Source organism: Lichenifustis flavocetrariae, assembly GCF_026130545.1.
In the GTDB taxonomy this organism is placed as follows: domain Bacteria; phylum Pseudomonadota; class Alphaproteobacteria; order Rhizobiales; family Beijerinckiaceae; genus Lichenihabitans; species Lichenihabitans flavocetrariae.
This window is the reverse complement of record NZ_JAMOIM010000010.1, coordinates 113,404-169,587: the sequence shown is the minus strand read 5'-3', so window position 1 is coordinate 169,587 and position 56,184 is coordinate 113,404. Positions and strand designations below refer to the sequence as shown.

The 56,184-nt window shown below is 64.7% G+C and carries 56 protein-coding genes, 1 pseudogene and 1 other annotated feature (2 of these 58 cut by a window edge); of the genes and pseudogenes, 23 read left to right on the top strand and 34 right to left on the bottom strand.

The window, feature by feature from the left end; translation table 11 throughout:
• Positions 1-464, top strand: partial view of a glycosyltransferase family 2 protein gene (locus tag M8523_RS16500; RefSeq protein ID WP_282585983.1) — the 3' portion only. The gene continues 562 nt to the left of window position 1, outside the view; only the last 464 of its 1,026 coding nucleotides appear in the window; the start codon falls outside the window, past its left edge; its stop codon occupies positions 462-464.
• Between the two features lie 320 nt (positions 465-784).
• Positions 785-1,321, top strand: a complete 537-nt coding sequence (hpt, locus tag M8523_RS16495) for a hypoxanthine phosphoribosyltransferase (RefSeq protein ID WP_282585982.1) — start codon at positions 785-787, stop codon at positions 1,319-1,321.
• A gap of 9 nt (positions 1,322-1,330) precedes the next feature.
• On the opposite strand, the gene M8523_RS16490 is transcribed toward hpt, so the two are convergent.
• The 4 genes from M8523_RS16490 to M8523_RS16475 form a co-directional block, all read right to left on the bottom strand.
• Entirely contained in the window at positions 1,331-1,486 is a 156-nt protein-coding gene (locus M8523_RS16490) for a hypothetical protein (RefSeq protein WP_282585981.1), read from the bottom strand.
• Positions 1,487-1,672: 186 nt separating this feature from the next.
• On the bottom strand, positions 1,673-2,263 hold the full coding sequence (locus M8523_RS16485; RefSeq protein WP_282585980.1) for a DsbE family thiol:disulfide interchange protein: 591 nt from the start codon (positions 2,261-2,263) through the stop codon (positions 1,673-1,675).
• A complete protein-coding gene (gene ccmD / locus M8523_RS16480; RefSeq protein ID WP_282585979.1) occupies positions 2,260-2,403 on the bottom strand; it encodes a heme exporter protein CcmD in 144 nt (47 codons plus the stop codon). The genes M8523_RS16485 and ccmD overlap by 4 nt, the downstream gene beginning before the upstream one ends.
• Complete coding sequence (locus M8523_RS16475) at positions 2,403-3,161, bottom strand: heme ABC transporter permease (RefSeq protein WP_282585978.1); 759 nt, start codon at positions 3,159-3,161, stop codon at positions 2,403-2,405. The genes ccmD and M8523_RS16475 overlap by 1 nt, the downstream gene beginning before the upstream one ends.
• 206 nt (positions 3,162-3,367) lie before the next feature.
• Between M8523_RS16475 and M8523_RS16470 the strand changes: the two genes are divergently transcribed.
• The 7 genes from M8523_RS16470 (at position 3,368) to M8523_RS16440 (ending at position 13,087) form a co-directional block, all read left to right on the top strand.
• Positions 3,368-4,027 carry a 2Fe-2S iron-sulfur cluster-binding protein gene (locus M8523_RS16470; RefSeq protein ID WP_282585977.1) on the top strand — a complete coding sequence of 220 codons (660 nt, stop codon included), beginning with the start codon at positions 3,368-3,370 and terminating at the stop codon, positions 4,025-4,027.
• Complete coding sequence (locus tag M8523_RS16465; protein ID WP_282585976.1) at positions 4,027-5,013, top strand: FAD binding domain-containing protein; 987 nt, start codon at positions 4,027-4,029, stop codon at positions 5,011-5,013. Before M8523_RS16470 ends, M8523_RS16465 begins: the two co-directional genes overlap by 1 nt.
• Positions 5,014-5,025: 12 nt before the next feature.
• Positions 5,026-7,260, top strand: a complete 2,235-nt coding sequence (locus tag M8523_RS16460) for a molybdopterin cofactor-binding domain-containing protein (protein WP_282586034.1) — start codon at positions 5,026-5,028, stop codon at positions 7,258-7,260.
• A gap of 40 nt (positions 7,261-7,300) precedes the next feature.
• Complete coding sequence (maiA, locus tag M8523_RS16455) at positions 7,301-7,978, top strand: maleylacetoacetate isomerase (protein ID WP_282585975.1); 678 nt, start codon at positions 7,301-7,303, stop codon at positions 7,976-7,978.
• 69 nt (positions 7,979-8,047) lie between these two features.
• Positions 8,048-8,743, top strand: a complete 696-nt coding sequence (locus tag M8523_RS16450; protein ID WP_282585974.1) for a TetR/AcrR family transcriptional regulator — start codon at positions 8,048-8,050, stop codon at positions 8,741-8,743.
• Positions 8,740-9,927, top strand: a complete 1,188-nt coding sequence (locus M8523_RS16445; protein WP_282585973.1) for an efflux RND transporter periplasmic adaptor subunit — start codon at positions 8,740-8,742, stop codon at positions 9,925-9,927. Before M8523_RS16450 ends, M8523_RS16445 begins: the two co-directional genes overlap by 4 nt.
• A 43-nt stretch (positions 9,928-9,970) precedes the next feature.
• On the top strand, positions 9,971-13,087 hold the full coding sequence (locus M8523_RS16440; protein WP_282585972.1) for an efflux RND transporter permease subunit: 3,117 nt from the start codon (positions 9,971-9,973) through the stop codon (positions 13,085-13,087).
• 62 nt (positions 13,088-13,149) lie between these two features.
• Here the strand turns inward: M8523_RS16440 and M8523_RS16435 are convergent, their stop codons facing one another.
• Together M8523_RS16435 and M8523_RS16430 are read right to left on the bottom strand one after the other, a co-directional pair.
• On the bottom strand, positions 13,150-14,154 hold the full coding sequence (locus M8523_RS16435; RefSeq protein ID WP_282585971.1) for an ABC transporter transmembrane domain-containing protein: 1,005 nt from the start codon (positions 14,152-14,154) through the stop codon (positions 13,150-13,152).
• A complete protein-coding gene (locus tag M8523_RS16430; protein ID WP_282585970.1) occupies positions 14,151-15,053 on the bottom strand; it encodes a class I SAM-dependent methyltransferase in 903 nt (300 codons plus the stop codon). The genes M8523_RS16435 and M8523_RS16430 overlap by 4 nt, the downstream gene beginning before the upstream one ends.
• A 135-nt stretch (positions 15,054-15,188) precedes the next feature.
• Between M8523_RS16430 and M8523_RS16425 the strand changes: the two genes are divergently transcribed.
• Positions 15,189-15,389, top strand: coding sequence for a hypothetical protein (locus M8523_RS16425; RefSeq protein ID WP_282585969.1), 201 nt, complete (start codon positions 15,189-15,191; stop codon positions 15,387-15,389).
• Positions 15,390-15,596: 207 nt separating this feature from the next.
• On the opposite strand, the pseudogene M8523_RS16420 reads toward M8523_RS16425, so the two are convergent.
• A pseudogene (locus tag M8523_RS16420) lies at positions 15,597-15,827 on the bottom strand (DUF2188 domain-containing protein); the annotation flags it as partial.
• Positions 15,828-16,115: 288 nt separating this feature from the next.
• On the opposite strand from M8523_RS16420, the gene M8523_RS16415 reads away from it, so the two are divergent.
• Positions 16,116-18,311, top strand: coding sequence for an ATP-binding protein (locus M8523_RS16415; RefSeq protein WP_282585968.1), 2,196 nt, complete (start codon positions 16,116-16,118; stop codon positions 18,309-18,311).
• 59 nt (positions 18,312-18,370) lie between these two features.
• On the opposite strand, the gene M8523_RS16410 is transcribed toward M8523_RS16415, so the two are convergent.
• Positions 18,371-19,543 carry a YVTN family beta-propeller repeat protein gene (locus M8523_RS16410; RefSeq protein ID WP_282585967.1) on the bottom strand — a complete coding sequence of 391 codons (1,173 nt, stop codon included), beginning with the start codon at positions 19,541-19,543 and terminating at the stop codon, positions 18,371-18,373.
• Positions 19,544-19,563: 20 nt separating this feature from the next.
• Entirely contained in the window at positions 19,564-20,436 is an 873-nt protein-coding gene (locus tag M8523_RS16405; protein WP_282585966.1) for a creatininase family protein, read from the bottom strand.
• 172 nt (positions 20,437-20,608) lie between these two features.
• On the opposite strand from M8523_RS16405, the gene M8523_RS16400 reads away from it, so the two are divergent.
• The 3 genes from M8523_RS16400 (at position 20,609) to M8523_RS16390 (ending at position 23,372) form a co-directional block, all read left to right on the top strand.
• Positions 20,609-20,878 (top strand): FGGY family carbohydrate kinase, encoded by a 270-nt coding sequence (locus M8523_RS16400; protein ID WP_282585965.1) that lies wholly within the window; start codon positions 20,609-20,611, stop codon positions 20,876-20,878.
• 527 nt (positions 20,879-21,405) lie between these two features.
• Positions 21,406-21,461, top strand: a sequence feature (sul1 is cis-regulatory element that is thought to sense ions involved in sulfur or methionine metabolism; They are found in Alphaproteobacteria).
• A gap of 66 nt (positions 21,462-21,527) precedes the next feature.
• On the top strand, positions 21,528-22,994 hold the full coding sequence (locus tag M8523_RS16395) for a SulP family inorganic anion transporter (RefSeq protein WP_282585964.1): 1,467 nt from the start codon (positions 21,528-21,530) through the stop codon (positions 22,992-22,994).
• Between the two features lie 135 nt (positions 22,995-23,129).
• Entirely contained in the window at positions 23,130-23,372 is a 243-nt protein-coding gene (locus tag M8523_RS16390) for a hypothetical protein (RefSeq protein ID WP_282585963.1), read from the top strand.
• Between the two features lie 20 nt (positions 23,373-23,392).
• Here M8523_RS16390 and ccmB read toward each other — a convergent pair whose 3' ends face one another.
• Together ccmB and ccmA are read right to left on the bottom strand one after the other, a co-directional pair.
• Complete coding sequence (gene ccmB, locus M8523_RS16385; protein ID WP_282585962.1) at positions 23,393-24,064, bottom strand: heme exporter protein CcmB; 672 nt, start codon at positions 24,062-24,064, stop codon at positions 23,393-23,395.
• On the bottom strand, positions 24,061-24,678 hold the full coding sequence (ccmA, locus tag M8523_RS16380) for a heme ABC exporter ATP-binding protein CcmA (protein WP_282585961.1): 618 nt from the start codon (positions 24,676-24,678) through the stop codon (positions 24,061-24,063). The genes ccmB and ccmA overlap by 4 nt, the downstream gene beginning before the upstream one ends.
• A gap of 113 nt (positions 24,679-24,791) precedes the next feature.
• On the opposite strand from ccmA, the gene acnA reads away from it, so the two are divergent.
• Both acnA and ybaK read left to right on the top strand, forming a co-directional pair.
• On the top strand, positions 24,792-27,488 hold the full coding sequence (gene acnA, locus M8523_RS16375) for an aconitate hydratase AcnA (protein WP_282585960.1): 2,697 nt from the start codon (positions 24,792-24,794) through the stop codon (positions 27,486-27,488).
• A gap of 51 nt (positions 27,489-27,539) precedes the next feature.
• On the top strand, positions 27,540-28,013 hold the full coding sequence (gene ybaK / locus M8523_RS16370) for a Cys-tRNA(Pro) deacylase (RefSeq protein ID WP_282585959.1): 474 nt from the start codon (positions 27,540-27,542) through the stop codon (positions 28,011-28,013).
• A 3-nt stretch (positions 28,014-28,016) separates the two neighbouring features.
• On the opposite strand, the gene M8523_RS16365 is transcribed toward ybaK, so the two are convergent.
• The gene (locus tag M8523_RS16365; RefSeq protein ID WP_282585958.1) at positions 28,017-28,484 is read right to left on the bottom strand and encodes a YbaK/EbsC family protein; all 468 of its coding nucleotides are present in this window, start codon (positions 28,482-28,484) and stop codon (positions 28,017-28,019) included.
• Between the two features lie 169 nt (positions 28,485-28,653).
• On the opposite strand from M8523_RS16365, the gene M8523_RS16360 reads away from it, so the two are divergent.
• Together M8523_RS16360 and M8523_RS16355 are read left to right on the top strand one after the other, a co-directional pair.
• Positions 28,654-29,343 carry a carbonic anhydrase gene (locus tag M8523_RS16360; RefSeq protein WP_282585957.1) on the top strand — a complete coding sequence of 230 codons (690 nt, stop codon included), beginning with the start codon at positions 28,654-28,656 and terminating at the stop codon, positions 29,341-29,343.
• Positions 29,344-29,347: 4 nt separating this feature from the next.
• On the top strand, positions 29,348-30,244 hold the full coding sequence (locus M8523_RS16355; RefSeq protein WP_282585956.1) for a bestrophin family protein: 897 nt from the start codon (positions 29,348-29,350) through the stop codon (positions 30,242-30,244).
• A 52-nt stretch (positions 30,245-30,296) separates the two neighbouring features.
• Here the strand turns inward: M8523_RS16355 and trxA are convergent, their stop codons facing one another.
• The 4 genes from trxA to M8523_RS16335 form a co-directional block, all read right to left on the bottom strand.
• Positions 30,297-30,632 (bottom strand): thioredoxin, encoded by a 336-nt coding sequence (trxA, locus tag M8523_RS16350; RefSeq protein WP_282585955.1) that lies wholly within the window; start codon positions 30,630-30,632, stop codon positions 30,297-30,299.
• 106 nt (positions 30,633-30,738) lie between these two features.
• On the bottom strand, positions 30,739-31,605 hold the full coding sequence (gene ku / locus M8523_RS16345) for a non-homologous end joining protein Ku (RefSeq protein ID WP_282585954.1): 867 nt from the start codon (positions 31,603-31,605) through the stop codon (positions 30,739-30,741).
• 438 nt (positions 31,606-32,043) lie between these two features.
• Positions 32,044-32,754, bottom strand: a complete 711-nt coding sequence (locus M8523_RS16340) for a dihydrofolate reductase family protein (protein ID WP_282585953.1) — start codon at positions 32,752-32,754, stop codon at positions 32,044-32,046.
• A 28-nt stretch (positions 32,755-32,782) separates the two neighbouring features.
• Positions 32,783-34,777, bottom strand: coding sequence for a P-loop NTPase fold protein (locus M8523_RS16335; protein ID WP_282585952.1), 1,995 nt, complete (start codon positions 34,775-34,777; stop codon positions 32,783-32,785).
• Between the two features lie 191 nt (positions 34,778-34,968).
• Here M8523_RS16335 and ettA point away from each other — a divergent pair, with 191 nt between their 5' ends.
• Positions 34,969-36,621: an energy-dependent translational throttle protein EttA gene (ettA, locus tag M8523_RS16330; protein WP_282585951.1), complete on the top strand. Its 1,653-nt coding sequence runs from the start codon at positions 34,969-34,971 to the stop codon at positions 36,619-36,621.
• A 126-nt stretch (positions 36,622-36,747) separates the two neighbouring features.
• On the opposite strand, the gene M8523_RS16325 is transcribed toward ettA, so the two are convergent.
• The 4 genes from M8523_RS16325 to rsmI form a co-directional block, all read right to left on the bottom strand.
• On the bottom strand, positions 36,748-37,272 hold the full coding sequence (locus M8523_RS16325) for a MarR family winged helix-turn-helix transcriptional regulator (protein ID WP_282585950.1): 525 nt from the start codon (positions 37,270-37,272) through the stop codon (positions 36,748-36,750).
• Between the two features lie 157 nt (positions 37,273-37,429).
• Positions 37,430-37,708 (bottom strand): hypothetical protein, encoded by a 279-nt coding sequence (locus tag M8523_RS16320; RefSeq protein WP_282585949.1) that lies wholly within the window; start codon positions 37,706-37,708, stop codon positions 37,430-37,432.
• Positions 37,709-37,849: 141 nt separating this feature from the next.
• Positions 37,850-38,230, bottom strand: a complete 381-nt coding sequence (locus M8523_RS16315) for a YraN family protein (protein WP_282585948.1) — start codon at positions 38,228-38,230, stop codon at positions 37,850-37,852.
• Complete coding sequence (rsmI, locus tag M8523_RS16310; RefSeq protein WP_282585947.1) at positions 38,220-39,170, bottom strand: 16S rRNA (cytidine(1402)-2'-O)-methyltransferase; 951 nt, start codon at positions 39,168-39,170, stop codon at positions 38,220-38,222. Before rsmI ends, M8523_RS16315 begins: the two co-directional genes overlap by 11 nt.
• Positions 39,171-39,369: 199 nt before the next feature.
• Between rsmI and M8523_RS16305 the strand changes: the two genes are divergently transcribed.
• On the top strand, positions 39,370-40,590 hold the full coding sequence (locus M8523_RS16305) for a penicillin-binding protein activator (protein ID WP_282585946.1): 1,221 nt from the start codon (positions 39,370-39,372) through the stop codon (positions 40,588-40,590).
• 36 nt (positions 40,591-40,626) lie between these two features.
• On the opposite strand, the gene M8523_RS16300 is transcribed toward M8523_RS16305, so the two are convergent.
• From M8523_RS16300 to rdgB, 6 genes are all read right to left on the bottom strand, one after another.
• On the bottom strand, positions 40,627-41,514 hold the full coding sequence (locus M8523_RS16300; RefSeq protein ID WP_282585945.1) for a LysR family transcriptional regulator: 888 nt from the start codon (positions 41,512-41,514) through the stop codon (positions 40,627-40,629).
• A gap of 166 nt (positions 41,515-41,680) precedes the next feature.
• Positions 41,681-42,859 carry a radical SAM family heme chaperone HemW gene (hemW, locus tag M8523_RS16295; RefSeq protein ID WP_282585944.1) on the bottom strand — a complete coding sequence of 393 codons (1,179 nt, stop codon included), beginning with the start codon at positions 42,857-42,859 and terminating at the stop codon, positions 41,681-41,683.
• 115 nt (positions 42,860-42,974) lie between these two features.
• Positions 42,975-43,481, bottom strand: a complete 507-nt coding sequence (locus M8523_RS16290; protein WP_282585943.1) for a bleomycin resistance protein — start codon at positions 43,479-43,481, stop codon at positions 42,975-42,977.
• A 110-nt stretch (positions 43,482-43,591) separates the two neighbouring features.
• A complete protein-coding gene (locus M8523_RS16285) occupies positions 43,592-44,581 on the bottom strand; it encodes a threonine ammonia-lyase (protein ID WP_282585942.1) in 990 nt (329 codons plus the stop codon).
• 4 nt (positions 44,582-44,585) lie between these two features.
• Complete coding sequence (locus M8523_RS16280; protein WP_282585941.1) at positions 44,586-45,245, bottom strand: Pr6Pr family membrane protein; 660 nt, start codon at positions 45,243-45,245, stop codon at positions 44,586-44,588.
• Positions 45,221-45,853, bottom strand: a complete 633-nt coding sequence (gene rdgB / locus M8523_RS16275; RefSeq protein WP_282585940.1) for an RdgB/HAM1 family non-canonical purine NTP pyrophosphatase — start codon at positions 45,851-45,853, stop codon at positions 45,221-45,223. The genes M8523_RS16280 and rdgB overlap by 25 nt, the downstream gene beginning before the upstream one ends.
• A gap of 67 nt (positions 45,854-45,920) precedes the next feature.
• Between rdgB and M8523_RS16270 the strand changes: the two genes are divergently transcribed.
• Complete coding sequence (locus M8523_RS16270) at positions 45,921-47,381, top strand: carboxylesterase/lipase family protein (RefSeq protein ID WP_282585939.1); 1,461 nt, start codon at positions 45,921-45,923, stop codon at positions 47,379-47,381.
• Positions 47,382-47,623: 242 nt separating this feature from the next.
• Here M8523_RS16270 and phbB read toward each other — a convergent pair whose 3' ends face one another.
• The 4 genes from phbB to M8523_RS16250 all read right to left on the bottom strand — a co-directional run bounded on the left by phbB (position 47,624) and on the right by M8523_RS16250 (position 51,035).
• Positions 47,624-48,349, bottom strand: coding sequence for an acetoacetyl-CoA reductase (phbB, locus tag M8523_RS16265; RefSeq protein ID WP_282585938.1), 726 nt, complete (start codon positions 48,347-48,349; stop codon positions 47,624-47,626).
• A 122-nt stretch (positions 48,350-48,471) separates the two neighbouring features.
• Positions 48,472-49,236 (bottom strand): SDR family NAD(P)-dependent oxidoreductase, encoded by a 765-nt coding sequence (locus M8523_RS16260; protein WP_282585937.1) that lies wholly within the window; start codon positions 49,234-49,236, stop codon positions 48,472-48,474.
• A 45-nt stretch (positions 49,237-49,281) separates the two neighbouring features.
• Positions 49,282-50,739, bottom strand: a complete 1,458-nt coding sequence (locus M8523_RS16255) for an oligosaccharide flippase family protein (RefSeq protein ID WP_282585936.1) — start codon at positions 50,737-50,739, stop codon at positions 49,282-49,284.
• Positions 50,740-50,825: 86 nt separating this feature from the next.
• Positions 50,826-51,035 carry a hypothetical protein gene (locus tag M8523_RS16250; protein ID WP_282585935.1) on the bottom strand — a complete coding sequence of 70 codons (210 nt, stop codon included), beginning with the start codon at positions 51,033-51,035 and terminating at the stop codon, positions 50,826-50,828.
• A gap of 81 nt (positions 51,036-51,116) precedes the next feature.
• Here M8523_RS16250 and M8523_RS16245 point away from each other — a divergent pair, with 81 nt between their 5' ends.
• On the top strand, positions 51,117-52,325 hold the full coding sequence (locus M8523_RS16245) for a rhamnosyltransferase WsaF family glycosyltransferase (RefSeq protein WP_282585934.1): 1,209 nt from the start codon (positions 51,117-51,119) through the stop codon (positions 52,323-52,325).
• 47 nt (positions 52,326-52,372) lie between these two features.
• Here the strand turns inward: M8523_RS16245 and M8523_RS16240 are convergent, their stop codons facing one another.
• The 4 genes from M8523_RS16240 to pyrF form a co-directional block, all read right to left on the bottom strand.
• Complete coding sequence (locus M8523_RS16240; RefSeq protein ID WP_282585933.1) at positions 52,373-53,305, bottom strand: glycosyltransferase; 933 nt, start codon at positions 53,303-53,305, stop codon at positions 52,373-52,375.
• A 168-nt stretch (positions 53,306-53,473) separates the two neighbouring features.
• Positions 53,474-54,388, bottom strand: a complete 915-nt coding sequence (locus M8523_RS16235) for a hypothetical protein (protein WP_282585932.1) — start codon at positions 54,386-54,388, stop codon at positions 53,474-53,476.
• Positions 54,389-54,445: 57 nt separating this feature from the next.
• On the bottom strand, positions 54,446-55,099 hold the full coding sequence (locus M8523_RS16230) for a TetR/AcrR family transcriptional regulator (RefSeq protein WP_282585931.1): 654 nt from the start codon (positions 55,097-55,099) through the stop codon (positions 54,446-54,448).
• A gap of 15 nt (positions 55,100-55,114) precedes the next feature.
• Positions 55,115-55,807: an orotidine-5'-phosphate decarboxylase gene (gene pyrF / locus M8523_RS16225; RefSeq protein WP_282585930.1), complete on the bottom strand. Its 693-nt coding sequence runs from the start codon at positions 55,805-55,807 to the stop codon at positions 55,115-55,117.
• A gap of 80 nt (positions 55,808-55,887) precedes the next feature.
• On the opposite strand from pyrF, the gene M8523_RS16220 reads away from it, so the two are divergent.
• On the top strand, positions 55,888-56,184 hold the 5' end (the start) of the coding sequence (locus M8523_RS16220; protein ID WP_282585929.1) for an aldo/keto reductase. Its footprint extends 684 nt past the window's final position; only the first 297 of its 981 coding nucleotides appear in the window; the start codon lies at positions 55,888-55,890; the stop codon falls past the right edge of the window.

The following is a 56,184-nucleotide window of genomic DNA, read 5'->3' as shown; positions in this document are numbered from 1 at the left end:
GCTATGAGGATGATGACCTCTTCCTGCGGATGTTCCGAGCCGGTTACACCCACGTCTACCTGGACAAACCCTTGTCCCAGTGGCGCATCCATGCCGGCTCCACATCCTTCTCGCCAATCATGGCGCGCTCGCGTCTCATCTATGCCGACAAGCTTTTCGCGGCCTTTCCCGACGAGGCATCGCCGGGTCGGTGGTTCAGCCGGAACCTCATCGCGCCGCGCTTCGTGCGGCTATTGCTGGATGAATATGCGCGAGCGCTCCGCGCCGACAATTGGCTGGACCTTCGGACGACGGCCGCGACGCTGCGCCATGTGATCGTTCCGCGTCTTCATCGGAACCAACGGGTCTTCTTCCTCATAGCGTCCTTCGCGATGCAATCGGCGCTTCTGGGCCGAGTCGGTCTGCGGCTGGGCCGGCTGTTCGGAGGTCTCGGTGCATTTCGGCGTATGGCCCGCGCACGGTAGCGCAGGCTTAAGGCCCCGGTGGAAAGAACGGGCGGTCCGCGGCGGTGCCGCCTGCCGCTTCTAAACTCTGCAAAGCCGAGCAACCCGCCTGTCTGCCGGTCCGGATCGACGCTTAAGCCGTTCCATCACGGCTCTCGATGAGTCGCCATCCGGCATCTTCGACGGCTTCCGGCGACGCCTCGGCGGGCCAGCCTCGGCGCCGGGTTCGCAGACGAGAGAAGCGCTTCCCCACAAGGCTTCTGGCTCCGCCGGCTCGAAACCGGCATGATCGCCCGATTGGTGCCGCCACGCGGGCACATCGGTCGGGAAGCAGTGATCGTATGGTTGAGAACAGGACAGTGCGGGTGCTCTTCGACGAGCACGCGATCGCCGGCCGGATTGCCACGCTGGCGCAGGAGGTGGCGACCCGTGACCTCAGGGACCTGCTCGTCATCGCGGTTCTGAAAGGATCGTTCATCTTCGCGGCCGACCTCGTGCGCGCGCTCCACCGCGAAAACCTCGACCCTCAAGTCGAGTTCATGCACCTTTCGAGCTATCTGCGCGGCACGGTCTCGTCCGGCCAGGTTGCCATTCTGAAGGACATCGATTCGCCCGTCGCGGGGCGTGACGTGCTGATCCTCGACGACATTCTCGAATCCGGCCGCACCCTAGCTTTCGCCAAGGATCTTCTGGCCGCGCGGGGCGCACGGCGCGTGATGATCGGCGTGATGCTGGAGAAGCCCGGCAAGCGTGCCGTCCAAGTGGATGCCGATTTCGTAGGTTTCACCTGCCCCGACCTGTTCGTCGTGGGATACGGCATGGATGTGGCGCATTCGTTTCGCCAGTTGCCGTTCATCGGGGTCGTCGAAGGTGCCTGACGTCGAGCGTCAGGTCTGTGCCGCATAGTAGTGGTGCGCGCTGTCGAGGATCAGGCCGAGCTTGAACCATTTGGCATGGATCACCGCGTCAGGCACGGTCAGGTTTGCGACAGCCAGGATCAGGGCGCCCGCGCGTGCCACGGAGCATAAGGCGCGCATCGACATGCGGCGCCCTGTCCTGCGCGGATGTGGCGGGGCAATCGCCGGTAGATCGGAAAAGGCGGAGATGCAGGTCATCGGTGCCGGCTCGAGAAGATCAGGCCCATACGCTAGCTGACCAGCTCTTTTCCAAGCCTGAAAAACATTGCTCGCCTTTGACCGATCCACGCCAGGGATCCGTGCGGGAGCGGCTCAGTGCAGCGCCTTGTCGATCTCGGCCTTGAACAGCGCGACATTTCCCGGCGTGACGCCGCCGATCAGCTTGAACGCAATCGTCCCGTCGCCTTTCACCACGAAGGTTTCCGGAACGCCGTAAACCCCGAAATCGATGCCGGTGCGCCCGGATTCATCGTTTCCCACCGCCATGAAGGGATTGCCTTTCGCGCCGAGATAGCGGCGCGCATCCTCCGGCTTGTCCTTGTAGGCGATGCCGCTCAGCGTGACGCCCTTCGCCTTCAGGTCAGGGTCCTGGGCGAGGCCCATCAACATTCCATGCTCGTCATGGCATTCGACGCACCAGGAGGCGAAGACGTTGACGAGCGTGACATGGCCGGCTCGTAGATCCGCGTCTTTCAGACCCGGGACGCCGAGGTCCGGCAGCGGCTTGAGCGTGAAGGGCGGCGCGGGGCGGCCGATCAGCACGGAGGGCAGCATGGATGGATCGCCCGCCTGCAGGCGAAGGAAGAACAAGCCGGCCAGGGACAGGAAACACAGCAGCGGCAGGATCAGGAACGATCGCTTGCCACGGACCGGCGGCGTGACGGTGTCGGGATGGGCGCTCATGGCTGCTCGTTGCGGGACAGGCGGGCCAGCAGCTTCTTCTGCGTTCTTTGATCGTACACCAGTGCCAGGATCGTTCCCCCGAGCACCAGCAGGGTCAGCGCATAGGCGGCCAGGATGAATCCGATGTGCGGCACGGCCATCACGGCGTGGCCTCCATGATTGTGAATTGGGTCGCGGGCTCACCCGCGGCGGCGTTCAACATCAGCCGCCGCGCACGCCGACGCAGGATCTCGGTTCGGATCGCATAGGTGTGCAGCGTCACGAACAGCAAGGTGAAGCCGACCGCCATGATCAGCAACGGCCAGAGCATGGAGGGATCCATCGTCGGTCCTCCCATGCGGAACACCGATGCCGGCTGGTGGAGGGTGTTCCACCAATCGACGGAAAATTTGACGATCGGGATGTTGATCACGCCGACCAGTGTCAGGATCGCCGCCGCGCGGGCGGCCCGGCCTGGCTCGTCGATCGCCTGCCACAGGCCGATCAGGCCGAGGTAGATGAGGAACAGCACAAGGACGGAGGTGAGACGCGCGTCCCAGACCCAATAGGTGCCCCACATGGGCTTGCCCCACAGCGAGCCCGTGACGAGACAGATGAAGGTGAAAACGGCCCCAAGCGGCGCCGCGGCCTTCTGGGCCGCATCGGCGAGGGGATGACGCCACACGAGCGTGCCGAGCGCAGCACCCGTCATGGTGATGTAGCTGAAGGACGCCACCCAGGCCGCTGGCACATGGATGAACATGATCCGCACCGTTTCACCCTGCTGATAATCCGGCGGTGCAACGAAGAAGGCGAGATAAAGCCCAACCGCGAGGATCAGGCCCGTCACCGCCGCCAGCCAGGGCAGCAGCCGTCCCGAAAGCCGCATGAAATTGGCGGGGTTCGCGTAGGCGATCATGCCCCAGGTTTAAGCTGTCCTTTGGGCGACCGCAACAGGCGGCACACGTTCTGGCGGCGTCTTGACGCAACTTCATCCAGGCGGAACCCGCACAGGGCCTCCGCACGTTACAGACTGTTGAGAACTGACTCTGCCGATCCAGGTGCCGGATATGCCGGCGGGTCTTCAGCGAGATCGATCCAACCAAAACCTTCAAGGCGCACATTATGAGTGCAGGCGATCATCCATGCGGGATCACGCGACGGCGTGTTCTCGAAACCGGTGCGGCTTTTGCCGTGCTCGGATACCTCCGGCCGGGGTTTGCGGCCGAAGTCAATCCTCAGGCGCCACCCGTCCTGTCAACTGATCCCGGCGTCTCGACGATGCCGGTCAGCTTCAAGGTCAACGGCAAGGTTCAGGCGCTTACCCTCGACACACGCACGACGTTGCTCGATGCCTTGCGGGAGCACATCGGCTTCACGGGCTCGAAGAAGGGGTGCGACCATGGGCAATGCGGCGCCTGCACGGTGCTGGTCGATGGCCGCCGCATCAATTCCTGCCTGACGCTCGCAGCCATGCACGAAGGCGACGAGATCACTACGATCGAAGGCATGGCGGACGGGGAGACCCTCCACCCGCTGCAGGCCGCCTTCGTGCATCACGACGGCTTCCAATGTGGGTATTGCACGCCTGGCCAGATCATGTCGGCCGCCGGCATGTTGCACGAGCACAAGGCCGGTTTCCCGAGCGTCGTCACGGCCGATCTGACCAAGACGCCGGAGTTGACCGACGTCGAGATCCGCGAACGCATGAGCGGCAACATCTGCCGTTGCAGCGCCTACCCCAATATCGTGGCGGCCATCCAGGACGCGAAGGGAGCAGCCTGATGAAAGCCTTCACGTATGAGCGCCCGACCACGCTCGCGGACGCCGCCAAGGCCATCATGGCCAAGCCCAATGCCAAATTCATCGCGGGCGGCACCAATCTGCTCGACCTGATGAAGCTCGAAGTCGAGACCCCGACCCACCTCGTCGACGTCAATCGTCTGCCCCTCGACAAGGTCGAAGACACCTCGGACGGAGGCTTGAAGATCGGCGCGCTCGTCCGCAACAGCGATCTTGCTGCCGATCCGCGCGTGCGCAAGAATTATGGCGTGCTCAGCCGCGCGCTGCTGGCCGGAGCCTCGGGCCAGTTGCGCAACAAGGCCACCACGGCCGGCAACCTGCTGCAGCGGACGCGCTGCTATTATTTCTACGATACGACAAAGCCTTGCAACAAGCGTGAGCCGGGCTCCGGATGTTCGGCCATCGGCGGGTTCAACCGCATCCTGGCCATTATGGGAACGTCGGACGAGTGCATCGCGACCCATCCCTCCGACATGGCGGTGGCGATGCGGGTGCTCGATGCCACGTTGGAGACGGTGTCGCCCGATGGCAGCGACCGCAAGATCCCGATCGCGGACCTCCATCGCCTGCCGGGCAAGACGCCCAACATCGAGACAAACCTGAAGCCGGGCGAGATGATCACCGCCGTGACCCTTCCGCCGCCGCCCAAGGGCGTGCAGATTTATCGCAAGGTCCGCGATCGCGCCTCCTATGCCTTCGCGCTCGTGTCGGTGGCCGCCGTCGTCGACGCGGAGGGCGGCATGATCAAGCAGGCCCGCATGGCCTTCGGCGGCTTGGCCCATAAGCCCTGGCGGGTGGAGAAGGCCGAGCAAGTTCTTGCGGGTGCCAAGGCCAATGCGGAGGCTTTCGCGCAGGCCGGCGAGGACGTGCTCGCGGGTGGCCAGGGGTATGGCCACAACGATTTCAAGTTTCCGCTGGTCCGGCGGACGCTCGCCTCCGTCCTGACGACCGCCGCTCACTCCGCCTGAGGACCGACCATGATCAACATGACAAACCCGGTCGGGCCGACACCGCTCGACAAACCCGGCCTCGTGGGGCAGCCGCTCGACCGGATCGACGGGCCGCTCAAAGTGTCGGGCCGCGCGACTTATGCAGCCGAGTACCATGACGAACACCCGCTGTATGGCTTCGTCGTGCAGGCCGCCATCTCCAAGGGCAGGCTCGATGAGATCGACACCACGGCGGCCGAGAAGGCGCCGGGCGTCCGGCTCGTGCTCACCTACAAGAATGCGTTGAAGCAGGGGCCACGGGGCACGTCCGGCAACCCGCAACTGGAAGGACCGTCGATCGACCATCACGGCCAGCCGATCGCCCTTGTGGTCGCCGACACGTTCGAACAGGCCCGCGCCGCCGCCTATCTGGTGAAACCGCGCTACGCGGCCGAAAAGGGCGAGTACGACATGGGGTCGTCTCTCGCGAAGAGCTTCGTGCCGAAGAGCAACAATGGCGTGCCGGCCGACACGGCGTCCGGCGATCTCACCGCGGCCTTTACAAACGCCCCGGTGAAGGTCGACGTGACCTACACGACACCGCCGCAGACGCACGCCATGATGGAGCCGCATGCCACGATCGCGGTGTGGAACGGGGACAGCCTGACGCTCTACACCGCCAACCAGATGCTGATGCGTGGCACCGACATGGTGGCGGGAACCCTGCAGATCCCGAAGGACAAGGTCCGGATGGTCAGCAGCTATATCGGTGGCGGCTTCGGGGGCAAGCTCCAGGTCGAGGCCGACGCCATCCTGGCCGCCATGGCGGCCAAGGTGCTGCAGAAGCCCGTCAAGGTTGTGCTGACGCGTCAGCAGATCTTCGAGATCACCAAACACCGCACCGACACAATCCAGCGGGTCAAGCTCGCGGCCGGGCGCGACGGCACGCTCACGGCGATCGGACATGAATCCTGGTCGAACAACACGCCGGGTGACACTTTCTACGAGAGTGCCGCTCAGGCCACGCGGTCCTTCTATGCGGCGCCGAACCGCATGACCGCGCACCGGCTCGTGACGCTGGACCTGCCGCATTCGTCCTCCATGCGGGCGCCCGGCGAGGCTGTCGGCCTGCTGGCGCTCGAATGCGCCATGGACGAACTCGCGGCGGCGCTGAACATGGACCCGATCGAGTTGCGGATCAAAAACGAACCGCAGGAAGATCCCGAGAAAGGGCGTCCGTTCTCCACGCGGAGCTTCGTGCCCTGCCTGCGCAAGGGCGCCGAACTGTTCGGCTGGTCGAAGCGCAACGCGACGCCGGGGCAGGTGAAGGATGGCGCCTGGCTCGTCGGCATGGGCATGTCGGGCGCCATCCGGGGCAATCCGATGCTGACCGCCAAGGCCAGCGTGACGCTCGACAAGAACGGGATCGCGACGGTCCGGTCGTCGATGACGGATATCGGCACTGGGTCCTATACGATCCTGGCGCAGATCGCCGCCGACATGCTGAGCTTGCCGATGGCACGCGTGCGGGTGGCGCTCGGCGACACGGCCTTTCCGGCCGCGCCGGGTTCAGGTGGCTCGTTCGGGGCGAACTCCGCCGGATCGGCCGTCTATGATGCCTGCAACGTGTTGCGCGGCAAGCTGTTGCAGGCCGCCAATCTTCCTCCGGACTCGACGTTCAACAACGGCAATGTCACCGGCCTCGGCCGAACGGTCTCGCTGACCGATCTGGTTGGACCCAACGGCCTGGAAGCCGACGGGGCGGCCGACCCCGGGGATTCTCGCAAGGCCTTCAACCAGCAGTCCTACGGGGCTCATTTCGCCGAGGTGGGCGTCGACCGCGACACGGGCGAAATCCGCCTGCGCCGCATGCTGGGCGTCTTCACGGCCGGCCGCATCCTCAACGCCAAAACGGCGCGCTCGCAGGCCATCGGTGGCATGACGTTCGGGGTCGGGGCGGCCCTGACGGAGGACCTTGTCATCGACAAGCGGTTCGGCGGTTTCGTGAACCACGACCTTGCCGAATATCATGTGGCCGTGCATGCGGACATCCCGGCGATCGATGCGGTCTTCCTGCCGGAACTCGACGATCATTCCAGCGCCATGAAAAGCAAGGGAATCGGCGAACTCGGGATCTGCGGCGCGGGTGCGGCGGTGGCCAATGCGGTCTATAATGCGACAGGGGTGCGGATTCGGGATTATCCCCTGACGCTCGACAAGGTGCTGAACGGATGGGCTGCAGCCAACAAGACTGGTGACGCTGTTTCGCAGCGCAAGGCCGGTTGAGGCCGGGGCGCCGCATCCGCGGAACGGACGCAAGACCAAGATGATCACCAAGCCACGGTTCGAACTGCTGATCTTCTGGCGGACGTCGGCGGGATACCGGGTGCGAGTCGCATTAGGCCTCAAGGGCCTGGCGGTCACCGAGCGTCTCATCGACCTCGATGCCGGGCAGCAACGCAGCGAAGCGTTCCTGGCTCTAAACCCGCTCGGGGCGATTCCGGCCCTCATAGACCGCGATGGCGATCATCCCGAGGTGGCCCTCACACAATCCTTGGCCATCCTCGAATATCTCAACGAGGTCGCTCCCGAACCGCCGCTGCTCCCTGCCGATCCCTACGGCCGGGCGCGTGTGCGTTCGATCGCGGCCATGCTGGCCGGCGACACGCATCCGTTTTTGACAGTGCGGGTCAAACAGGTCCTGGCGGCCACGGCAGGTTTCGATGACGCGGCGTGGCGAACGTGGCAGACGCATTGGATAACCACAGGGCTGCAGGCCGTCGAAAAGCGCCTTGCGGCCGACCCGGAGACGGGCACCTTCTGCCATGGCGACCAGGTGACAATCGCAGACATCTGCCTCGCCAGCATCGTTGTCGTCGTGCGTGTGCTCAAGATCGAGATCGCCGACATCCCGACCATCACTCGGATTGTCGCGCGATGCGAAGTGATCGAGGCTTTCGTCAAAGCCGACCCACTGCGGCAGGCTGGCGCGCCGCGGGCCTAGCTGTTCTGTCACACCCTCTCTGACCACTCCGGAAACCCACAGCCACAAATCGGCCATGAAAAGTAGTGAATGAACACTCATTCACTGTCGGGATTGTCGATGATAGGGTGCAGGGTCTTCTCGAAACCGGAGTCCGAAGAGGTCTACGCGCGGCGTCGAGGGGAAATCCTGACGGCGGCGGAACATTGCTTCGTCAAGTCTGGCTTTCATCGGACCACCATCCAGAACATCGCGGCGGACGCCGGCATGAGCGTCGGCAACGTCTACCGGTATTTCGCCTCGAAGGATGCGGTGGTCGAGGCCCTGGTGCTGCGAGATCAGGCCAAGATGGCCGAGGATTTCGATTTGTTGTCGGGCGATGATCTGGTTGGCGCCTTCGCGGCGCTGATGCGTCGCCAGATCGTGGAATGCGGTCCCGCTCAATCGGTGCTGTGGCTGGAGATCTGCGCCGAAGCCACACGCAATCCGACGATCGCCCGCGTCACCCGTGCCCACGAACAGGCGATCTCGTCGCACCTCATCGCATTCTTCACCCGGGTCATCCAGGCCCGCACCGCGCGAGGCGTGGCCACGACCACCGATCCCCAGGCTCTCGCATCCCTGGTCATCACCTTGTTCTGCGGGCTCATGGTCACGCAAGCCCTGACGCCCGACAAAAGCGCGCAGGCCGGCGTCGAGCAGATGCTGGCCCTGGTCTCCGCCGCCATCGAAGGCCGCGTCGAGTCTCCCGCAACGATGGACGAGAAAGCCGAGATTTACGCATGACGCCCCTTTCATTCATTCGGCGCGGCTTGGTTCTGGCTGTTTGCGGCTTGGCGCTGCCGCTCAGTGCGGCTCGGCCTGTGCGGGCCTTGGAAGCTCCGCCACTTCCGGTCGTGAGCGTCGTTGAGGTTGCACCCCGCGAGATCGTCGAACAGGCGATGATTTCGGGCACGCTCGTGCCGCGCGACGAAGTGCTTGTCGCGCCGGAAATCGATGGACTTCGGATCACCGAGCTCCTCGTCGAGGAAGGTGACCATGTCGAGAAGGGTCAGGTGCTGGCCCGCCTGTCGCGCGAGATGCTCGACACGCAGATCGCCCAGAACACGGCCACCATCGCACGGGCCGAAGCCGCCATCGCGCAAGGCCGCGATGGCATCGACCAGGCGGATGCGGCCGCGCAGGAAGCCGCGCAGGCGCTCACCCGGGCGCAGACCCTCATTAAATCGGGTAACTCGACCGAAGCCACGTTGGAACAGCGGGTTTCGGCCGCTCGGTCGGCGGCCGGTCGGCTCGCTTCGGCGAAGAATGGCTTGACAATCGCCGAAGCCGATCTGGCCTTGGCCAAGGCGCAGCGCGACGATCTCCTGCTGCGCGCCGCCCGCACGGACATCAAGGCCCCGGTCGACGGCATCGTCAGCCGCAGGGCGGCGCGCGTGGGCGCGACGGCCTCGACATCCGGCGAAGCCTTGTTTCACTTGATCGCGCATGGCCGGATCGAACTCGAAGGCGACGTGACCGAGAGCGTCCTCGGGGAGCTGAAGGTCGGCGCCGTCGCGAACGTGACCGTCGACGGCGGCGTCACGGCGACCGGTCATATCCGGGCGATCTACCCTGAGGTCGATCGTGCGAGCCGGCTCGGCAAGATCCGCGTGAAGCTCGATGCCGGGCCGGCGCTGCACATCGGATCCTTTGCGCGTGGCGCCGTCGAGGTCGCGCGCCACAACGGCAATGCGGTGCCGGTGGCGTCGCTGCTCTATGGCAACGACAATGCCGTGTCGGTCCTGGTCGTGAAGGACGGGCATGTCGATGAACGCAAGGTCGCGACGGGCCTGTCGGCCGGCGGCTTCGTCGAGATCACGAGCGGGCTCGCGGCCGGCGACGTGATCGTCGCCCGTGCGGGACCGTTCCTGCGCACCGGCGATGCGGTCCGGATCGCCGATGCCGTAACCGGGACGCCGACGCCATGACGCGCCGCGTTCTGCCCACCCTCCACGAAATCGAGACGACCCGATGCGCCTGAATGTCTCCGCCTGGGCGATTCGGCATCCCGTGCCGTCGCTGGTGCTGTTCACCATCCTGCTGGTGCTCGGTCTCGTCGGGTTCCGCAGCCTTCCGATTACGCAGTTCCCGAATATCGACCTGCCCCTGGTGTCGGTGGCGGTCACGGAGCCGGGCGCCGCCGCGACGGAATTGCAGACCCAGGTGACGAAGCGCGTCGAGGATGCGGTGGCGGGCGTCGCCGGCGTCAAGCACATCACGTCGGCCATCAGCGAAGGCGTGTCGAGCACGACGATCGAGTTTCGTCTCGAGACCAACAGCGACCGCGCGCTCAACGACGTGAAGGACGCGATCGCCAAGATCCGCTCGGAACTGCCCCGCACGATCGATGAACCCATCGTGTCGCGCATCGATGTCGCGGGCCTGCCGATCGTGGTCTACGGCGTGTCGGCCCCGGCCATGACGCCCGAAGCGCTCTCCTGGTTCGTCGATGATGTGGTGGCGCGCCAGCTGCAGGGCGTGCGCGGGGTCGGCAGCGTCGAGCGTCTCGGCGGCGTCAATCGCGAGATCCGCGTCGAACTCGATCCCGACCGGCTCATGGCGCTCGGCATTACGGCGGCCGACGTGAACGCGCAACTGCTCCTGACCAGCGCCGACATGGCGGGCGGGCGCGGCGAGTTGTTCGGCCAGGAACAGTCGGTCCGCACGCTGGCCGGCGCGCAGAGCCTCGACACGCTCGGCGCGACCTCCATCATTCTGCCCGGCGGCCGCAAGGTGCGGTTGGCCGATCTCGCGAAACTTTCCGACACGGCCGAGGAGCCCCGCACCTTCGCCCGGCTCGATGGGCAGCCGGTGATCGGGCTCGCGATCTCACGCGCTTCGGGGGCGAGCGACGCCTCGGTGGCCGAGGCCGTGTCGCACAAAATGGCCGAGCTCAAGGCCAAGAATCCCGGTGTGATGTTTACGGCCATCGACTCGGCCGTCACCAACACGGTCGGCAACTACGATTCCGCCATGCACGGGCTTCTCGAAGGCGCCGGGCTCGCGATCCTGGTCGTGTTGATCTTCCTGCGCGACTGGCGCGCGACCCTGATCGCCGCCATCGCCCTGCCGCTGTCGATCCTGCCGACCTTCTGGGCCATGCAGATGATGGGGTTCTCGCTGAACCTCGTCAGCCTGCTCGCGATCACGCTCGTGACCGGAATCCTGGTCGATGACGCGATCGTCGAGATCGAGAATATCGCGCGCCACGTCAAGATGGGGAAGACACCCTACCGGGCGTCGCTGGAGGCGGCCGATGAAATCGGCCTCGCGGTCATCGCCATCACGGCGACGATCGTGGCGATCTTTGCGCCGGTAAGTTTCATGGGCGGGATCGCGGGGCAATATTTCAAGCAGTTCGGTTTGACGATCGCGGCCGCAGTGACCTTCTCGCTGCTGGTGGCGCGCCTGCTGACGCCGCTGCTCGCCGCCTATTTCATGCGGGCGCATCAGCATGCCGAACCGCGCGAGGGCTGGATCATGCGGGCCTACCTGCGGCTCGTCACGGCCTCGGTGCGGCACAAGTTCGTGACGCTGTTCATCGGGCTCGTCCTGTTCGCAGGCTCGATCGCATCGGTGAACCTGCTGCCCTCCGGCTTCCTGCCCAAGGAGGATCATGCGCGCACCCAGTTCGCCGTCGAACTACCGCCGGGGGCCAAGCTCGAAGAGACGCGCGCCGTCACGGATGAACTGGCGCGCAAGATCAAGACCATCCCCGAAGTCGCCTCGGTCTTCGTGGACGGCGGTCGCCTGTTGCCCGCCAAGCTCGAAATCCGGCTCGCGACACTGACCATCAACCTGACGCCCAAAGCCGACCGCAAGCGGACCCAGGAGGCGATCGAGATCGCCATCGGAGGGATTCTCCGCGAACAGCCCGACATTCGCTTCTGGTCGATTCGGGACAATGGCCAGCGCGACATCGCGCTGGTGCTCAGCGGGCCGAACCAGGCTGTCGTGACCGAGACGGCCGCGCGCCTGCAGCGCGAAATGGCGACCGTTCCTCACCTGGTGAATGTCATGTCGACCGCGCCGCTCGACCGCACAGAGATCCAGGTCAAACCACGGTCGGCCAAGGCGGCGGACCTCGGTGTCTCGACCAATGCGATCGCCCAGACGGTGCGGGTCGGGACGATCGGCGACATCGGCGCCAACCTCGCCAAATTCACCGACGGCGAACGACAGGTGCCGATCCGGGTCGAATTGCCGGCTGCGGCGCGGGGCGACATCGCGCTCCTGCGCACCCTGCGGGTGCCGACGATGAGCGGCGGCGCCGTGCCGCTGGAGGCTGTGGCCGATCTGTCGCTCAACCGCGGCCCGACCGCGATCGAGCGCTATGACCGGTCCGTGCGCATCGCCCTCGAAGCCGACACGCAAGGGTCCGACGCGCTGGGTGAGTTGATCAGCCAGGCCATGGCGCTGCCGACCGCCAAGAACCTGCCGCCGGGCGTGACGCTCAGCCAGGTCGGCGATGCCGAGATCATGAGCGAGGTCTTTTCGGGCTTCGCCATGGCGATGGGCACCGGCCTGATGATGGTGCTGGCGGTGCTCGTGCTCCTGTTCGGCAGCGTGCTGCAGCCACTGACCATCCTGTTCTCGCTGCCCTTGTCGATCGGCGGCGCGATCCTCGGCCTTCTGATCTTCCAAAAGCCGATCTCGATGCCGGTCGTCATCGGCATCCTCATGCTGATGGGCGTCGTCACCAAGAACGCCATCATGCTGGTCGACCTCGCGATCGAGGAGATGAAGGAGGGGGTCGATCGGGCGGCGGCCATTATCGACGCAGGTCGCAAGCGCGCGCGGCCGATCGTCATGACCACCATCGCGATGGCGGCCGGGATGATCCCGAGCGCCATGGCGTTCGGGATCGGTGGCGAGTTCCGGTCCCCGATGGCCATCGCGGTGATCGGCGGCCTGATCGTCTCGACGCTTCTGTCGCTCGTCTTCGTGCCGGCCATCTTCGTGCTGATGAACGACGGCCAGGTGGCGCTCGCCCGCTGGTTCGGCCGTCTGGTCGGTGGTGCGGACGACGACAGGCACCGGTCCGATGACCGTGCCTCCGCAGGCCCGATCGCCATTGCGGCGGAATGATCAACGCGACCGGTGAATCGCGTCTCGCATCCTGCGGTTCGGGGGCACCCTTACTGCTTCGCCTAGCCGGTTGCGAGCGCGTCGAACAGGAGTTTGTATCGGGCGCGCGTGACTGTCATGCTCTGATACCAGGTCGTCAGGTCGTCCCAAGGATCCTTGATCGTCGCCAGACCTGAGATGAACGCCACGATCGTGCCGACCTGCGTCCGGCCGGACACGACGAACCATCCGCCGATGCCCAGAATTCCGGCGATCCCGAGTTGATGGCAGAGGTTGGTCAGGAAGTTCATGGTGAACTTGAATTTGAACACGCCCATATTCAGGTCGAACACGTGGGCGAAACGATCGTCCTGGGCCTTGCGTCTGGTCTCCCCGTCCTCCTCCCCCACGAGGGCCGCGCTGGCGGACCGGAGCGTCGCGATCCGCTCTTCCGCACGGCGGGTGATCGCGCGTTGCATCAAGGGGACGAAGATGAATTGGGGAAGGAAGACGGCGGCGATGACGATGGCCATCACGGGCTGCAGGACAATGAGATAGCCGATCACGCTGATCATGATTCCAGCCTGCAGGGCCACTTCCGAGATCGACTCTCCCATGAACGCGCCCACAGGCTCGCTCTCGGAAATGATCATGGAAATATCCGTGCCTTCGCTCGCAGCCGTCGCGGCTGGTGCGCCGGTCACACCTTCCTGGCGCCGGTTGATGAAAGAGCGCAGGCTGCGGGTGGCATGTTCGGCAACCCAGCTTCGATAGATGTTGAACAGGAGCTTGAGGGACCCCTGCAGCACCACGACACACGCATAGGCCAGGACAAAGAAGCCGAGCGAGTGGAAGTTGCCTTCCTTGAGGGAGCGGTCGACGACGCGGCGCTGGATCTCGATCGGCGCGGTATTGAGGATCGCGATCAACCCCGATAGCGCGCACAGCCAAACCTGGTCGCCGCCGCTGATTCGCCAGACAAGCCCGTAATAGCCCCGAGGCAGGTGCTCGCCGGACAGCGTGCGACCACCGTCATTCGCTCTCCAGGGGGACGGCCATAGGCTGAACTGGCTGGATCGCGCCTTCAATCCGTCGATCCCGGTGCCCGCGGCTGGCCGCCAGCCACAGCTGCCGTGCGGGCGGACACGAGCCAGATGGCGCCGCCGAGGACGATGCCGTCCGGCCCATCATGGCTTGCGAGAGCAGATCGTACCGCGTCGATCAGGGCCGGCCGGTTCTCCGGCTCCGCGTCACCGAGAGCCCGCGAGGCCGGACCCACTTGCGTGAGGAAATCGAGGGCCGCGGTCGGACTACCGAGGTTCATCCGTGTGTGGTGCGGCTCGATCCGGATGTCTTCAAACCCCGCCGCATCGAGAATGCCACGCACCCGATCGGCATCCGCGAAAGCGAACGGTCCCGGCTCCAAAGGATCGGCGGGCGGTGCCGGTGGCAGAAGGGGCCGAAGGGCTGCCACGGGAACTTCGAACCAGGGGTTGGCCTTGAGGGGCTGCCAGCACGCGAAGGCGAGCCGGCCGCCGTCCACCAGCCCGGTCCTGATATTGGCGAAGGCCGCGACAGGATCGGCGAAGAACATCACGCCGAAACGGGAGAAGACCAGGTCGAACGTCCGCGGCGCGAACGTATGAGTCGAAGCATCCGCGAGCAGCAGCGTCGCTTGAGGCAGCGTCTCGGCCGCGACGCGCCGCTCCGCGACCGTCAACATGGGTTTCGACACATCGACGCCGAGGACATGGCCCGAACCGCCGACAGCCTGCGCCAGTCCAAGCACGGTCGCACCCGCACCGCAGCCGATATCGACGACCCGCTCTTCCGATTTCGGTGCGGCAAACGCCAAAGCCGCGCCGGTCAAAGGCGCGAAGACGGCATCGATCCGCGCCTGTAGAAGCGCCCAGCGCTCGCCCGCGACACTGTTCCAATAGGCGATCTGGTCGGTATTGGCCGGGCCGGCGGAAGAGGTAGCGGTCATGCTGCGGCTCACTTTCGTCGTCGCAGGGCGACGTGACCGGCCTGGTCGGCCATGGACGGGACATCCTGGGGTAGATCGAGGCCATTCAAACCTTGACCTGCTTGACGGACGCGCGGCAAGGCCCATTGTCGAGTCATGACATCAGATCCACGGACTCTCAAGAACATCGAGGTTCTTGTGCTGCGCGCCGACAAACCTCGGATCGGTTACACCTGGGAGTTGCGTCAATACGGAAAGGGCACGCCGATCATCGCCAGCGACGACCTGTTTCCGTCACAAGTCGAAGCGCGACGGTCTGGCCTCGAGGCCTTCGCGAAATTCATGGCCGCGGGATGATCTGACGCGCTCTGTGGAACGCCCAGACCGGCGCCAACTCCTCTATGTCCGGCGCTGCAGCATCGAGCCCAGCAGGTAACCTGCGGCTGCGGCGCCCGCGAGGGTCAGAAGTGGGGTAATCCCAATGTCTGCAACCCCACTCGAACGGAGACCTGAGGCAAGCGGCACTCTGCCGACCGATGCGGAGTTGGAGATCGGGTCCGTCTCAACCCGGGCCTGCGGCCGATCGCTGCCGCGTTCCACCTCATCGTGCCACCGCCCGGCTTCGTCCTCCCACGAGATCGCCTCATCTTCGCCGGGCACCCGCTGCTCGGCCGCGACAGCATCGGCCGTCGCCTGAGCGGCTTCCCGGGTCGGAAATGTTTCCGAAAAGACATCGCCGGCTTTGTAGGCCCAACCCCCGTCGTGTTCGACGATCCTGTAAACGACATCAACCATGTCGGGTCTCCTCCTGGTGGCGATGGCAACGCGTGAGCGGTGGGGCACAGCGCGGCCCCATCTTCTGACAACCGTTTCGCAGCGGGATCGTTCACAACGGATCATGCCTCGATGGTAGCGCGCGTTGCGGCGGCAACCGAGCCCATGGCGACCTCCCCCGAATAAAGGCAGCACGCAGGCCACAAGATCTTGCTCAAGGAATCTACTCACCCTAGACATGAGGTTCCAGATGGTGCTCCGGCCTGAATGTCCCCTGCCATCGATCCATCTCCGTCGAGAAGCAGCACCGTGCCTCCTCTGCGCGTGCTGCTGGCGGCTTCGCTCATCGTGCCAGCATTGCTGTTCGCAGGAGCCGCCTGGCAGGAACGGCGGGTGCTCATGGGCGAAGCGGCCCGGCGCGCCGAGAAGACCGCCGAAGTGCTGGAGCAGCATGCCGGGGCCGCGTTCAACGCTTACGAACTCATCTTCGCGCGGATCGCCGAACATTTGCGTGCTGTTCCCGATGAGTCCGAGGCCGCCCGTCACATCTACCTCGCCGGCATCGACCACGAGCTGAGGCAGGTCGGCTCGCTGTTCCTGGTGGATGCGAATGGCGAGGTTACGGCGCACAGCCGATACTTTCCGGTGCAGTCCAGCAATGTGATGGATCGCGATTATTTTCGCGCGTTGCGGGATGCCGCCGGTGCGCCGGCCGTGCCGACGGCCAGTGGCAGCCGATCTTCGGAACTCGACATCAGCGGCCTGGCGGTCGGAATGCCCGTCACGGGACGTTTTAGCGGGACGCCCAAGCTCAATATCGCCCGTGCCATCACGAGTCCGGACGGCCAGTTCGCGGGCGCCATCGCGATTTCAGTGTCGCTGGACTATTTCGAGGCGTTCTTCCGCACCCTCTCCGGTTCGTCCGCCGACACGATGGTGCTGGTGCGTTCCGACGGCGCCGTATTGGCCCGCAGCCCGGCGCTCTCCGGCGACCAGAGCGATCGACTCCGCGACCCGGACCTTAGTCGGGCGATCCTGACCCACATCGCGAATACCACAACCGCATATACCTCGCCGGTCGACAAGGTCGAACGTATTGCCGCCTATCGCAAGCTGGCCGCCTATCCGATCTATGTGGGGTATGGCCTCGGTACCGAGTCCGTGCTGGGCCGCTGGCGAGGGCACCTGGTCATCTATGGCGGCGTCGCGCTCCTGGCCGCCCTCACGCTGAGCGGTGTGACATGGCTCGCCCTGCGGGCCGCGCGGGAAGAAGATCGTGCGCGCGCCAGCCTCGTGAGCGAGATGGCGCGACGCGAGGCCGTGGAGGGCGCGCTGCGGCAAGCCCAGAAGATGGAGGCGGTCGGACAGCTCACGGGCGGGATCGCCCATGACTTCAACAATTTGCTTGGCGTCGTGCTGGGCAATCTCGAACTTCTAAGCACACGTCTGCCCGAGGACTCGCGTCTCCGTCGGTACGTCGACCGCGCCATCGAAGGGACGGAGCGCGGGGCCGTCCTCACGCAACGCATGCTCGCCTTCGCGCGTCGCCAAGACCTCAAGCTCGAACCCGTCGATGTCACCAGTCTCGTGCGAGGCATGGCGGACCTGCTCGCGCGATCGATCGGCTCGACCATCAAGATGGAACTCCGCTTCCCGGCCCGACTCACCTCGGCGCAAGTCGATGCGAACCAGCTCGAAATGGCGCTCTTGAATTTGGTTGTGAACGCGCGCGACGCCATGCCGAAGGGCGGAACGATCGTGATTTCGGGACGCGAGGAGGTCCTCGGTCCTGGCAACCCCCAGACACTTACCGAGGGCCGTTACGTTGTGCTCGCCGTCTCCGACACGGGCGTGGGCATGGACGCCGCGACCCTCACGCGGGCAGCGGAGCCGTTCTTCACGACAAAGCCGGTCGGCAAAGGGACGGGGCTCGGGCTTGCGATGGTGCATGGACTTGCGGCGCAGGCCGGGGGCACGCTGCGCATCGACAGCGAGCCCGGCCACGGCACGACCGTCGAATTGTGGTTGCCGCAAGCCGTAGGTGAAGCAGAAGCCGCACCAGTGCCGGCGATGGCCCACCGTGAGACGTCGATCCGTCCCTGCCGTGTGCTTCTCGTCGATGACGATCCATTGGTCCTGGCCGGAACAGCGGCGATGCTGGATGATCTCGGCCATCACGTCATCGAGGCCCGTTCGGGAGACGAGGCCGTCGCGGTCATCAGCGCCGGAACCGCCATCGACCTCGTGATCACGGATCATGTGATGCCGGGCATGACGGGCATCGAACTCGCGTCGCGGATCAGAACCCTGCGTCCAGGCCTGCCGATCGTTCTGGCCAGCGGCTTCGCGGAATTATCGGAGGTCGAGCTTTCGCAGCTCGCGCGACTGCCCAAGCCCTTCACGCTTGCCGCGCTGTCGCAAGCGGTCGCGGCGACATTGCAGGAGCGCGAACCCGAGACACAAGCATCGACGCAGCCTCACCGATCGGGCGGGGTTAGAGTTTAGAGGGCGTCGGTGCCTGCCGCCCGTGTAAGTCGGAGTATCCACTGATCCGGTCATTCGGCTCATCGCATGACCCCCGTATGGCCAAGCGAATAGCGGCCGGGTTGCGGCCAGATGGTCAGTCCATGCGGCGTGTGTCCGACCGGGATCTTGGTGACGGCACCGGTTGTCGTGTCGAACGCATAGACCACGTCATCGAAGCGCCCGGACACCCAGAGGTGCCTTCCGTCGGCGCTGACATTGCCCATGTCCGGGCTGCCGCCGTCGGGCACCGGCCACGTCGCCTCGACCTTGCGGGTCGCGAAGTCGATCACGGACACGCTGCCCGGACCATGCGGCGCTCCGCTAACCGCGTGCGATCCGCGATTGCAGACATAGAGCTTGGTGCCGTCCCGGCTCGGGTAGAGGCCGTGGGCACCGGGACCGGTGGGGATGAAGCCGATTTCCTGAAAGCTGTCGGCGTCGATCAGGCTCACGCCATCCGTCATCATGTTCGCCACATAGAACACGCGGCCGTCCGGTGAGATGCGGATGTCCTGCGGCATGCCGCCCCGAGACAGCTTGAGAATGCCGAGCAGCTTCCGCTCGCCGATGTCGATGCGGGCGAGGCTCCCGGCGAACTCGCAGGTGAAGATCGCCGTCCGGCCATCGGCCCCGAAATCCGCATGGTTGATGCCGCTACATTCCGGGATCGTCAGCGAATTCTGCATCGTCATCGTTTGCGGATCACGAAACTCCAAACGGCGCCGGGACTCCGCGACGACGATCGCGGCCGAGCCATCCGGCGTGAAATACATGTTGTAGGCGTCCTCCATCGGCAGCATCCGGGACACTTTGCCGGTCTGCGGGTCGATGCTGGCGAGGCTGCCCCAGGCCGAATGGCTTTCCGCGCTGCCGGTCACCCAGAGGGTCTTCAAGTCCCAGGATGGCACGATGTGCTGGGGCCCACGGCCCACTCCATAATGGTCGATGACCTTCATGGTGCCCGGATCGATGACATAGACATCGCGCGAGGCGACGTTGGGAACGTAGACCCGCTCCGGGACCCCCTTCACGGCCGCGCTGAGCTGACCGGCCGTGCTGTGGGCATAGACATTGGCCGGGGGGATGGCCACCTCGCGTGACCGGCGCCATTCTCCGATGTCAGCCGGCTGAAAGGCTTGCGCGCATGCCAGTTGACCCACGCCCACGCAAGCCGAGGCGGCGAGGGCCACACCAAGAAAAAGTCGTCGCAAAGAACGATCCCGCGTCGTGATCATGGATGGCTGGTGCGCGTGATGGCGACCTTGATGGCCGCAACGGTCCGGGTGACGATCGCCTCGATGGCCAACTGGCCCATCGCGGCGTTTGAACGCCGCGGGTCGCCGTAGACGCCGTTCACCGCGTCGAGATCGGCGGCGGCTTTGAGGGCGCCGGTGCGCACCATGGAGGGCGCCACCGCCATCGTCAGCGACGTGTCGGCAACCCCCGCATGGGTGCCGATCTCCGCGGCCGAATACCCATGCTGTTTGAGGATGAGGGAGAAATCCGTCGTCGCGCCTCGATAATAGTCCGGGATGAAGTGGGCTCTCGCGGGCGTGGCGGCCCAACGGCGGTTGAGGGCTTCGGCGACGGCGCCAAGGTCACTCTGATAACTCCCGTGTTCCCCGATCAACACCACATCCTTGAAACCATGCAGCTTGAAGCTCGCCGCAGCCGATTCGATCGTCTTGCGGAAGGCGTCGTCCGGAACCGTGATCGTGCCGGGGAAACGCATGTGGGACGTCGGTGGTTCAACCCCGCCTTCGGGCACATAGGCGACCACGGGCGCCACCAAAGTGTGGCCGAGCCGCCGCGCGATCGCCTCGGCCAGCACCCTGGCCCGCGCATCGTGTTTGCCGAGAGCCAAAGCGGGGCCGCTCTGTTCCACGCCGCCGACCGGAATGATGACGGTGGTGGTGCCGGCACGGATCTGGTCGCGAAGTTCCGTCCAGGTCAGATCTTCCAACCACACGCTGTCCGGAGCCTGGGCGCGTGCGGGCGCGACGAGAGCCGAAACAAGCAGAAGCGCGATTGCCGGAAGCCGCCGTCCGCGTGGGGTAGGGCCAAGGCCGATCAAATCAATCGCTCGCCTGCATGCTTCCGACATGGCACTCATTCGTGATCGGTTCCAGGTTCGGCTCGGGCGAGCCTTCGCACGTGTGAATGCGATAGACCGAACCGGAACACCAGCACGGAGGCGGGAAGAGAGCCGCTCGCCAGGTTCCGTGGATCGGCTGCCGCAGATTCACCGGACGCAAGAAAAACGATGAACGGAGGACGTGGTCATCGGGGTCGATATGGGTACGCAAAGCACCAAGGCCGTGCTGGTTGGACGGGACGGCACTATTCTGCTCAGGCGACACGGGCCTACGCGCCCGAACTGGGCCGAACAGCACCCGAATGTCTGGGTGGAGGCGGTCGAAGCCTGCTTGTCCGAGGTGGCGCGCCATCTGACGCCGTCCGACGTGCGGGGGTTTGAATCTCCAGCCTTTACGGCGGCTCCGGCATTCCGATCGATGCCGACATCGAACCGCTGGATCCGTGCCTGATCTGGATGGACCGCCGGGCCGAGGAGCAGGTGGCCTGAGTCACAGAATGTCGATCTGGCGCGTCTTGGCACCATCACGGCCGGCCTTCTAGCAGTCAGGATGGATGGACGCTCGCATTGGAGCCCCAGCCGAGCATTCCGTCACACGTCCCATCTGTCACTCAAATGAGACTCAGGACAGGCCACACCAAAAAAGCCCCAAGAGGGGCTGGACATTTGTGCAGGGTGCGAGCACTGTCCCACTGCGACTTCGGTCGCATGCCCTTCTTGGGCGTTTCCTCCCTAGACTTGGGCCGCTTGTGGTAACGCAGGCGGCTCTTTTTTCTTAGGCGGTCCTTAAAGCACGGCGTGCTGCCTTTCGCAAGGCTGATATGCGAAAATGGGCGTGGGTGTTCGACCAACATGCGGGTTCGACGATAACGAGTGCTGCTGGTGTTCGTCAGGTCATTCTGAGCACTTCTGAGCACCGGCGACGGCCAAGTCGGCTCTTGCATCGCGACGGCCATCGACGTTATGAGCAGTCACCCGACTGGACCCGGTGCAATTCCGGGTGGCTATTTCGGCCGCCGATCCGCCGAACAACGCATCACTCGCCTGTAACGCCGGTCATCCTCCGGCTCTGGCTCCTGATTGCGAGACCCACGACCCCCATGACTTTTGCCTCCATTCGTCAGGAATGGTTCCGCCGTCCTGTGCGCGAGATGCTCGCCGGCGCCGTCGCCACCTTTGCCCTCATCCCCGAAGTGATCGCCTTCTCGTTCGCGGCCGGCGTCGATCCCCAGGTCGGCCTGTTCGCCTCCTTCGTGATCGGCATCGTGATCGCCTTTGCGGGGGGACGTCCGGCGATGATCTCGGCGGCGGCCGGATCGGTCGCCCTGGTGGCCGCGCCGCTCGTCCATTCGCATGGCCTGCCTTACCTCCTGGCGGCGGGCGTGCTGGCCGGCGCCCTGCAGATCCTGTTCGGCCTGTTCCGCATGGGCGTCCTGATGCGCTTCGTGTCGAAGTCGGTGCGCACCGGCTTCGTCAACGCACTCGCCATCCTGATCTTCTCGGCACAGGTCCCGCAGGTCATCGGCGGCGGCTGGATCACCTATGCGGTGCTGGCGGCCGGACTGGCGCTGATCTACATGGTGACCCGCGTGACGACCGCGATTCCCTCGCCGTTGATCTGCATCGTCATCCTCACGGCAGCCTCGGTCGTCTTGCACCTGCCGGTCAGGACCGTGGCGGATCTCGGTCGACTGCCGGACGCACTGCCGCTCTTCGCATGGCCGACCGTTCCGCCGACTTTCGAAACCCTCCACATCATCGCCGCACCGGCCTTGGCGATCGCCATGGTGGGCCTGCTGGAATCGCTGATGACCGCCAGCGTCGTCGACGATCTCACCGACACGCCCAGTTCGAAGAACCGCGAATGCACGGGCCTCGGTCTCGCCAACATCGCGGCGAGCCTGTTCGGCGGCATAGCCGGTTGCGGCATGATCGGCCAGACCGTCAGCAACGTGAAATACGGCGGCCGAGGCCGGCTCTCGACCCTGTTCGCGGGCGCCTTCCTGCTGATCCTCATGGTGGCGCTCAAACCGTGGGTGTCGCAGGTTCCCGTCGCCGCCCTCGTCGCCATCATGGTCATGGTGTCGATCGACACGTTTGACTGGTCATCGCTCCGCACCCTTGTGGCGCATCCGAAGATGTCGAGCGTCGTTATGCTGGCGACGGTGCTGGTAACGGTCGCGACTTCGAACCTGGCGCTCGGCGTCACCGTGGGCGTTCTCCTGAGTGGGGTCTTCTTCGCCTTCAAGGTCGCGGGCTTGCTGCGCATCGAGACCGAGGCCGATCTCGCAGCCAAGCGCCTGACCTATCGGGTGTCAGGTCAGGTGTTCTTCGCCTCCGCGGACATCTTCGTCGATGGGTTCGATGTGCGTGAGGCTGTCGGCAAGAGCGTGCTGATCGACGTGTCGGAGGCGCATTTTTGGGACATCACGGCCGTGGCGGCCTTGGACAAGGTGGTCCAGCGGTTCAGAGCACATGGCATCGCCATCGAGGTGGCGGGGGCGAACGCCGCCAGTTCGACATTGATCGAGCGGCTCGACAAGGCGGCGGCGCTCGGCGGCTCCTGAGACGGCCTGCCGGGCCTACGTCCGACGGGGCTTTCGGTGCCCCCTTGGCGGACGCACCTGCAAGGCCGGACTCGACTCTCTTGCATGTTTGAACTAGAACAAAAAGTGAACAAAAAGCGAGTCGGAGCCTGCGCCATGATCGAGGGAGAACGTGTTCGTCTCAAGTCCGATGCCCCGCTTCGGCGGCAGCATCCCGAGCTGGCCGAGGCGATCGGGATCGTGAGTAGCGTCATTCGGAAAGGATCGCTGTCGGCCGGCCAGGAGAGCGTGAAGATGCACGTGCGGTTTCAGCCACCGGTCAACCTGGTGGCCTTCAACGTACCGGCCGCGCAATTCGAGCCGGCGGAGCGGATCGAGCCGAGGCCGCGAAACCTTTGAACGGGCTTGAGTGAGGGGCTCTACTCACTCGTGAGCCGCAACGCGGCCGCGGCCGCGAAGGGGGCGCCCGCGAGCGTAAAGAGGCTCAGTCCGCAGAGCACCAGGAATGGCGTCAGGAACGGCACCGGGCCGGTACTGCTCGCCGCGGCGGCCGACACGCCGAAGATCAGCACGGGAATCGCGAGCGGCACCGTGATTACGGCCAGCAGCAGGCCGCCGCGCCGAAAGCTTGCGGTGAGCGCGGCGCCGATCGCCCCGAGCAACGTCAAAGCGGGTGTGCCGACCAGCAGGGTTGCGACCACGCTGGCCAAGGCCGTGCCGTCGAGCGCGAAGGTGAGGCCGAAGATGGGCGCCGCGATCACCAGTGGCAGCCCGGTGGTGCACCAGTGCGCCGCGCATTTGACGATCACCACCAGTTCGAGCGGGACGGCGCTCATGCGCAGTTGATCGAGGCTCCCGTCGTCGTGATCGGCCTGGAACAGCCGGTCGAGCCCGAGCAAGGTCGCGAGCAGCGCCGCGATCCACAGGATGGCGGGTCCGATGCGGCGCAGGAGCGTGAGATCCGGCCCGACCGCGAAGGGCACGATGGTGATGAGGGCCAAAAAGAACATGACGCCCGTCAACCCGCCGCTGCCGACCCGGCGCGCGACCGCGATCTCACGCCCGAACAGGGCCACCAGGGGCGCGATCACGATCGGCCGAGCCGCAGCACGGTGGTGGCGAGTGCCAAGGGGGCATGCAGCGCCATGACGGCCAAGCCGCCGCGGGCGAGATGGGCCTCCAACAAGCCGACCAGAAGTGTCTCCGATGGTTGGTCGAGCGCGGTCGCGGGCTCGTCGAGGAGCCAGAGCGGGCGATGCGCGGTCAAAAGGGACGCAAGCGCGATGCGCCGCTTCTGTCCGGCCGAGAGAAGTCCCGCCGGGAATTCGGCGCAATGGCTGAGCCCGACGGCCGCGAGAGCGGCGGCTGGCGGGAGTCCGTCGCCCATCGCCCATCGCCGTTGAAATTCCAGGTTGTCGAACGCCGTCAGCCCGGCCTTCAATCCGTTGGAATGTCCGAGATAATGTGCGCGTTCGCCCAAAGGCGCAGCATCGTCGTCCCGGCCGAGGCGCAGACCGACCTCGCCCTGCTGCTTGGGCAGCAGGCCCGCGATCGTCCGCAGCAGGCTCGATTTGCCGATGCCGTTCTCGCCCATCACGGCCAGGGCAGTTCCGGCCGGGACCGCGAAGGACAGATTCGCGAACAAGCGACGGCCGCTTCGTTCGACGGACAATCCGCTGACCGTCAGGCCTTCGACGCTCCGCACCCAAAACTCTCCCGCTATGCAAAAAATCCACTGCAGACCGCTCTGTTATCGGTCTAGTTTGGAATCATCTATAAGTAGCCAACCTCGCCTTACCGGAACGAGTCAGGGACGCCATGACCTCGCACGACAGTTTTAAATCCCGCAAGACGCTTCAGGTGGGAGATACCACCTATACGTATTTCTCGATCGTCGAAGCGGAAAAGAACGGGCTCGAAGGGATTTCCAAGCTGCCCTATTCGATGAAGGTGCTGCTCGAGAACCTGCTGCGTAACGAGGATGGGCGAACGGTGACGAAGGAGCATATCGGCTTCTTCGTGAACTGGCTGTCGAGCCAGGGCAAGGACGAGAAGGAAATCGCCTTCCGGCCGGCCCGTGTGTTGATGCAGGATTTCACCGGCGTGCCGGCCGTGGTCGATCTCGCGGCCATGCGCGACGCCATGGCCAAAATCGGCGGCCCGGTCGAGAAGATCAATCCGCTGGTGCCCGTCGATCTCGTGATCGATCACTCGGTCATCGTCGACGAATTCGGCACCCCCAAGGCCTTCGACGACAATGTCGCGCTCGAATACCAGCGCAACGGGGAGCGCTACAAGTTCCTGCGCTGGGGGCAGGGCGCCTTCAATAACTTCCGCGTCGTGCCGCCGGGCACCGGCATCTGCCACCAGGTCAATCTCGAATACCTGTCCCAGACGGTCTGGACCCGCGAGGAAGATAGCTACGACGGCAAAATCACGGTCGCGTATCCGGACACGCTGGTCGGTACCGATTCGCACACCACCATGGTCAACGGCCTTGCCGTGCTCGGCTGGGGCGTCGGCGGCATCGAGGCGGAAGCCTGCATGCTGGGCCAGCCGCTCTCCATGTTGCTGCCGCAGGTGGTCGGCTTCAAGCTGACCGGGAAGCTCAAGGAAGGCCGCACCGCGACCGACCTCGTGCTGACCGTCACCCAGATGCTGCGTAAGCTCGGCGTCGTGAACAAGTTCGTCGAATTCTTCGGCCCCGGCCTCGATGCGCTGTCGCTCGCCGACCGCGCCACGATCTCCAACATGGCGCCCGAATATGGCGCGACCTGCGGCTTCTTCCCCGTGGATGGCGAGACGCTCAACTATCTCGACGCCTCGAATCGCGATCCCGCCCGCATCGCGCTGGTGAAAGCCTATGCGGAGGCGCAAGGCATGTTCCGACTCGCTGAGAGCCCGGACCCGATGTTCACCGAGACCCTCGACCTCGACCTCGGCGACGTCGTGCCCTCCCTCGCCGGCCCGAAGCGACCGCAGGACCGGGTGACGCTGGAATCGGCCAAGAACGGTTTTCACGTCTCGCTTGAAAAGGAATTCAAGAAGCCCGGGAAGAGCGAGGAGCGGTTCAAGGTCGAGGAGAGCAACTTCGACCTCGGCCACGGCGATGTCGTCATCGCCGCCATCACGTCCTGCACCAACACTTCGAACCCGAACGTCATGATGGGTGCCGGTCTGCTGGCCCGCAAGGCTGTCGCCAAGGGCCTGAAGACCAAGCCGTGGGTAAAGACCTCGCTGTCGCCCGGCAGCCAAGTGGTGGGTGAATATCTCGAAAAGTCCGGCCTGCAGGCCGACCTCGACGCGCTCGGTTTCAACCTGACGGGCTATGGCTGCATGACCTGCATCGGCAATTCGGGGCCGCTGCCGGCGCCGATCTCGACAGCCATCAACGATCACGACATCGTGGCCGCCGCCGTGATCTCCGGAAACCGCAATTTCGAAGGGCGCGTCAACCCGGACGTCAAGGCGAACTATCTCGCCTCGCCGCCGCTCGTCGTCGCCTACGCCCTGGCCGGATCGATGAACGTCGACCTCACCACTGAGCCGCTTGGGATCGGGTCCGATGGCCAGCCCGTCTATCTGCGCGACATCTGGCCCTCGAAGGAGGAGGTCGAAAGCCTGCACAAGAAATCCGTCACCAAGGAAGTGTTTCACAACCGCTACGGCAACGTGTTCCAGGGTGACAAGCACTGGCAGACGGTGGAGCGCGAGGGGGGCGAAACCTATCGCTGGATGCCGGGCTCGACCTACGTCCAGAACCCGCCCTATTTCGAGGGCCTCACCAAAGCGCCCCTGCCGATCGCCGATATCGAAAACGCCCACATCCTGGCACTGCTCGGCGATTCGATCACGACCGACCACATTTCCCCGGCCGGTTCCATCAAGGCGGCCTCGCCGGCCGGCAAATACCTGCTCGAACATCAGGTGCGTCCGGCCGACTTCAACCAGTACGGCACCCGGCGCGGCAATCACGAGGTGATGATGCGCGGCACCTTCGCCAACATCCGCATCAAGAACCAGATGCTGCCGGGTGTCGAAGGCGGCATGACCAAGCACTTTCCGTCCGGCGAGGCGCTGCCGATCTATGACGCCGCCATGCTGTACAAGCAGGAAGGCGTGCCGCTGGTGATCTTCGCCGGCAAGGAATACGGCACCGGCTCGTCGCGCGACTGGGCCGCGAAAGGCACGCGGCTGCTCGGTGTGCGGGCCGTGATCACCGAAAGCTTCGAGCGCATCCACCGCTCGAACCTGGTCGGCATGGGTGTGCTGCCCTTGACCTTTGTGGACGGCATGACGTGGGCCAAGCTCGACCTCAAGGGTGGCGAGACGGTCTCGATCGCCGGGCTTTCGTCCGGGTTGAAGCCGCGCCTCGAAATGGAGGCCGTGATCACCCATGGCGACGGCCGCCAGGACCGGGTCCCGCTCATCTGCCGGATCGATACGATGGACGAGCTCGACTACTTCAACAACGGTGGCATCCTGCCTTACGTGTTGCGCAGCCTCGCGGCGTAAGATGATGCAATTCCTTCTCCCGTGTGAACGGGAGAAGGGTCAAAGGTACCGATGTCCAAGACCACGCCCGCGACGCTCGCCCTGACCAAAGCCGGCGTCGCCTTCACCCTCGTGAATTACGACTACGACCCCGATGCCGAGCGGATCGGGCTTCAAGCCGCCGAGGCGATCGGCGCCGATCCGCGATGCGTGTTGAAAACCCTCATGGCGACGGTGGACGGCAAGCCGGTCTGCGTGATCGTGCCCTGCGACCGGGAGGTCAGCATGAAGAAGCTCGCGGCCGCGTTCGGCGGCAAGGCCGGCGCCATGATGAAGCCGGCCGATGCGGAGCGCCTCACCGGCTACAAGGTCGGAGGCATCAGTCCCTTCGGCCAGCGCAAGCGTGTCCCGACCGCGATCGAGGAAGGCGCCTTGAGCGAACCGCATGTCTTCATCAACGGCGGCCAACGCGGCCTTCAGGTGCGGCTCTCCCCTGGCGAGGCCAAAACCGTGCTCGACGCCAAAGTCGCGCCGATCGTGGCCTGACCATCAAGACGTCGTCTGGCAGACATCCACCCAGATGGCGCCCGTCAGCGACGCCATCCGGTCGGGTGTGATGCGGACGGCGCTGTTGATGGCGCCCGCTGCGGGCACGACCTCGTCGAAGTCCTTGAGGGACAGGTCGCAGTAAACCGGGAGCGGCGTCGCCAGCCCGAAGGGACATACGCCGCCGACCGGATGCCCGGTGAGGGCCACGACCTCGTCGGGTCCGAGCAGCCGCGGCTTTGCGCCGAACGCGGCCTTGACCTTTTTATTGTCGAGCCGCGCATCGCCGCGCGTGACCAGCAGGACCACATCGTTGCCGACCCGGAGCGACAGGGTCTTGGCGATACGGGCCGGTTCGACCCCATGGGCTTCGGCGGCCAGCGCCACGGTGGCGCTGCTGCTCTCGGACATGAGGATGCGGAGGTCGGGCGCCCTTTCGGCGAGAAAACTGCGGACGGATTCGAGGCTCATCCCGTCTTTGTCGCGTGCCGGCGGCGCATCGGCAACCACGAATCGACGACCAATTGATGCGCGCAACTGGTATTCCGGGGATTAAATCTCGGCCAGGATTGTATGGGTGACGCAACCGCACCTCAAACTTCGCTATTGTGCATTGCGACAAACGCAGCAGGAGTGTTGAATGCCAATCTCGACCGGTCGTTCCCGCCCCAGCGGCAACCATGCCGCGGAAAAGCTTTTCGATGGCGTGCGCGAATTCCGCGAAAAAGTCTTTCCCGAGCAGCGCGAGCATTTCGAGAAGCTCGCCGAGGGCCAAAGCCCCGGCACACTCTTCATTACCTGCGCCGACAGTCGCGTCGTCCCCGAAATGCTGACCCAGACCGAGCCCGGAGAACTGTTCGTCTGCCGCAACATCGGCAACATCGTGCCGACCTATGGCGAGATGCTCGGGGGCGTGTCGGCTGTTATCGAATATGCCGTCATGGCGTTGAAGGTGAAGAACATCGTGATCTGCGGCCATTCCGACTGCGGCGCCATGAAGGGCCTGCTGCACGTTCATGACAGCGCGCTCGATGCCATGCCGACCGTGCGCTCATGGTTGCGCAACGCGGAAGCCGCCCGCACGGTGGTGGAGGCCACGCGAGGGGATTTGGAGGGCGATGACAAGGTTCAGGCGCTCGTCGAGCAGAATGTCATCACCCAGCTGCAGCACCTCGAAACGCATCCGTCCGTCGCCGCGGCCCTCGCCACGGATCGGATCGCCTTGCATGGCTGGGTCTACGGCATCAAGGGTGGCGACGTGCGCGCCTACGATGTCGAGACAAAGCGCTTCGTTCCGCTGCATGATCTGACGCCGGCCGAGGTTGCCTGAGCGGATGCTGGTTCGTTCAAACCTCAGAGTTGAGGAAGTCGTTCGGGAGACTTGGCGTCCCCTCGCGGTCTTCTTCGTCCTCGATCTTCTCGTGACGATCGCCTATGTCGGGTTTGGATGGACGTGGATCACGCCCAATTCGATCCCGCTGCCGCTGCTCGGCACAGGACTGGCCGTCTTTCTGGGTCTGCGCAACAACACCGCCTATGCGCGGTGGTGGGAGGCGCGAACGCTGTGGGGCGCCGTGGTCAACCACTCGCGCAGCCTTGCGCGCTCACTCTCGGCGATGATGACCAATCCGGAATCGCAACCGGCACGCCATCGGATCATCCAGCATCAGATCGCCTTCGTGCATGCGCTGAGGCTGTCGCTCCGACGTGAGGACGTTCCGCGCAAGCTCGTCCGCTTCCTTGCGGAAGACGATCTCGACGTCGTCAGATCTGCCGCGAATATCCCTTTCGCGATTCACACCCGCATGGCGGAGATGATTGGCGAGGAATTGCGGGCGAACCGCATCGATTCCATCGAGGCGTCGGCGCTGAACACGATCATGAGCGATCTGTCGAACGCGCAGGGCGGCCTGGAGCGCATCCGTAACACGCCTATGCCACGACAATATGCGGCCCTGCCGGGCGTGTTCGTGTCGATCTACTGCGTGCTGCTGCCGTTCGGTTTCGTGCCGGAACTCAATTTCCTCACGCCGCTTGGCTCGGCCGCGATCGGCCTGATGTTCCTGACGCTCGACATGTCGGGACGGCATCTCGAAGACCCGTTCACCCGGTCGGCGCATGAGATCCCTATGACGGCCATCACACGCACGATCGAAATCGACTTGAAACATACGCTCGGCGACGAAAATCGGCCCGCGCCGCTTCGCCCCGTCTTCGGCGTTCTGACCTGACGCCAAGAAAAAGCCCGGCACGAGACCGGGCTATTCCATCTACATCCTCAATTCAGATCGCGGATGTGATCCAGCGCTGAAGCTCGCCCTTCGGGGCCGCGCCGACCTTTTTCGAAGCGACCTGGCCGTCCTTGAACAGGAGCAGCGTCGGGATCGACTGAACGCCATATTGGGTCGTGATGTTGGGATTCTCGTCGATGTTGAGCTTGGCGACCTTGATCTTGCCCTTCATCTCGCCCGCGATTTCCTCGAGGGCCGGCGCGATCATGCGGCACGGGCCGCACCATTCAGCCCAAAGATCGACAACCACGGGCTCAGCGGATTTGAGAACGTCCTCGCTGAAGCTTGCGTCCGTAACCTTGATGGTCGCGCTATTCGCATCGGCCATGATGAACCTCGCTCAACCAGAGCCGCGGAATGGGCTCTTCTTCCCATCAGAGGTAAGACTGCCATCGAACCGCGTCAAGGAAGCCTCGACCCGGAACATGTCGCTTTCACGAAGCCTTGCGGTGCGAGGCTGATTTGTCCGAAGAGGCGGCCCGTTTGGCCGGCGCCCGGCGGCTTCGCGACGCCGGTTTCGTCTTGTCCGCCGCTTTGGCGCTTTCCCGCAGCGCTGAGAGCAAATCCGAAGCCTTGCTCGGAACAGGCGCCGGCCGTGCCTTGAGAGGACGGCCCTCGATTTTCGCCCGCACGAGGTCCGCCACGGCTTCCTCGTAGCGGTCGTCGAAGGCTTTCGGATCGAAGCTCCCCATCTTGGTCTTGATGATGTGGCGCGCGAGCTCGATCATCTCATCTTCAATCTTGACCTCCGGGATGGAGTCGAAGGCGTCTTCGGCCGACCTGACCTCGTAGTCGAATTTGAGGAGCGTCGCGATGAGGCCGTCGTCATGCGCGCGGATCAGCACGGTGCGGACCCGGCGAAACAGGATCGCCGAGGCAATGGCGGCCGCTTTCTTGGCCTTCAGGCCGTCCAGCAGCAGCGCGAAGACAGGTGCTCCGACCGGATCGCTCGGGGTCAGGTAGTACGGACGGTCGAAATAAACCGTATCGATCGACTGACAGGCCACGAAGGTCCGGATCGCAAGCGTCTTGTCATTGTCCGGGATGGCGGCCGCGATCTCCTCCGGCTCGATCATGATCGTCTGCCCGGCGCCGGTGTCGTAGCCCTTGACCTGATCGGCCGGCGGAACCGGCTTTCCGGTTTCGCTGTCGATAAATTCCCGATGCACACGGTGACCCGTCTTGCGGTTCAGCGTGTGGAAAGCAATGCGATCCGATGTCGACACCGCCGTGTACAGGGAGACGGGGCATTGGAGCTCGCCAACCCTCAGGGAGCCCTTCCATACGGCGCGCGGTGCCATCACATCCCTCCTCGATCGCGACTCAACGATATCGTGATGCGCTGGTTCCCGGCCGCCGACAGGGCTCTGGGCTCCGTGCTCAAATAATGCTGCAAAGCAAACGTCTGCCAAAACATCGATTTCGGGTGGAATACTGGAAAATCCGAGCATCGACCACTTTGGCGCCCGTCAAGTCTATGCTATTAGGGCATGGCGGCAACGCGGCTCGGCCCGCTTTATCGTGAAGCACGCTGGATAGGTATGACCTCCGTACCGAACTTGCATGTTCAGCGTGCTTCATCATAGAGCGGTTCTTGAGCTCCCGGGGTGTGGGTGTCTTAATGGACTGGCGTCCCTGTTGAAGCCCCGGACGGGGTGTCGTTGCGCATGGCCGCACGGGCTTCATGTTTGGCGGGAATCGCGATAACGGTCCACCCGGATGTTCGCACGCCGATCAAGCTACGGCGCGTCAACGTCTCTGATCACGTCGTAACGAAGACGAACGAAGCCATTGTCCAGCGCTTCGCAGTTCCGCAGCTTCAGCCTGATTCCTGGTGTGGTCTGCCCCTCATGATCGAAGAGGGCCGGCACGCCGCTGCCGCCATCGACGGCCGGGGCGAGGAGCAGGTTCAGTTCGTCCACAAGACCGGCCGCGAGGAACGAGCCGTTGATTTTACCCCCGCCCTCGACCAGCAATCGACGGATTCCGAACTCACGGCGCAGCGTCTTCAGCGCCATAGCGAGGTCGATCGTGTCGCGGCCGCCGAAAATATAGGAGACGCCAGACGCCCGCAGGGCGTTGAGATGCGCATCCGAGACGGTTTCTGACAGCACGACAACGACGTGATCCCCGTCGATCGCATTGCGGGCGCCCCAGTGCAGGCGGCCCCCGAAATCGAGCGCGATCGCGTAGCCAGGGGCGGCCCGATTGACGATATGGCTGACCCGCGGCACCGGCGTCGGATCGCTATCGTCGGTCGGCTGCCCGCGTGTATAGCCCTGCATCGTGATGCGCCCGCACATCCAGGCGTCGCCGTTCAGGCTGGCATGTACCTCCTCGTAGAGCGAGCCGACCTCGATCCCGCCCCAACGGCGGGACTGGATCCGCCCATCCACCGAACTCGCCATATGCACGATGACGCGGGGCCTGTCTTCGCTATCGGATGTCATGGCCAATCTGCTCTGCCGAAGATGTGCTTCAAACTGCCCCGTAGCGTCGTGCCGTCTCGAGGCCGCGCCCATCGCGGGTGAGGTCGAGCGCGACGCCGAGCGCGGTGGCGGCGGCATGCCGGGCCGCCTGGACCTCGCCATTCAGCGATCCGCTCGTCAACAGCGAGGCGGGCGGTAAGCCGCCGCCGCTTTGCAGCGCGAGGCCGAGCGCCAGGGCGGCGAGTTCGTGAATATTCGCCTCGACCATGCCGGGATCGGCCCGGGCGACACGGTAGAGATTGACATAGCGCTTCACGGCGCGCGGCGATGATCCCGCGAAGGGAGCCAAGGCTTCGAGCAGCGCCGATTCCTTGGGAAGCCAGGCCCGGTCGAACGCCGAGCGTCCGGCGTCGGGTTCCTCGGCCGCCACGTCAGGTCCGGCCTGGCTTGGGGCGGCGGCGGGCTTCAGCAGCGACTGCACGAGGTGACGCGCGTCGGGGCAGGGGCCCTCTTCACCCCCTACCGCGACCGGAACCTGCACGATCCGGTTGAGGGTCGCGGTGGCGAGCGCGGGATCGGTCTCGGCCAGGCCGGAGGCGAGCTGAGCCCGATCGGCGGCCAGAAACGTCACGATGCCGGGATGCGCCAGGAGCTGATGGGCCGTATCGAGAAAGGCCGCCGCCTCGCGGCCTGTCACACGCTCAAAGCCGTCGAGCCCGACCACGAGCCGGGCCGGGGCACCGGTTCCCGTACGCTCCCGCCCGCGACGACCGATGGCCTGCGACAGTGCCGCAAAGAAAGTCGCGGCCGCGTGCCGCGAACTTGACCCCGATCGGCTGCCCTCCGGGGCGAACAGCATCTGCGGCGTCGGTTCGACGGAGATGGCCGCAAGGCGGTTCTCGGCCTCGGCCGCGCGCGCGCTGGCGGTCTCCACATCACGCGCCAGAGTATCCACGCGCCGCGCCTGATGCGCCACGAGTCCGTCGAGGTCGCGGCGACGGCCTTCGATGTCGCTGCGCAGCAGCGCCGCGCCGCGCGCCACCGGCTGAATGAAGCGCATCCCTCGCACGATGTTGATCGCCAGAGCCGCCAGGCCCGCAAGGGCGGCGGTCTGCTGCAGGGGCGCGAGCCAATGGCCATGCGCGGCAAGCCAATCGGCGATCGGGCCCATGCGGTCGTTGCTCGACCGCAGCGACGCGATCCAACTGTCCTGATCGGCCATCAGAAGCCCGAGCAGCCACGACAGTACCAAGAAGGCAACGGCCACGACGATCAGCCGCGTCTGGCCGCGGTACGCCCAAAACGCGCTCAACCAACCTAAGCCTCGGCCAACGCCCGGCTCGGCCGCATCGCGAACCAGTTCCTTGTAGGTGACGGCCGTATCGCCCTGGAAGCCGAACCGCCGCAGGCTGCGGTCGATCCGGCCCCGATTGAGCCGGGCATAGCTGTCGATGCGCGATCCCGCCGCCTCGAACAGCACGCTCTCCATGAGTCGTGCCTGGCGTGCCGACAGTTCGTCGAGCTTGCGGCGCTCGTCGTCGAGCCTGTGCCGGGCCTCGTTCAGACGGTCGCCGGCATCGCGTGCCGCCGCCCGCGGGTCGTGACTGGCTTCGCCGGCCGCGCTGACGAGATCAGGGTAGGCGCCCGATAATCCCGCAAAGGCCTGCTGCAGAATGGCTGTCGAAGGGTCCAGGCCCGGCTCGACGCTGATCCGCAGCGTCGTGGCGTCGCCCAGGAACGGGGTTGCGAGCCCGACCGCGTCGGCGGCGCGGCCCAATGTCTCGGTGGCCTGAAGCGTCGAGGCGAGCAGGGTGGTCTTGCCCGCCCCCGCCGGGCCGAACAAGCCGACGCAGAGCGGGGTCGCCACCGCCTGATGCAAGGCGAGTTCGGCCAGAAATGCGGCCTGTGCGCGATGCGCCGAGGCTGGCGTACCGGGAGTATCGTCCGACGTGAACACGGCGGCGGGCATTGAAGGCACCGCCGAAACCGGAGGGGATGCCGGCCGTTCCACCACGACCTTGAGGGCCTTGTCCGTCACGCTCACATGTTTCTCCAATCGACCTGGTCGGTTCGCAACGGCAGCGCCGCACGAGCCGGCTCCGGGATGAATCATCTATCCATGGCGATGATCGGGCGAAGTGGCCGCTTTTCCCGCTTCGTCTTGTCGTCGGCCGCCCGGCCTGCTACCTCATCGGGCAATCCCGAACTTTTCGCAACGCAGCGAGCGCTCCGTCCATGGCGGCCCAATTCGTTTATCACATGCAGGGTCTGACCAAGACCTACTCGACCGGCAAGAAGGTGTTGGACAATGTCCATCTCTCTTTCTACCCCGATGCCAAGATCGGCGTGCTCGGCATCAACGGCGCCGGCAAGTCGACGCTGCTGCGCATCATGGCCGGGATCGATACCGAATATACCGGCGAGGGTTTCGTCGCTGAGGGAGCCCGGGTCGGCTACCTGCCGCAGGAACCGCAACTCGACGAGACGGTGAACGTGCGCGGCAACGTCATGAAGGGCGTCGCCAAGAAACAGGCGATCCTCGACCGCTACAACGAACTCGCCATGAATTATTCGGACGAGACCGCGGACGAGATGACGGCCCTGCAGGACGAGATCGAGGCGCAAGGCCTGTGGGATCTCGATTCTCAGGTCGAGCAGGCCATGGAAGCGCTCGGATGTCCACCGGACGACTGGGAGGTCAGCAAGCTGTCCGGCGGCGAGCGCCGCCGCGTGGCCCTGTGCCGGCTGCTCCTCGACAAGCCCGAGATGCTGCTGCTCGACGAGCCCACCAACCATCTCGACGCCGAAACGGTGAATTGGCTCGAAGGCCACTTGCGCACCTATCCGGGCGCGATCCTGACCGTGACCCATGACCGATACTTCCTCGACAATCTGACGAGCTGGATTCTGGAGCTCGACCGTGGGCGGGGCATTCCCTACCAGGGCAATTATTCGGCCTGGCTGAAGCAGAAGCAGAAGCGGCTCTCCCAGGAGCGCAGCGAAGACGAATCGCGCCAGCGCGCCATCGAGGCGGAAAGCGAGTGGATCTCCTCCTCGCCGAAGGCCCGGCAATCCAAGTCCAAGGCCCGCATCCAGCGCTATGACGATCTTGTAGCCAAGCAGAACGACAAGGCCCCGTCGGCCACTCAGATCGTCATCCCGGTGGCCGAGAAGCTTGGTAACAAGGTGGTCGAGTTCGAGGGCCTGTCCAAAGCCTTCGGCGACAAGCTCCTGATCGACAATCTGACGTTCAAGCTCCCGCCGGGCGGAATCGTCGGCGTCATCGGCCCGAACGGGGCCGGCAAGACCACGCTGTTCCGCATGATCACCGGTCAGGAGAAACCCGACGCCGGCACGATCACGGTCGGCGAGACGGTGCAACTCGGCTACGTCGATCAGAGCCGCGACACGCTGGACGGCAACAAGAACGTCTGGGAAGAAATCTCCGGCGGCGCCGAAATCATCTATCTCGGCAAGCGGGAGATCAACTCGCGCGCCTATTGCGGGTCCTTCAACTTTAAAGGACCGGACCAGCAGAAGAAGGTCGGTTCGCTTTCGGGCGGCGAGCGCAACCGGGTGCATCTCGCCAAGATGCTAAAGTCGGGCGCCAATCTGCTGCTGCTCGACGAGCCCACCAACGACCTCGACGTCGAGACGCTGCGGGCGCTCGAGACGGCTCTCACGGACTATGCTGGCTGCGCCGTGATCATCAGCCATGATCGCTTCTTTCTCGACCGCATCGCCACGCACATGCTGGCCTTCGAGGGAGACAGTCATGTGGAGTGGTTCGAAGGCAACTTCGCCGATTACGAGGAAGACAAGAAGCGCCGCCTCGGGGTGGATGCCTTGATCCCGCATCGGATGAAGTACAAGAAATTCGCGCGTTGAAGTCGTAAAGCCCCCTCGGTTCAGGTTATCCTGTCCGAGGGCTCGCCGAGGCGGCTCAGGTTCAAGCCGCGGATGTGCGTCTGAGCCCTGGATGGGCCGACCTACTTCCGCGGGCTTTCAAGAACGTCAGTCATCTATCTTGGGGTCGGCTGATCCAATCGTCCCCTCGGTGACGAGAACGTTTCCGTCCAGGATCGACAGTGAACCGCTGCAGGCCAGGGCGGCCGATCGTTCAATGGCGCCGCAGACCCTAAGGGTCGCATCGACGTCTCCGATGTCGATACCGTCGAGCACACGCTCTCTGAGGTCCCTCAAAACCGTTTCGACCTCCTCGGCGAGACGCTCGCCTTCCTGGGTCAGCCAGATGGTCTTGGCACGCCTGTCGCTGGGATCATCCTTGCGGAGGACCAAGCCGGCGGAACTCAGTTCGTCCAGTAGTCGGACCAGAGATGTTCCTTCGATGCCGATATAGCTCGCGAGCACGACCTGGCGGACACCTCCGCCCAGGCGGTGGACCCACACGAGGGCCGAGGCGCGCGCCTGTGAGATGCCATGCACGGCCAAGGCCACCTGGGCGAGTTTTCGCCATTTGCGGCTCGCTTGGACCATGCTGGCCATGATGAAGGGGCGGGTCGCCACCGGATCGCTCATGCCAACCCATATCACAGAGCGGGGACAACGCTTCAAGCGCCGAGTGCGAACCTATCCTCGATGTGCAGGCGTTCGATAAAAAAAAGGCAGCCAGGACCACGAAAGTGGCGGCTGCCAATAAACTACTTGGAGTTTGACGAATATTTAGAGCTTGGCGTCAGGGCCGGCTCATCGTGCCCATGGCATGGTAGAAGTAGATGTCCTTGTCCGGTGCCGAGTTGTCAGATGCCGTATCGGCTTGCGGCTGGGTAACAGCCTGGGGCCGGGCGACCTGGGGTTGCGTGGCCGGCACGTAGTCGTAACGCGCCTGATACTGAGCATTGGTCGCGGACGACACTTTCCGAGCCGTTTCCGCATTCGCGGTCGTTGCCGCGCCCACAATCGCCACGCCGGCGATCAAAGCGGCCAAGACTGAAATTCCATTCGTTGCACGCATATCTGTCCTCCGACTTTCGATGCCAGAGGTATATATGGCCGATTGATACGTATGCAAATCACTTGCATGTGAACGATCTAAGGTGGCGCATCGGTCACCTATGCCGTTGCGCAGTCCGGCTCGCTGCAAGCCCGTTCCTGCTCAGCCGATCCGCAACTCGAATGCGGCTTCAATATGCAGGGGCAATCGACGCGAGGCGATCACAACGGCGTCGCCGCGCAACACGGAGGCTGATGCCCAAGGGTTGCGTGAAAGCCAGACGGCTGCCGCGCGCTCGATGCGGCGGCGCTTGGCCTCCGTGAGGACCTGGAGGGCTTCGTCCCGCGTCGGCCGCGCCTTGACCTCGACAAAGGCCACCGTTGCCCCGCGCCGCACGACCAGGTCGATTTCGCCGCCGTGGACCTGATAGCGGCGGGCCAGGATGCGGTAGCCGCGGAGGGCCAGCCAGATCAAGGCAAACCGTTCCGCCCGGTGACCCGCAAGATAGGTTTGCTGCCGCCGACGGCTCGGGTCAGTCCTCATTCAGCCGGCCACGCCGCTCGGCGGTCAGTTCCACGGCTCGTGCATAGATCTGACGGCGTGGCAGGCCTGTTTCGGCGGCCACGACGGCGGAAGCGTCCTTGACGGCCAGACGTTCCAGGGCGGCACGAAGCTTGACGTCGAGTTCCTCGGGAGTCAGCTCGCTGATCTCTGTGTCGGGAGGCCCGACCAGGAGCACGATTTCCCCCTTGGGCGGGTCTTCTGTGGCCAAGGTCGCGGCAAGCTCGGGCAGCGGGCCGCGCCGGACCGTCTCATAATGTTTGGTCAATTCCCGGGCGATCGCGGCTTGCCGCGGGCCGAGCACGGCCGCGAGGTCGGCCAAGGTTTCGGTGATCCGCCGCCCGGATTCGAAGAACACGAGCGTGCCGGGGACAGCAGCGAGAACCGCGATGCGAGCGCGTCGGGCGGCGCTCTTGGGCGGCAGGAAGCCTTCGAAGAAGAAGCGGTCGGTGGGCAGCCCTGCGACCACCAGGGCGGCCAGCACGGCCGACGCACCCGGGATCGGGATCACCGGAATATGCTCGGCCAGCGCTTCGGAGACGAGCTTGTAGCCTGGGTCGGACACGAGCGGCGTCCCGGCGTCCGACACGAGCGCCAGAGCCGCACCGGCCTTCAGCCGCGCCAGGAGATGCGGGCGCATCACGGCCGCATTATGCTCGTGATAGGTCACGAGCGGCGTCGCGATCCCGTAATGGGCGAGCAGAACTTTCGTGACGCGGGTGTCCTCGGCGATGATCGTGTCGGCCGCCGCCAGGGTCGCCACCGCCCGAAACGAGATGTCACCCAGATTGCCGATCGGGGTCGCGACGACATGGAGGCCCGGCGTCAAGGTTTCCGCTTCGGCGCGAAGACCGAGGGCTGTGAAACTTGCGCCGGCGGGTCGCGGACCGGAGGTACCCTGCTCGTCGCCGCTCCTGGTCATAGGCTCTCCAGATCTTCAGATCGTTCTTTATATCGGACGCTTGTAGTGTTGAAAAGAACAAGAGAGGTTCTCATTCGACACGGTCGCCATCTATCCAGCACCTTGTGTTTGCCGGATGAGTGCTCTTTCCATAAATAGCGCCATGTGCATATGGCAGAGGCCGGCCCGGTTGCGGCGGGACAGGCGACGAGGGATCGGCATGGCGACGGCGAAGAGACTGAAGACGGTCGGGTCTGCGCTCGGCTTCGCGGCGATGCTGGCTGGGTGCAGCCAGATCGGGGTCGGCGGCCCGCCCGCCGGACCCAACGAAGCCATGATGGCGGCTCCTCTCGCGCCGGTGCAGTCGAAGTCTCTGACGCCGGCGGCGTCAACCAGCATCGGAAGCGGCCCCACCAAAGTGGCGCTCATCCTGCCTCTGACGCAGAACGGGGCATCGAGCGGGGTCGGGACGGCGTTACGCAATGCGGCCGAACTCGCCTATACGGAATCGGGCTCGAACGACCTGACGATTTTGGTGAAGGACGATCGCGGCACGCCCGACGGCGCGCGTGACGCCACGCAGGCGGCCGTCAACGAAGGCGCCGAACTGATCCTCGGGCCGCTCTTTGCCAACAGCGTGCGTGAAGCCGCGCGGGTCGCGAAGGGCGCCGGCCGTCCGGTCATCGGCTATTCGACCGACACGAGCGCGGCTTCGAACGGCGTCTATCTCCTGTCGTTCCTGATCGAGAACTACGTCGACCGGATCGTCGACTACGCGGCCCAGCAGGGCAAGAAATCCTTTGCGGCCCTGGTGCCCGAGAATGATTATGGCAATGTCGCCCTGGCGGAGTTCCAGGCCGCGGCGGCCAAGCGTGGCGTGCGGGTCGAGGCGATCGAGCGCTACACGCCCGGCCAGTCCGCCGCCGCCGTGCAGCGAATCGCCGGCGACCTGCCGCGCATCGACGCTCTGTTCATACCCGAACAGGCCGATGCCATGGCGGGTGTCGCCCAGGCCCTCACGGCGAACGGGATCGACAGTCACAAGGTCCAAATCCTGGGAACCGGGGTTTGGAACGACGCCCGCGTGCTGAAGCTTCCCGCCCTGCAGGGCGCATGGTTCGCGACTCCAGAGAACACCGGATTCAATGCCTTCGCGGGCCGCTACCGTGCCAAATACGGGGCGGATCCGACCCGTATCGCGACCCTGGCCTATGATTCCGTCTCGTTGGTGGCTGCTCTGACCCGCACCCAGGGTGCGAGCCGGTTCAACGAGAATATTCTCACCAACAGTTCGGGCTTTAATGGAGCCGACGGCGTGTTCCGATTCCGACCCGACGGGCTGAATGAGCGCGGCCTTGCGGTCTTGCAGATCAACAATGGTGCCGCGACCACCGTCAGTCCGGCGCCCCGCACCTTCTCGGCGACCGCATCGACGCAATAGGCTGTACAGGTTCGGCATCGGGCTGGCGGGGGGCCGTCAGCCGGCCTTGATGAAATCCACGAAGGCCCGGAGCGGCCCCGGCATGTGGGTGCGGCTCGGATAATACAGGAAGGGGCCCGAAAAGCTCTGCCACCAATCCTCCAGAATGGGCTCCAGACTGCCGTCCGCGAGAGCCGGGCCGAGAAAATCCTCGAACGTGAAGATGATGCCGAGTCCCGCCAGGGCCGCGGCGATTTCGAGATCGAAGGTCGAGGCCACAAGAGGCCCGTCGGGCGTGAGTCGCACGACTTCGCCGTTCCGTTCGAATTCCCATGCGACGATGACGCCGCTGGCGAAGCGATGACGGATACAGGCGTGATCGAGAAGGTCGCCTGGATGCGACGGCCGACCCCGCGCCGCGATGTAGGAAGGCGCGGCCGCGCTCACATAGCGTTGGCGGCGCGGCCCGATCGGCACGGCGATCATGTCGCGCTCGATCCGTTCGTCATAGCGGATACCGGCATCGAAGCCGGCTGCGAGCACGTCGATGAGGGCGTCGTTCGTGGTCACGTCCAGGGTCACACCCGGGTGAGCGGCGAGGAATCGCGTCGCGATAGGCGGCAGGACACGCCTCGCCACGATCGTCGGCACGTTGAGTCTCAGTGTGCCGGTCGGACTTTCTCGAAAGTCGTTCACGGCATCGACAGCGCCCAGGAGCGCCTCGAGGGCGGGGCCGAGCCGCTCGAGAAGTCGCTGCCCGGCTTCCGTCGGGGTGACGCTCCGTGTCGTCCTGTTCAAGAGGCGCAAGCCAAGTCGCAATTCCAGGCGGCGGATGGCATCGCTCAGCGCCGACGCCGAGACGCCTCTAAGCGCCGCCGCGCCGCGAAAGCTGCGGGCGCGGGCCACCGCCGCAAAGGCATCGAGATCGGCCAGATCGGGGCGCATTGTGCTGCTATCCGGACAGATTGTGGTTGGTCGTCGGAGTACCGCACAATTCGATTTAACGCGTCGAAATCCATCGCATTTGAGAACCACGGGGCGGCGGCCGAAACTACGACTCCGATCTACGCGGGGGCGATATAGACGGAGCCCGTTCTAGGACCCCCTCGCCTCAAGAGGCCAATTCGGCCACGACCATGTCGAGCACCGGGAAACCCTCCTGCGTCACGCGCAGGCGGCCGTCGCGGGTGCGAGCCACCATGCCTTGCTCGACGAGGTCGTCGATCGTCGCGTCGTTGAGCCTGCGGCCGGAGAGTTCCGTGTAGCGGCGCGGGTCGATGCCCTCGGTCAACCGGAGCCCCATCACGAGAAATTCGTCGCCCTGTTCCTCGCGGGACAGTGGATCGTCGGTGACGAGCCCGTGCCCTTCGCCCTCCACCACCGTCAGCCACATTTCGGGATGCCGCTCGGTCGAATGCGCGCGACGTTGGCCCGCCTGAGTGCGGAGCCGGCCATGGGCCCCGGGACCGACGCCGGCATATTCCCCATAGCGCCAATAGATCAGGTTGTGGCGCGACTCGGCCCCCGGACGGGCGTGGTTGGAGATCTCATAGGCCGGCAGACCGTGGAGGCTCGTCACTTCCTGGGTGACGTCCCACAGCGCGCGGGCTTGATCGGCGTCCGGGACCGTCAGCTTGCCGGCCCGGTGGAGCTTCTCGAACATCGTGTCGGCCTCGATGGTCAGCTGATAGAGCGACAGGTGCTCGGCCGCGCGATCGATCGCCTCGGCGAGTTCCAACTTCCAGGCGCTCGGCGACTGGAACGGCCGGGCATAGATGAGGTCGAAGGAATAACGGTCGAAGATCGATTGCGCGATGCCTACCGCCTGCATGGCCTCGGCGGCCGTGTGCAACCGACCGAGCGCCTTGAGGTCGGTGTCGTTCATGGCCTGCACGCCGAGCGACACGCGATTGACGCCGGCGTCCCGGTATCCGCGGAAGCGTTCCGCCTCGACGCTCGTGGGGTTGGCTTCGAGCGTCACCTCGACATCATGCGCGAAAGGCCAATGCGCCGCGATCGCATTGAGGATCGCCCCGACCGTCGCGGGCTTCATCAGCGAGGGGGTGCCGCCGCCGAAGAACACGGAAGAGACGATGCGGCGGGGCGCGATGCGGGCGCGGTGCGCCAGTTCGGTCCGGAACGCCTGGAGAAAGCGCCCTTCGTCGATCGGCGTCTGGCGGACGTGGCTGTTGAAGTCGCAATAGGGACATTTGGAGAGACAGAAGGGCCAATGGACATAGACCCCGAAACCGGGGTCACCGCTGTTGGAGCCGAGAAAGGTGGGAGCCATGGGCTAGGCTTATGCCACGGCGGTGAAGACATGGTAAATGGCGGGTTAATGGGTGGGAGGCACCACTTTCGCGAGGTGTGGCATCGCATTCATCCCCAGCGCTCTGCGACGGCACCTACACCGGGTCCGAGCGCTCGCTCTCGACCGAACGCGTGCCGAGGCCCTCGATGAACCGCAACAGGTAACCGTCCGGATCCTGGACCAGAAACTCGCGCTGCCCCAGTTCGACGCTGCCGGCTCGATACCAAGCCTCGGCCGGGGTCTCGAAGAGCGGGCATCCCGCCGTTTCGAGTGCGTTCAATAGCGCATCCAGCCGATCCACCTCGATCTGCAGATTGATGCCTCGGCCGAAGGGGCGCACCGCTTCGCCCGTCTCCCATCGACCGTTCATCTCACACAACATGATCTGCGCCGGCCCTCGTTCGAGGTAGGCGAAACGGGCGAGAGGACGGTCGTAGGCGACCCTGAATCCGAGGGGACCACACCAGAAGGCAAGGCTCACCTCGATGTCGGTGACTGCGAGTTCAGGAACGAGGGTCGCGAAGCCAGTCTTTGGAGGCGCGCCGGTTCCGGGCGATGTCGCGCGTGCGCTGGGGCTCGAAATCGGAGGGTGTTCTGACATGACGCGAACTCACTCGGACGAGGCAAGACCGACGCGCCTATTGCAGGAAGCATCGAGAAGGAAGATTTGGCGTTATCAGGCAGCCGAAGTCTTGGTGGGCGCGAAGCGCTTCACGGTTCCGCGAGAATACCCGACAGCAACGCTCCATCCATATTCCCGCCGGACAGCACCGCAACGACCACTTTCCCACTCAAATCGATCTTCCCGGCCAGCAGCGCCGCAAGCGCGACGGCGCCGCCGGGCTCGACCACGACTTTGAGGTGCCGGATCGCATAGACCACGGCGCCGCGAACCTCGTCGTCACTCACCCGCAGTCCGCCCGCCAGCAGGCGACGGTTGATCGGGAAGGTCAGCTGCCCGGGTGTCGGCGTGACGATGGCGTCGCAGATCGTCGTGCCGCCGGGCGCATTGCGCTCGGGCGTGCCGCTGGCCAATGAGCGGGCCGTGTCGTCGAAGGCTTCCGGCTCGACCGCATAGATCGCGGCCTCCGGCGCCTGCGCCCGCACCGCCGTCGCGACGCCCGCGATCAGGCCGCCGCCGCCGCAGCAGCACAGCACCAGATCCGGCACGAAACCGAGGGCGGCCAGATCCTCCATGATCTCCAGCCCGACGGTCCCTTGTCCGGCGATCACATTCGGGTCGTCATAGGGCGGCACCAGCACGGCGCCCGTCTCGGCGATGATGCGCGCCGCGATGGCGGCCCGGTCCTCGCCGAACCGGTCGTAGAGCACGATCGTCGCGCCGTGGCTGCGCGTGAGCTCGACCTTGATGGCTGGCGCGTCGGCCGGCATGACGATCGTGGCCGGAAGGCCGAAATGGCGCGCCGTCGCGGCGACCGCCTGGCCGTGATTGCCCGACGAGAAGGCCACGACGCCGCCGGGCGTCAGGGCCCGGTCAATCTGCGCGATCCGGTTAAAGGCGCCGCGAAACTTGAAAGAGCCGGTGCGCTGCAGCGGTTCGGCCTTCAGGAACACACGTCCGCCCGTGCGGGCATCGAGGTCCGGGTGGCTGAGGAGCGGAGTCCGGACAGCGTGACCGGCGATCCGCCCGGCGGCGGCCTGAATGTCCGCGAAATCGATCGCGAGAGGGTCCTGGAGCATGAGCCTACCTGATGAGAACGGGACGCCGGCCCGCGAGAATGCGGTCGAGCCAGACCCAGAAGAAACCCGTGACCGTGAAGCCGAGGCCGATCACCAGCGCGTTGATGGCGGTCCGTCCCCATCCGATCGCCGCCACATCCATGAACGGATAGGGATAGATGCCGCCCCATGCGCCTCGGATGAGCGCATAGGCGAAATACCCGACCGGGTAGGCGACCCAGAGCAGCGGGGTGGTGGCACGCAGCCGGCCCTTCGGCGTGAAGGCCAGCCAGAACAGCGGCACCAGCACCGGCGTGACGCGATGCAACAGCGCGTTCCCGAGTGCGCTGTCGACTGCGACGACCCCTTCCAGCAGAAGCTTGAACACGATGCCGACGAGCAGGATCGACAGTCCGAGCCCGGCCGTGATCCAGGACTGGGCGAAGTGAACGCGGCCCGCCGCAATGCCGGTGAACACCAGCGCGATGAGCAGATTCGTCGTGATCGTGAAAAATCGCAACAGCGACCAGAGAGCCAGGGCCGCAGACCCCCAGCGGCCAAGGGCGATGGCAAATTCCAATCCGACGCCCACCCAGGCCGCGGCCGCGATGATGGCGGCCAGCGTCAGTGCCGGCCAGATCGGAGGATCGTCCGGCGTCGTCACCGCGGCGCTGGCGAGAAACACCGCCGCGCCAACATCTGGAAAGCACGTGCCCGATGCGACAGCGCTTCGCTTCCGTCAGCCGGGATGCCGTGCTTCGCCTCCGCGCTCATCTCCCCGAAAGTTCGGTCGTACCCATCGGGCAAAAACATGGGATCATAGCCGAAGCCGAGCGGTCCACGTGGGGTGACGAGCTGTCCAAAGACCTTGCCTTCCACGATCTCCTGGCTCCCGTCCGGCCAGACGAGCGCGAGCGCCGCCACGAAATGCCCGCGCCGCTCGGCGGGGGCGAGTCCCTTCTCGTCGAGCAGGCCGTTGATCCGAGCCATGGCGTCGGCGAAATCCTTGGACGGGCCGGCCCAGCGGGCGGAGTAGATGCCCGGTGCGCCGTCGAGCGCATCGACGCACAATCCCGAATCGTCGGCGAGCGCCGGCAGTCCGGAGGCGGCCACCGCGGCTTCGGCCTTGAGGAGGGCATTGGCCACGAAGGTCGTTCCGGTCTCTTCGGGTTCCGGCAGGCCGAGTTCGCCTGCCGAAACCGTGTCGATGCCATAGGGCGCCAGCAGTTCGCCCATCTCGCGGAGCTTGCCGGCATTGTGGGTGGCGATGACGAGCCGGGTGAGGGGCGGCATGAAGTCACTTTCGGTTCGAGAGGCAGTCGAGCCCTCAATGCCATTCGTGGGCCATGAAGGAAAGCGGATGACAGAGGGTGTGGTGGAAACCGAGCAGGGTCCGCTTCGCGGGGGCCGGGACGATCGTGTTTGGGCCTGGCGCGGGGTTCCTTATGCGCAGCCGCCGGTGGGGCCCTTGCGGTTCTGTCGGCCCGAACAGGCCCAGCCGTGGCGCGGCACCCGGGAGGCGCTGCATTTCGGCGCCGCGGCGGCCCAGCGGATGGCATGGCTCGGTGGCGGGCGACAACGGCTCGGGCCGACGCTCTCCGAGGATTGCCTGTACCTCAACATCTGGTCGCCGGCCGCCGATAAGCGGCTTCGACCCGTGATGGTCTGGGTGCATGGCGGCGCTTTCGTGGGCGGCAGCGGCGCCCTCTATCGGGGCGGCCCGCTCGCGGCTGCCGGCGACATCGTGGTGGTCACGATCAACTACCGGCTTGGCGTCTTCGGCTTCGTCAATCTGGCCGATGCGTCGGGCAACGAAACGCTTGGCCGCAATCTGGGCCTGCATGACGTCATCGCCGCGCTCGGCTGGGTCAGGCGCAACATCGCCGGCTTCGGCGGTGATCCAGAGCGGGTGACGCTCGCCGGCGAGTCGGCTGGCTCCATCATCGTCTCGCTGCTGATGCTGACCGCCGCCGCCGGGCCGCTCTTCCAGCAGGCCATCCTGCAGAGCGGCGTCTTCAACCTCGCGCAAACGCGGGAGACCAGTCTCACCGTGGCCAATGCCTATCTCGATCATCTCGGATCCACGGCTCTAGACCTTCGCGCTTGTGCCGTCGACGCGCTGCTCGACGCCGAGGAGGCGGTCGCACGGCGATTTTCCAATATCTCACCTGCTGCGCCATGGTTCGATGGCGATCTGCTGCCTGCCAGCTTCGCCGAGGCTCAAGCCAGGGCAACACCCGTCATGCCGGTGCTCGCGGGCGCCAATCGTGACGAAATCGTCCTGTTCCGGCTCATGCCCGGTCCCAAGATCCTGCGAATGACGCGAGCGGCGCTGGTCGACGTGATCCGCCGCGACTGTCCTGCCGCCGTGGCCGCCAATTTGGAGCGTGTCTATCCTGACACTCCCGAAGGTAACCGCGCTCTCGGGTCCGACGCCAATTTCGTGATGCCCACGCTGCATTGGGCCGAGCGGCATGCGGCGCGCGGCGCGCCAACCTGGGTATACCGCTTCGACTATGCCCATCCGCTGCTTCGGGCCTGCCACGCTCTTGAACTGTTCTTTCTCTGGCCGTTCCCCGGTCTCTTCGCGGCGGCTCTGCGTGGCGGCTTCCTCACGGGCCGTCGTTCCGGCCTTTCGGAGCGGATGCGCGCCGCCTGGGCGAGCTTTGTCCGCACCGGCGCCCCGGGCGAGGATTGGCCCGCTTACCGCCTGCCTGAGCGACTCACGCGGCTGTTCGACTTGCAGGACAGAATATTGGCCGACCCTCTTCAGGTGCGGCGGGAGGCCTGGGGCGGGCACGATATCGAGGCCGGGCGGTAGACGCGCCTCTCTGCTGCTCGCCTTACGGTCAGGCGCAGGGCGAAGGCCGGAAAGCGTCGGCGGGTTGGCGAATGAAAGCGCCGGCCAGCCGTTGCTACTCCCGTCTCCTTCCCCTCTCCACCGGGGGAGGAGGCGTGGGTAGACGTTCATGATGTGCCGATGTGCGGATCAGGTTGGCACAAAGAGTTATCGCCGGGAAGGGACGATCACGTCGTGATCGAACCCGACAGATCCTCTCGAACTCAGATCATATATTGACCGCCGTTGATGCTGAGCGTCGATCCGGTGATGAAGGAGCCCGCCTCGGAGCAGAGGTATTTGACAAGTTCGCCGATCTCTTCCGGCTCGCCCAGGCGCCCCACCGGAATTTGCGGCAGGATCTTGGTCCGCAGCACCTCGGGGTTGATGGCCCGCACCATCTCGGTGCCGATATAGCCCGGGCAGATGGCATTCACAGTGATGTTCTTGCCGGCGCTTTCCTGCGCGAGCGCCTTGACGAAGCCGATATCCCCGGCTTTGGCGGCCGAATAATTGACCTGCCCCATCTGACCCTTTTGTCCGTTGATCGATGAGATGACCACGATGCGCCCCCAGCCACGGTTCCGCATGCCTTCGATAAGCGGACGCGTCATGTTGAAAAGCGAATCGAGGTTGGTGGTAAGCACGGCTCTCCACTGGTCGCGGGTCATCTTGTGGAAGAAGCCGTCGCGGGTGATGCCGGCGTTGTTGACCAGGATGCCGATCGGGCCGAGCTTGCGCTCCACTTCCGCGATCCCGCTCTCGCAGGCGTCGTAGTCCCCGACATCCCACTTGAAGGCCTTGATGCCCGTCTCGCTGGTGAAGCGGCTCGCGGCCTCGTCGTTTCCGGCATAATTTACCGCAACGTCGTTTCCGGCCTGCTTGAGGGCCTTCGCGACGGCGGCGCCGATACCGCGTGTGCCTCCTGTGACGAGTGCCACGTGCGCCATGATCGATCTCCCTGACTTTTTTTCATTCAGCCCTTCGGGGGCCGCGCTCTCATTCTTCACGTATTCCGCGTCAACGGGCTAGCGAAACCATCGTTCCGGGGCCGCGCGGGCCAGGGATGCCGTCAATAGGTCGAGCGACCGCCCGATGCATCGAAGATGGCGCCCGTGGTGAAGGAGCACTCGGTGCTCGCGAGCCAGCACACGAGGGCCGCGATCTCGTCCACCGTGCCGAAGCGGCCCATCGGGATCTTCGACAGCATGTAGTCGATATGGGTCTGGCTCATCTGGTCGAAAATGGCTGTCTTGACGGCGGCCGGCGTGACCGCGTTCACGGTCACGTTCTTCTGCGCCAGTTCCTTCCCGAGCGATTTCGTCAGGCCGATCACAGCGGCCTTCGAGGCGCTGTAGGCCGAGGCCATGGGATTGCCTTCCTTTCCGGCCACGGAGGCGATGTTGACGATCCGCCCATAGCCGCCGCGCAGCATGTGCGGCACCACGGCGCGGTTGCAGTGGAACAGCCCGTTGACGTTGACATCCATCACGGCCCGCCAGGCGTCGACCGGATAATCCCACAAAGGCACGTTGGGGCCGGTGACGCCGGCGCTGCAGACCAGGATGTCGATGCCGCCGAACCGTTCACGCACCGCGATCGCGGCGGCATCGACCGCCGACCAGTCGGTCACGTCGACGATGCTCCCGACCGTGTCGGGTCCGATCGTCTTCCGGGCGCGGTCGAGACTGGCTTGGTTGGTATCCCAGAGGCACACGGCCGCACCCTCGGCGGCAAGCCGCGCGGCGACGCAGAGACCTATACCCGACCCCCCACCCGTGATAACCGCCCGCCGCCCCGCGAACCGCTTGTCGGATGTGGTGTTTCCCGTCGGCATGACCGTTCCCTTTCCGGATCTCGCAGCAGGCGGTCCGGCGCGGGATCAAGGCGGTCCGGAGGCGATGGCGGCCGATAAGGTCGGACTGCTCTTCCCCGGGAAGAGTACCCGGAGTACGTCTTTGAGACCGGATCCCGAATGTCGCAGGACCAGCATACAGGCTGTCACATGCAGGCAGGCGCCGACGAAGCACAAGGTAAATTTCAGCATTAGGCTCGCCGCTTCGTCGAAATAGAGCAGGATGGCCATCGAAACCAACAGTGCGAGAGGGATCAAGACGGAACACCAGGCCACAGCCGGCGTGGCGGGGAGGAACCGCAGAAGCCGGTGAACGACCCAGAATAGCGCGATCGTTTCACCGATCGACATGCCGAGGACCAAAAAAGTCAGCCCTGGGTAATACAGAACGAGAATACCCCCGATCCCGAGACCGACTATCGACATCAGGGTGAATTGCAGAAGGAGAGACCCTCTCCCATAAGCCAAAGCCGGCGGTGAAGGCAGGCAGGTGAGATACCGAATGCTGCCAAGAATACCCACCAAGCTCACGATCGTCTGGTCGATATGGTAGGCTTTTCCAAACACGACGGCGGTGAACAACTGGCCCAGACCCAGGTAGCCGAAACCGAAAATCCCCGTCAGAAGCGAGATGATGATGAACCACAGGTCGGTGACTTGGCGCTGGTCGGCCGGTGTTCTCGCGTTGACGAAATGGGGAATGAACAGCGAGTTGAGAAATCCGCTGATGGCCGCGCGCGGCTGGAACGCCGACGTCGTCAGCGCCGTGTAGTGAGCCAGCTGGTCGAGGCTGATTCTGGCACCAGCCAGGGTGCGATCACCGAGGCTCAGGACGGAATAGACGATCCCGTTCAACACCAGGGGTCGACCATATTTGATGGATTCCCGGACCACGTCCTTGTCCCACCCCATTCGCCACGGGCCGGGCGACATCATGTGCGTCAGGCCGACATAGCCAAGCGCGAAGGCGATCAATCCAAAGGCCATGGCGCGATAGTCATGGAGGATCATCGCGCCGATAATGGTCACGACGCTCCAGATGGTCTGGGATCCGATCGTCGCCACGGCGTCGGCGAGATAGCTGTAGCCTCGCATTTGAACCTTGATGTCCAGATGCATGAAACTGCGGATGAAAGAGGCCAGGCCCACCACGGCATAAATCCAAGCCGTGCCCGGAGAATGGAAGACCCACGCGAAGAGCGGTCCACCGAGGGCGATCATGCACCCGAGCAAAGCGCCGCGGATCACAGCGATCGAATGCAGCGTGGCGAGGCTCTTGCTGTCGCCGGATTTGATCGCCATTTGGCCGATCCCGAGATCGGTGACGAGTTCGGCGATGCCAGAAACAATCGTCACCGTCACGGCCAAGCCGAACTCGGCGGGCGTGAGAAGATGCGCAAGGCAGACACCGCGGATGAGCGGAAACAAGACATTGCAGATGCTGGAGACGGCAAGGATGAGGCTTGATCCGGGCCGTCGCAACATCCGAGCCGCCTTCGCGCTTCTTGAAAGTTTTGTGTCGGACATGCCGTAGTGCTTGGCCTCGTCTAGACTTCGAATGGAACTGTGATTCAGGGTGTCGATTTATGGAACCCTGCCAAAATCCTGATTGACCCATACATGATGTTGCGGCGCGGGACCAGATCGACCTCGGCTTCCTCTAGGTCCATCCTCTCGAACCGTCGTTGCCGGGACTGCAGCACATCGACGGTCTGACCAGCGAGCTTGAACTGGTAGGTCTCGTCAGGCTCCTGCCGTAGATGATTGGCTTTCGATGCCAAGTGTGTATCTTGCGACCGAAAGACGAAGGATGTTTGATCGCCGCGTTGTTCCGCTTATTGGGTCAATGGTCTAGGAGTTTCATGAGTATCAAGGAATTCATTAAGGCTCGTGTGAAAAGCCAGCTGGCGGCGCGCAATAACTACAAGGTCACCGGTATTCCGCCGATGACCGTAGTGGCAGGAGCCTCGAATACGGTCCCCCGCCTGAACCTCGTTGTGATGGGGATCAGGAAGGGAGCTTTGTTCGGCGGTGCCGATACGGCGATCCGACTCTTCGATGCTGTTTCTCCCCACTTTCAGCGGCATCGCCTCATCGTGCAATCGGAGGCAGAGGACAGTTTCGACACGGAGAAATGGGCCGGCTGGGACCTCGATTCAAAGCCGCACGCCGGCAGCAAGACGATCGCCTTTCAGAAACAGCCCAATTTCGTGCCCCAGATCGACGAGTCTGATCATTTCATTGCCACGAATTGGATGTCGGCGATGTTCGTGCGCAGCGCACGGCGGGTGCAATCCGTTCGGCGACCCTCCCGGTTCATCTATATGATCCAGGATTACGAGCCTGGCTTTTACCCCTGGTCCGGGCGGCACCTTCTGGCACGTGCCACCTATGTTCCAAAGGATGATGCAATAGCGGTCTTCAACACGCAGCTGCTCCACGATTACTTCGTGAAGAACGATATCGTATATCCCATGAGCTACGCCTTTGAACCGCGTCTCAGCCCGTCTTTGGCCAAGCACCTCGGCAAGCTGGCCGGCCACAAGAAGCGGAAGCTGATGCTGGTTTACGGGCGCCCGGGAACCGGCCGGAATGCCTTCGATATGGTGGTTGAGGCACTCGAAAACTGGTCACGCACCGATCCGAATGCGGGTGAGTGGGAGTTGGTCTCACTCGGTGAGAAACATCGCGACATCAAGCTTGCAAAAGGTCTCGTGCTCCGATCGCGTGGCAAGGTCCCGCTCGACCAGTATGCGTCGTATCTGCTCGATGCCGCTGTGGGCTTTTCACTGATGGCATCGCCCCACCCCAGCTACCCGCCACTCGAAATGGCCGAATTCGGCGCACTCGTCGTCACGAACACGTTCGACAACAAAGATTTATCGCAGCGGGTGGGCAACATCCGCAGCGTCGTCGAGACCACGCCGGTCGCCCTCGCCGCGGCCCTGCAGGCAACCTGCGAAGAGTTCTCCAGAACCACCGTCCCGGCCTCCGCGGCACGGGCTTTCCTCGGTGGTGAGGTGGAATTCCCATTCCTACCGGATCTTGTGCCGAAGTTTCTGGAAGGCTGAAGTGCTTTCAGACGGGCTCCGAACCGAAAGGGTGACGTCCCTCGATATTAACTCGCGATGAGCACGGCCAGGTTTCGGGCCATATCGGGGTATAGATACTGGCCGCGGAGGAGATTGTAGCGACGGCGCAGGAAGCCTTCGCGCCGCAGGCCGACAAAGCCTTCAACAATCCGCCGCTTGTCAGCCGTCATGGCTGGCCCAAAGGCATCGAGAAGGGCCTGCGCCTGTTCACTGCGCCGCAGCATGCCTCTTCGCACCTTCTCGAACCGATTTTCGGCCCGGGCATACTCGGTCAGGCTAACCCGCTTTGGTGTCGAAACATTCGCTTGATGCAACCGATACAGCAACGTGCGCTCGGCACTGTAGACGACCTTGCCAAGCGCCGAGGCAATGAGAAGCGCCCACCAGTCATGACCGGTGACCTCAGCTGGAACAGGGGTTGTGAGTTTCGCCAGGGCGCGGTTGATTCCCGACGCACAACCCAGGATCGGGCAACAGATCAACGATCGGTTCAAGTGTTGGCTGATCTCAGGATCAATCTGCTTGAACTTCCAGTACCCCTCACTCACAGGCTGAAGCGAGGCATCTACCGGAACCACATCCGTAAACGCGTAAAGAGGTGTATCAGGTGAGAGACCGGATTGGTGCCTCTGCATCAGGTCGATGAAATGCTCGGTTTTGGTGGGCAGCCACACATCGTCGATGTCGGAAAAAAGAACAAAGTCCGCGTCACTTTCCTGAAGCAGAAGCGAGAAATTGCCTTGAGCTGACCCCGTTGGATGTCCGTCCTGAACGATCCGCATACGGCCACCAAATTTCGGCTGGTACTGTCTGAGCAGGTCGAGAGAATTGTCCGTCGACCCGTCGTCACGAACAATCAGCTGAAATTCCTGGTAGGTTTGGGATAACAATGAGTCGAGTAGCGCTGGCCCATACTTAGCCGCATTGTAGGAGGCGAGAAGGATGTCGCAAGTTGGCATGGTCTTCCCGAGTGACGAGGCGACGTGCAAGGAGCCTGACATCTAGGCTAAGCTTTCACGACTTCCTAGAGCTTTCTTCCTCTACGTCAGGGAGACTGGCAAATCCAGGGTTCCCAGCGCCCCTCAGCGCTGGGAGAAGAAGATCTGCCTTGCCTCTGTCCAACCCCTCTATGCGCCGTCGACGGGGTTGACGATGAATCCCCGCACCCGCGAACGCTGGACACTGGTGTCACGGCGCGACGCGGAACTTTCAAACGGTGCCGTTTTGGCGTCACGCCCGATCGTCGATGTTGTGCCTGGCGCCTCCAGCCCCGATCGTGTCGCACTCCCCAGCGACGCATCCTCAATGGCGGCCTTGCGGTCGAGTGCGGCGGCGTTGTCGTACAACGTGGCATCCTGGGGGCCCGTCGGGGTCGGAGGGGTCATGCTGGCGGTGCCGGAGCCGATGCGCTCGCGCATGTCTGGGTTGAGGGCACCGGGCTCGTTCGGGCCGGTGCCGACCTTGCTGGCATCGGCCCGCGATTCGGATTCGATGCCCCCGGCGGTCGTCAGGCTTCCGGTTGCGGCCTCCGAAGGGACGCTTTTGGGTTGCAGCGGCTGGTAGCCGTCTTCGCCCGCATAGCTCGCCCCGAAGCCGGCCGTGCTGTTGTCGGGCGGCCCACCGAGCGGCGAGATGCCTTCCTGCCAACCCTGCCAGCCTTCGGACCGCCAGGCTTGTTCACGCTCGTCGATGTCGACCGCCCCATCGGCATCGAGAATGTCGAGGGCACGATCGTAGTTGGCGGCGTCGGTATGGACGGAAACCACAAAGCCGCCGCGGCGAAGCCCCTCGGCATAGGTAAAGCGATCCTCGTCGGGAATGAAGAATTCCTTCAAAGCATGCCAGAAGCCGCCCTCCTCGGGCAGGATCGGTGCATCCTCGGCCGCCGCGCGCTGGTCGCCCAACATGGTGACGGCATCGGCCTGCAGCCCAGCGCCAAGCAGGTCGGTTCTCGCCCGTTCGGCCGCCTCGCGGCTGTCGAAAAAGGCCGTGGCGGTGCGCCGGCCATCGCGGGTGCCTGAGTCTGCGGTATCGTAAGTCATGAGCCCACCTCCTGTTTGGAGGGAAACGAGGAGCCGGGGCTTCGCGTTCCGTCGCGATCAGCGCGATATGGCTTGCGCACGCTTGATCGCGGCGTCGATCAGCGCGGCGCTGCCCTGGCGCAGCACGTGCCCAGGGTCACCGCCCTCGAAGGCCGGATCGAGATGGCCCGCGAGCGTCAGTGTCGCGACCCCATGCGCATAGGCCCAGAGCCGGAAGGCGAGCTCTCGCCCATCCGCCGGGCCGGGCACGCTGGCCTCGATGGTCACCTGGGCGGCCGTCCGCAGCACGTCGAGGGCTTTGGTGGCGGCCGTCCCGGGGGCGGGGGCCGACAAGGTCTGGATGTTTGAGAACATCGCGCTGTAGAGGCCGGGCTCCTGGCGGGCGAAGTCGAGATAGGCCTCACCCATGCGGGCAAGCGCGGTGCGGGGATTGGGCTGGCCGAGATCCCAGGCCTTGTGCAGCCGCTCGCCGAATTGTTCGAAGCCGCGACGCGCCATTTCCTCGACGAGCGCATTGCGGTCGGAGAAGTGACGATAGGGGGCGGCGGCAGTGACCCCCACGAGCTTCGCGGCATCGGCCAGCGTGAAGCCGGCGAGACCACGCTCGGCCACGAGTCGGCGTGCGGCTTCGACGAGTGCGTCCTTCAAGCGGCCGTGATGGTAGGACCGCCGCTCCTCCTTATCGCCGAACCAATCGCCGCGCCCCGTCATGCGGATGGGGTGTCGTTACGCCACATGCGCAAGAGCCTCGGACATCTCCTCGAATGCCTGTCGCGGGTCGGCGGCGCCGGTGATGGGCCGGCCGATCACGAGATAGTCGGCGCCACCCGCAATGGCCTCCTCGGGCGTCAGGGTGCGTTTCTGGTCGCTCTTCTCCGCACCGGCCGGCCGGATCCCCGGCGTGACCAGGCACATGCCCGGACCCACCAGCGGCCGGACGGCGGCAAGCTCCAGCGGCGACAGTACGAGCCCCTGTAGGCCGAGGTCGCGTGCCTGCCGGGCCCGGCGCAAGACGAGCGCCGCGGCGCCCTCCGTGTAGCCGGCCGTCGCGAGGTCGTGGTCGTCGGCCGAAGTCAGCACCGTGACGCCGAGCAGTTTCAAGCCGCTCGAGCCGAGCCCCACCAGTGCCGCCGCCATCGTCTGCGGATAGGCATGCACGGTGAGGAAAGTGGCGCCGAGCCCGGCGATTTGCGCCGTCGCCCGCGTCACCGTGTTCGGAATGTCGTGCAGCTTCAGGTCGAGGAAGACGCGCTTGCCGTCCGCGATAAGCTCACGGGCCAGATCGAGCCCGCCCACATAGGCGAGCTCCAGCCCGATCTTGTAGAAGTCCGCCGCGGGCCCTAGGCGGTCGACCATCGCGGCTGCCGCCGCGATATTCGGCAGGTCGAGCGCCACGATGATGCGGTTTTCGCGAGCCATACTGATCTCCGCCGTGGTCGCGCTCGCGTCGCGCGTTACATCGGGGGTGTTGCCCCCTTCGGGATCGAAAGACCATCATCATGAAAAAACGTCAACTCGGCGCGCAAGGGCCGGAAGTCTCGGCGATCGGCCTCGGCTGCATGGGCATGAGCGCCTTCTATTCCGGACGCGACGACGCGGAATCGGTGAAGACGCTGCATCGCGCCGTCGAGCTCGGCATCACCTTCCTGGATACCGCCGACATCTACGGGCCGCATACGAACGAGGAACTCGTCGGCCAGGCCATCAAGGGCAAGCGCGACAGCCTGATCATCGCCACCAAATTCGCCAACCGGGTGGATGCCCAGGGCAATCGCTTCGTCGACGGCAGCCCGGCC

Coding starts and splice junctions, on each gene's coding strand:
- maiA (WP_282585975.1), top strand. CDS start 7,301: ATGATCACCAAGCCACGGTTCGAACTGCTGATCTTCTGGCGGACGTCG.
- M8523_RS16490 (WP_282585981.1), bottom strand. CDS start 1,486: ATGTCGATGCGCGCCTTATGCTCCGTGGCACGCGCGGGCGCCCTGATC.
- M8523_RS16425 (WP_282585969.1), top strand. CDS start 15,189: ATGACATCAGATCCACGGACTCTCAAGAACATCGAGGTTCTTGTGCTG.
- M8523_RS16240 (WP_282585933.1), bottom strand. CDS start 53,305: ATGCCAACTTGCGACATCCTTCTCGCCTCCTACAATGCGGCTAAGTAT.
- M8523_RS16325 (WP_282585950.1), bottom strand. CDS start 37,272: ATGAGCGATCCGGTGGCGACCCGCCCCTTCATCATGGCCAGCATGGTC.
- M8523_RS16255 (WP_282585936.1), bottom strand. CDS start 50,739: ATGTTGCGACGGCCCGGATCAAGCCTCATCCTTGCCGTCTCCAGCATC.
- M8523_RS16360 (WP_282585957.1), top strand. CDS start 28,654: ATGCCAATCTCGACCGGTCGTTCCCGCCCCAGCGGCAACCATGCCGCG.
- M8523_RS16395 (WP_282585964.1), top strand. CDS start 21,528: ATGACTTTTGCCTCCATTCGTCAGGAATGGTTCCGCCGTCCTGTGCGC.
- M8523_RS16430 (WP_282585970.1), bottom strand. CDS start 15,053: ATGACCGCTACCTCTTCCGCCGGCCCGGCCAATACCGACCAGATCGCC.
- M8523_RS16340 (WP_282585953.1), bottom strand. CDS start 32,754: ATGACATCCGATAGCGAAGACAGGCCCCGCGTCATCGTGCATATGGCG.
- M8523_RS16440 (WP_282585972.1), top strand. CDS start 9,971: ATGCGCCTGAATGTCTCCGCCTGGGCGATTCGGCATCCCGTGCCGTCG.
- M8523_RS16235 (WP_282585932.1), bottom strand. CDS start 54,388: ATGACTTACGATACCGCAGACTCAGGCACCCGCGATGGCCGGCGCACC.
- M8523_RS16485 (WP_282585980.1), bottom strand. CDS start 2,263: ATGAGCGCCCATCCCGACACCGTCACGCCGCCGGTCCGTGGCAAGCGA.
- ybaK (WP_282585959.1), top strand. CDS start 27,540: ATGTCCAAGACCACGCCCGCGACGCTCGCCCTGACCAAAGCCGGCGTC.
- pyrF (WP_282585930.1), bottom strand. CDS start 55,807: ATGGCTCGCGAAAACCGCATCATCGTGGCGCTCGACCTGCCGAATATC.
- M8523_RS16405 (WP_282585966.1), bottom strand. CDS start 20,436: ATGTCGGAAGCATGCAGGCGAGCGATTGATTTGATCGGCCTTGGCCCT.
- acnA (WP_282585960.1), top strand. CDS start 24,792: ATGACCTCGCACGACAGTTTTAAATCCCGCAAGACGCTTCAGGTGGGA.
- M8523_RS16290 (WP_282585943.1), bottom strand. CDS start 43,481: ATGTCAGAACACCCTCCGATTTCGAGCCCCAGCGCACGCGCGACATCG.
- phbB (WP_282585938.1), bottom strand. CDS start 48,349: ATGGCGCACGTGGCACTCGTCACAGGAGGCACACGCGGTATCGGCGCC.
- M8523_RS16245 (WP_282585934.1), top strand. CDS start 51,117: ATGAGTATCAAGGAATTCATTAAGGCTCGTGTGAAAAGCCAGCTGGCG.
- ettA (WP_282585951.1), top strand. CDS start 34,969: ATGGCGGCCCAATTCGTTTATCACATGCAGGGTCTGACCAAGACCTAC.
- rdgB (WP_282585940.1), bottom strand. CDS start 45,853: ATGCCGCCCCTCACCCGGCTCGTCATCGCCACCCACAATGCCGGCAAG.
- M8523_RS16470 (WP_282585977.1), top strand. CDS start 3,368: ATGAGTGCAGGCGATCATCCATGCGGGATCACGCGACGGCGTGTTCTC.
- rsmI (WP_282585947.1), bottom strand. CDS start 39,170: ATGACCAGGAGCGGCGACGAGCAGGGTACCTCCGGTCCGCGACCCGCC.
- M8523_RS16450 (WP_282585974.1), top strand. CDS start 8,048: ATGAACACTCATTCACTGTCGGGATTGTCGATGATAGGGTGCAGGGTC.
- M8523_RS16390 (WP_282585963.1), top strand. CDS start 23,130: ATGATCGAGGGAGAACGTGTTCGTCTCAAGTCCGATGCCCCGCTTCGG.
- M8523_RS16315 (WP_282585948.1), bottom strand. CDS start 38,230: ATGAGGACTGACCCGAGCCGTCGGCGGCAGCAAACCTATCTTGCGGGT.
- M8523_RS16270 (WP_282585939.1), top strand. CDS start 45,921: ATGACAGAGGGTGTGGTGGAAACCGAGCAGGGTCCGCTTCGCGGGGGC.
- M8523_RS16305 (WP_282585946.1), top strand. CDS start 39,370: ATGGCGACGGCGAAGAGACTGAAGACGGTCGGGTCTGCGCTCGGCTTC.
- M8523_RS16300 (WP_282585945.1), bottom strand. CDS start 41,514: ATGCGCCCCGATCTGGCCGATCTCGATGCCTTTGCGGCGGTGGCCCGC.
- M8523_RS16230 (WP_282585931.1), bottom strand. CDS start 55,099: ATGACGGGGCGCGGCGATTGGTTCGGCGATAAGGAGGAGCGGCGGTCC.
- M8523_RS16445 (WP_282585973.1), top strand. CDS start 8,740: ATGACGCCCCTTTCATTCATTCGGCGCGGCTTGGTTCTGGCTGTTTGC.
- M8523_RS16260 (WP_282585937.1), bottom strand. CDS start 49,236: ATGCCGACGGGAAACACCACATCCGACAAGCGGTTCGCGGGGCGGCGG.
- M8523_RS16465 (WP_282585976.1), top strand. CDS start 4,027: ATGAAAGCCTTCACGTATGAGCGCCCGACCACGCTCGCGGACGCCGCC.
- M8523_RS16355 (WP_282585956.1), top strand. CDS start 29,348: ATGCTGGTTCGTTCAAACCTCAGAGTTGAGGAAGTCGTTCGGGAGACT.
- ku (WP_282585954.1), bottom strand. CDS start 31,605: ATGGCACCGCGCGCCGTATGGAAGGGCTCCCTGAGGGTTGGCGAGCTC.
- trxA (WP_282585955.1), bottom strand. CDS start 30,632: ATGGCCGATGCGAATAGCGCGACCATCAAGGTTACGGACGCAAGCTTC.
- M8523_RS16365 (WP_282585958.1), bottom strand. CDS start 28,484: ATGAGCCTCGAATCCGTCCGCAGTTTTCTCGCCGAAAGGGCGCCCGAC.
- M8523_RS16475 (WP_282585978.1), bottom strand. CDS start 3,161: ATGATCGCCTACGCGAACCCCGCCAATTTCATGCGGCTTTCGGGACGG.
- ccmD (WP_282585979.1), bottom strand. CDS start 2,403: ATGGCCGTGCCGCACATCGGATTCATCCTGGCCGCCTATGCGCTGACC.
- hemW (WP_282585944.1), bottom strand. CDS start 42,859: ATGGCTCCCACCTTTCTCGGCTCCAACAGCGGTGACCCCGGTTTCGGG.
- M8523_RS16285 (WP_282585942.1), bottom strand. CDS start 44,581: ATGCTCCAGGACCCTCTCGCGATCGATTTCGCGGACATTCAGGCCGCC.
- M8523_RS16320 (WP_282585949.1), bottom strand. CDS start 37,708: ATGCGTGCAACGAATGGAATTTCAGTCTTGGCCGCTTTGATCGCCGGC.
- hpt (WP_282585982.1), top strand. CDS start 785: ATGGTTGAGAACAGGACAGTGCGGGTGCTCTTCGACGAGCACGCGATC.